55 protein-coding genes, 1 tRNA gene and 2 pseudogenes are annotated in these 52464 nt (G+C 59.4%); 31 read left to right on the plus strand and 27 right to left on the minus strand.

Going from position 1 to position 52464, the window contains the following annotated elements:
• Positions 1-91: 91 nt before the first annotated feature.
• On the plus strand, positions 92-2227 hold the full coding sequence (locus VGO04_RS23060) for a sodium-translocating pyrophosphatase (RefSeq protein WP_327498296.1): 2136 nt from the start codon (positions 92-94) through the stop codon (positions 2225-2227).
• Between the two features lie 70 nt (positions 2228-2297).
• On the opposite strand, the gene VGO04_RS23065 is transcribed toward VGO04_RS23060, so the two are convergent.
• The gene (locus VGO04_RS23065) at positions 2298-2804 is read right to left on the minus strand and encodes an outer membrane protein assembly factor BamE (RefSeq protein WP_327498297.1); all 507 of its coding nucleotides are present in this window, start codon (positions 2802-2804) and stop codon (positions 2298-2300) included.
• Between the two features lie 138 nt (positions 2805-2942).
• Between VGO04_RS23065 and VGO04_RS23070 the strand changes: the two genes are divergently transcribed.
• The 6 genes from VGO04_RS23070 (at position 2943) to VGO04_RS23095 (ending at position 7471) form a co-directional block, all read left to right on the plus strand.
• Complete coding sequence (locus VGO04_RS23070) at positions 2943-3482, plus strand: ubiquinol-cytochrome C chaperone family protein (protein ID WP_327498298.1); 540 nt, start codon at positions 2943-2945, stop codon at positions 3480-3482.
• 95 nt (positions 3483-3577) lie between these two features.
• Positions 3578-4129 (plus strand): DUF177 domain-containing protein, encoded by a 552-nt coding sequence (locus tag VGO04_RS23075; RefSeq protein ID WP_327498299.1) that lies wholly within the window; start codon positions 3578-3580, stop codon positions 4127-4129.
• 200 nt (positions 4130-4329) lie between these two features.
• Positions 4330-5388 carry a phosphate acyltransferase PlsX gene (plsX, locus tag VGO04_RS23080; RefSeq protein WP_327498300.1) on the plus strand — a complete coding sequence of 353 codons (1059 nt, stop codon included), beginning with the start codon at positions 4330-4332 and terminating at the stop codon, positions 5386-5388.
• Positions 5389-5392: 4 nt separating this feature from the next.
• Positions 5393-6364 carry a beta-ketoacyl-ACP synthase III gene (locus tag VGO04_RS23085; protein WP_327498301.1) on the plus strand — a complete coding sequence of 324 codons (972 nt, stop codon included), beginning with the start codon at positions 5393-5395 and terminating at the stop codon, positions 6362-6364.
• Between the two features lie 92 nt (positions 6365-6456).
• Positions 6457-6795 (plus strand): integration host factor subunit alpha, encoded by a 339-nt coding sequence (locus VGO04_RS23090; protein WP_034803721.1) that lies wholly within the window; start codon positions 6457-6459, stop codon positions 6793-6795.
• A gap of 139 nt (positions 6796-6934) precedes the next feature.
• Positions 6935-7471, plus strand: a complete 537-nt coding sequence (locus VGO04_RS23095) for a MerR family transcriptional regulator (protein WP_060580887.1) — start codon at positions 6935-6937, stop codon at positions 7469-7471.
• 243 nt (positions 7472-7714) lie between these two features.
• Here the strand turns inward: VGO04_RS23095 and VGO04_RS23100 are convergent, their stop codons facing one another.
• The 6 genes and pseudogenes from VGO04_RS23100 to VGO04_RS23125 all read right to left on the minus strand — a co-directional run bounded on the left by VGO04_RS23100 (position 7715) and on the right by VGO04_RS23125 (position 10706).
• A complete protein-coding gene (locus VGO04_RS23100; protein ID WP_327498302.1) occupies positions 7715-7879 on the minus strand; it encodes a hypothetical protein in 165 nt (54 codons plus the stop codon).
• A gap of 365 nt (positions 7880-8244) precedes the next feature.
• Entirely contained in the window at positions 8245-9387 is a 1143-nt protein-coding gene (locus VGO04_RS23105) for a site-specific integrase (RefSeq protein WP_327498303.1), read from the minus strand.
• A gap of 17 nt (positions 9388-9404) precedes the next feature.
• Positions 9405-9566 (minus strand): annotated as a pseudogene (locus VGO04_RS23110) (helix-turn-helix domain-containing protein); the annotation flags it as partial.
• Between the two features lie 167 nt (positions 9567-9733).
• Complete coding sequence (locus tag VGO04_RS23115) at positions 9734-10282, minus strand: hypothetical protein (protein ID WP_327498304.1); 549 nt, start codon at positions 10280-10282, stop codon at positions 9734-9736.
• A gap of 3 nt (positions 10283-10285) precedes the next feature.
• Positions 10286-10474, minus strand: a complete 189-nt coding sequence (locus VGO04_RS23120; RefSeq protein WP_327498305.1) for a hypothetical protein — start codon at positions 10472-10474, stop codon at positions 10286-10288.
• A 1-nt stretch (position 10475) separates the two neighbouring features.
• The gene (locus VGO04_RS23125; RefSeq protein WP_327498306.1) at positions 10476-10706 is read right to left on the minus strand and encodes a hypothetical protein; all 231 of its coding nucleotides are present in this window, start codon (positions 10704-10706) and stop codon (positions 10476-10478) included.
• Between the two features lie 229 nt (positions 10707-10935).
• Here VGO04_RS23125 and VGO04_RS23130 point away from each other — a divergent pair, with 229 nt between their 5' ends.
• A complete protein-coding gene (locus VGO04_RS23130; RefSeq protein ID WP_327498307.1) occupies positions 10936-11553 on the plus strand; it encodes a type VI secretion system-associated protein TagO in 618 nt (205 codons plus the stop codon).
• A gap of 7 nt (positions 11554-11560) precedes the next feature.
• Here the strand turns inward: VGO04_RS23130 and VGO04_RS23135 are convergent, their stop codons facing one another.
• Positions 11561-12193: a LexA family transcriptional regulator gene (locus VGO04_RS23135; RefSeq protein ID WP_327498308.1), complete on the minus strand. Its 633-nt coding sequence runs from the start codon at positions 12191-12193 to the stop codon at positions 11561-11563.
• A 134-nt stretch (positions 12194-12327) separates the two neighbouring features.
• Between VGO04_RS23135 and VGO04_RS23140 the strand changes: the two genes are divergently transcribed.
• From VGO04_RS23140 to VGO04_RS23155, 4 genes are all read left to right on the plus strand, one after another.
• Positions 12328-12543, plus strand: coding sequence for a hypothetical protein (locus VGO04_RS23140; RefSeq protein WP_327498309.1), 216 nt, complete (start codon positions 12328-12330; stop codon positions 12541-12543).
• Positions 12544-12662: 119 nt separating this feature from the next.
• Entirely contained in the window at positions 12663-13139 is a 477-nt protein-coding gene (locus VGO04_RS23145; RefSeq protein WP_327498310.1) for a phage regulatory CII family protein, read from the plus strand.
• Complete coding sequence (locus VGO04_RS23150; protein WP_327498311.1) at positions 13136-13414, plus strand: hypothetical protein; 279 nt, start codon at positions 13136-13138, stop codon at positions 13412-13414. Before VGO04_RS23145 ends, VGO04_RS23150 begins: the two co-directional genes overlap by 4 nt.
• Positions 13411-13584, plus strand: coding sequence for a hypothetical protein (locus VGO04_RS23155; protein ID WP_327498312.1), 174 nt, complete (start codon positions 13411-13413; stop codon positions 13582-13584). Before VGO04_RS23150 ends, VGO04_RS23155 begins: the two co-directional genes overlap by 4 nt.
• 32 nt (positions 13585-13616) lie before the next feature.
• On the opposite strand, the gene VGO04_RS23160 is transcribed toward VGO04_RS23155, so the two are convergent.
• On the minus strand, positions 13617-14897 hold the full coding sequence (locus VGO04_RS23160; RefSeq protein ID WP_327498313.1) for a DUF6161 domain-containing protein: 1281 nt from the start codon (positions 14895-14897) through the stop codon (positions 13617-13619).
• 118 nt (positions 14898-15015) lie between these two features.
• On the opposite strand from VGO04_RS23160, the gene VGO04_RS23165 reads away from it, so the two are divergent.
• From VGO04_RS23165 to VGO04_RS23180, 4 genes are read left to right on the plus strand one after another with little or no spacing between them, the layout of a single operon-like run.
• Entirely contained in the window at positions 15016-15384 is a 369-nt protein-coding gene (locus VGO04_RS23165; RefSeq protein WP_327498314.1) for a hypothetical protein, read from the plus strand.
• A gap of 13 nt (positions 15385-15397) precedes the next feature.
• A complete protein-coding gene (locus VGO04_RS23170) occupies positions 15398-15871 on the plus strand; it encodes a hypothetical protein (protein ID WP_327498315.1) in 474 nt (157 codons plus the stop codon).
• Positions 15868-15996: a hypothetical protein gene (locus tag VGO04_RS23175; protein WP_327498316.1), complete on the plus strand. Its 129-nt coding sequence runs from the start codon at positions 15868-15870 to the stop codon at positions 15994-15996. Before VGO04_RS23170 ends, VGO04_RS23175 begins: the two co-directional genes overlap by 4 nt.
• Positions 15996-16346, plus strand: a complete 351-nt coding sequence (locus VGO04_RS23180; protein ID WP_327498317.1) for a hypothetical protein — start codon at positions 15996-15998, stop codon at positions 16344-16346. Before VGO04_RS23175 ends, VGO04_RS23180 begins: the two co-directional genes overlap by 1 nt.
• Before the next feature lie 250 nt (positions 16347-16596).
• Here VGO04_RS23180 and VGO04_RS23185 read toward each other — a convergent pair whose 3' ends face one another.
• Positions 16597-17145: a hypothetical protein gene (locus VGO04_RS23185; protein WP_327498318.1), complete on the minus strand. Its 549-nt coding sequence runs from the start codon at positions 17143-17145 to the stop codon at positions 16597-16599.
• Positions 17146-17396: 251 nt separating this feature from the next.
• Here VGO04_RS23185 and VGO04_RS23190 point away from each other — a divergent pair, with 251 nt between their 5' ends.
• From VGO04_RS23190 to VGO04_RS23200, 3 genes are all read left to right on the plus strand, one after another.
• Positions 17397-18626, plus strand: coding sequence for a DUF7146 domain-containing protein (locus tag VGO04_RS23190; RefSeq protein WP_327498319.1), 1230 nt, complete (start codon positions 17397-17399; stop codon positions 18624-18626).
• A 1-nt stretch (position 18627) separates the two neighbouring features.
• Complete coding sequence (locus VGO04_RS23195; protein ID WP_327498320.1) at positions 18628-20445, plus strand: phage/plasmid primase, P4 family; 1818 nt, start codon at positions 18628-18630, stop codon at positions 20443-20445.
• Between the two features lie 277 nt (positions 20446-20722).
• Positions 20723-21517: a hypothetical protein gene (locus tag VGO04_RS23200; protein WP_327498321.1), complete on the plus strand. Its 795-nt coding sequence runs from the start codon at positions 20723-20725 to the stop codon at positions 21515-21517.
• 140 nt (positions 21518-21657) lie between these two features.
• Here the strand turns inward: VGO04_RS23200 and VGO04_RS23205 are convergent, their stop codons facing one another.
• The gene (locus VGO04_RS23205) at positions 21658-22215 is read right to left on the minus strand and encodes a hypothetical protein (protein WP_327498322.1); all 558 of its coding nucleotides are present in this window, start codon (positions 22213-22215) and stop codon (positions 21658-21660) included.
• A gap of 247 nt (positions 22216-22462) precedes the next feature.
• Between VGO04_RS23205 and VGO04_RS23210 the strand changes: the two genes are divergently transcribed.
• The 5 genes and pseudogenes from VGO04_RS23210 (at position 22463) to VGO04_RS23235 (ending at position 26321) form a co-directional block, all read left to right on the plus strand.
• Positions 22463-23083: a hypothetical protein gene (locus VGO04_RS23210; RefSeq protein WP_327498347.1), complete on the plus strand. Its 621-nt coding sequence runs from the start codon at positions 22463-22465 to the stop codon at positions 23081-23083.
• 140 nt (positions 23084-23223) lie between these two features.
• Positions 23224-23878: pseudogene (locus VGO04_RS23215) on the plus strand (hypothetical protein).
• On the plus strand, positions 23875-25926 hold the full coding sequence (locus VGO04_RS23225; protein ID WP_327498325.1) for a phage terminase large subunit family protein: 2052 nt from the start codon (positions 23875-23877) through the stop codon (positions 25924-25926). The pseudogene VGO04_RS23215 and the gene VGO04_RS23225 overlap by 4 nt, the downstream one beginning before the upstream one ends.
• Before the next feature lie 3 nt (positions 25927-25929).
• On the plus strand, positions 25930-26163 hold the full coding sequence (gene gpW, locus VGO04_RS23230) for a gpW family head-tail joining protein (protein ID WP_327498326.1): 234 nt from the start codon (positions 25930-25932) through the stop codon (positions 26161-26163).
• Positions 26160-26321: a hypothetical protein gene (locus tag VGO04_RS23235; protein WP_327498327.1), complete on the plus strand. Its 162-nt coding sequence runs from the start codon at positions 26160-26162 to the stop codon at positions 26319-26321. Before gpW ends, VGO04_RS23235 begins: the two co-directional genes overlap by 4 nt.
• 114 nt (positions 26322-26435) lie before the next feature.
• Here VGO04_RS23235 and VGO04_RS23240 read toward each other — a convergent pair whose 3' ends face one another.
• The 3 genes from VGO04_RS23240 to VGO04_RS23250 form a co-directional block, all read right to left on the minus strand.
• Entirely contained in the window at positions 26436-26876 is a 441-nt protein-coding gene (locus tag VGO04_RS23240; protein WP_327498328.1) for a hypothetical protein, read from the minus strand.
• Entirely contained in the window at positions 26873-29338 is a 2466-nt protein-coding gene (locus VGO04_RS23245) for a hypothetical protein (protein ID WP_327498329.1), read from the minus strand. Before VGO04_RS23245 ends, VGO04_RS23240 begins: the two co-directional genes overlap by 4 nt.
• 653 nt (positions 29339-29991) lie before the next feature.
• Positions 29992-31806, minus strand: a complete 1815-nt coding sequence (locus VGO04_RS23250; RefSeq protein WP_327498330.1) for an AAA family ATPase — start codon at positions 31804-31806, stop codon at positions 29992-29994.
• Between the two features lie 472 nt (positions 31807-32278).
• On the opposite strand from VGO04_RS23250, the gene VGO04_RS23255 reads away from it, so the two are divergent.
• From VGO04_RS23255 to VGO04_RS23270, 4 genes are all read left to right on the plus strand, one after another.
• A complete protein-coding gene (locus VGO04_RS23255; protein ID WP_327498331.1) occupies positions 32279-32602 on the plus strand; it encodes a hypothetical protein in 324 nt (107 codons plus the stop codon).
• Positions 32603-32614: 12 nt separating this feature from the next.
• Entirely contained in the window at positions 32615-35050 is a 2436-nt protein-coding gene (locus VGO04_RS23260) for a hypothetical protein (protein WP_327498332.1), read from the plus strand.
• Positions 35051-35332: 282 nt separating this feature from the next.
• Positions 35333-35409: transfer RNA gene (locus tag VGO04_RS23265), tRNA-Pro, on the plus strand.
• Between the two features lie 313 nt (positions 35410-35722).
• The gene (locus tag VGO04_RS23270; protein WP_327498333.1) at positions 35723-36013 is read left to right on the plus strand and encodes a hypothetical protein; all 291 of its coding nucleotides are present in this window, start codon (positions 35723-35725) and stop codon (positions 36011-36013) included.
• A 277-nt stretch (positions 36014-36290) separates the two neighbouring features.
• On the opposite strand, the gene VGO04_RS23275 is transcribed toward VGO04_RS23270, so the two are convergent.
• Genes VGO04_RS23275 through VGO04_RS23295 form a run of 5 tightly spaced genes read right to left on the minus strand, consistent with a single transcriptional unit; the run spans position 36291 to position 42100 of the window.
• The gene (locus VGO04_RS23275; RefSeq protein WP_327498334.1) at positions 36291-37484 is read right to left on the minus strand and encodes a glycosyltransferase family 4 protein; all 1194 of its coding nucleotides are present in this window, start codon (positions 37482-37484) and stop codon (positions 36291-36293) included.
• A gap of 2 nt (positions 37485-37486) precedes the next feature.
• Positions 37487-38731 (minus strand): O-antigen ligase family protein, encoded by a 1245-nt coding sequence (locus VGO04_RS23280; protein WP_327498335.1) that lies wholly within the window; start codon positions 38729-38731, stop codon positions 37487-37489.
• Positions 38728-40290 (minus strand): undecaprenyl-phosphate glucose phosphotransferase, encoded by a 1563-nt coding sequence (locus tag VGO04_RS23285; protein ID WP_327498336.1) that lies wholly within the window; start codon positions 40288-40290, stop codon positions 38728-38730. The genes VGO04_RS23280 and VGO04_RS23285 overlap by 4 nt, the downstream gene beginning before the upstream one ends.
• Before the next feature lie 59 nt (positions 40291-40349).
• Positions 40350-41519 (minus strand): glycosyltransferase family 4 protein, encoded by a 1170-nt coding sequence (locus VGO04_RS23290; RefSeq protein ID WP_327498337.1) that lies wholly within the window; start codon positions 41517-41519, stop codon positions 40350-40352.
• Positions 41520-41524: 5 nt separating this feature from the next.
• Positions 41525-42100 carry a polysaccharide biosynthesis/export family protein gene (locus VGO04_RS23295; protein WP_327498338.1) on the minus strand — a complete coding sequence of 192 codons (576 nt, stop codon included), beginning with the start codon at positions 42098-42100 and terminating at the stop codon, positions 41525-41527.
• A gap of 204 nt (positions 42101-42304) precedes the next feature.
• On the opposite strand from VGO04_RS23295, the gene VGO04_RS23300 reads away from it, so the two are divergent.
• Entirely contained in the window at positions 42305-44494 is a 2190-nt protein-coding gene (locus VGO04_RS23300; protein WP_327498339.1) for an exopolysaccharide transport family protein, read from the plus strand.
• 64 nt (positions 44495-44558) lie between these two features.
• Here VGO04_RS23300 and VGO04_RS23305 read toward each other — a convergent pair whose 3' ends face one another.
• From VGO04_RS23305 to VGO04_RS23315, 3 genes are all read right to left on the minus strand, one after another.
• Positions 44559-45800: a GNAT family N-acetyltransferase gene (locus tag VGO04_RS23305; RefSeq protein WP_414650589.1), complete on the minus strand. Its 1242-nt coding sequence runs from the start codon at positions 45798-45800 to the stop codon at positions 44559-44561.
• A 151-nt stretch (positions 45801-45951) separates the two neighbouring features.
• Entirely contained in the window at positions 45952-46692 is a 741-nt protein-coding gene (locus tag VGO04_RS23310) for a metallophosphoesterase family protein (protein ID WP_327498340.1), read from the minus strand.
• 31 nt (positions 46693-46723) lie between these two features.
• Positions 46724-46936, minus strand: a complete 213-nt coding sequence (locus VGO04_RS23315) for a DUF2842 domain-containing protein (protein ID WP_057252395.1) — start codon at positions 46934-46936, stop codon at positions 46724-46726.
• 172 nt (positions 46937-47108) lie between these two features.
• Here VGO04_RS23315 and VGO04_RS23320 point away from each other — a divergent pair, with 172 nt between their 5' ends.
• Entirely contained in the window at positions 47109-48212 is a 1104-nt protein-coding gene (locus VGO04_RS23320; protein WP_327498341.1) for a COX15/CtaA family protein, read from the plus strand.
• 78 nt (positions 48213-48290) lie between these two features.
• On the opposite strand, the gene argC is transcribed toward VGO04_RS23320, so the two are convergent.
• The 3 genes from argC to VGO04_RS23335 all read right to left on the minus strand — a co-directional run bounded on the left by argC (position 48291) and on the right by VGO04_RS23335 (position 51314).
• Positions 48291-49223, minus strand: coding sequence for an N-acetyl-gamma-glutamyl-phosphate reductase (gene argC / locus VGO04_RS23325; RefSeq protein ID WP_327498342.1), 933 nt, complete (start codon positions 49221-49223; stop codon positions 48291-48293).
• A gap of 210 nt (positions 49224-49433) precedes the next feature.
• The gene (gene speB, locus VGO04_RS23330) at positions 49434-50396 is read right to left on the minus strand and encodes an agmatinase (protein WP_327498343.1); all 963 of its coding nucleotides are present in this window, start codon (positions 50394-50396) and stop codon (positions 49434-49436) included.
• Between the two features lie 126 nt (positions 50397-50522).
• Positions 50523-51314 (minus strand): phenylalanine 4-monooxygenase, encoded by a 792-nt coding sequence (locus VGO04_RS23335; RefSeq protein ID WP_327498344.1) that lies wholly within the window; start codon positions 51312-51314, stop codon positions 50523-50525.
• Positions 51315-51428: 114 nt separating this feature from the next.
• On the opposite strand from VGO04_RS23335, the gene VGO04_RS23340 reads away from it, so the two are divergent.
• Positions 51429-51902 (plus strand): Lrp/AsnC family transcriptional regulator, encoded by a 474-nt coding sequence (locus VGO04_RS23340; protein WP_327498345.1) that lies wholly within the window; start codon positions 51429-51431, stop codon positions 51900-51902.
• A 34-nt stretch (positions 51903-51936) separates the two neighbouring features.
• On the opposite strand, the gene VGO04_RS23345 is transcribed toward VGO04_RS23340, so the two are convergent.
• On the minus strand, positions 51937-52275 hold the full coding sequence (locus tag VGO04_RS23345; protein ID WP_327498346.1) for an antibiotic biosynthesis monooxygenase: 339 nt from the start codon (positions 52273-52275) through the stop codon (positions 51937-51939).
• Between the two features lie 104 nt (positions 52276-52379).
• Positions 52380-52464 (minus strand): 30S ribosomal protein S9 (gene rpsI, locus VGO04_RS23350; protein ID WP_327498349.1); only part of this gene is annotated, 85 nt, incomplete at its 5' end.

Raw genomic sequence — 52464 nt, forward strand, 5'->3', positions numbered from 1 at the left:
GTGCTGCTTGAGGAGGTGGTGCGTGATTCGCGGTTTTGAGGGGCCTGCGGCCGGGAGTGAGTCCGCGGGTTGTAACGGAGGGTAATGCGAAATGACCATTTTGTTGGGCGTTATCGCATGCGGGTTGCTCGCGGTGGCTTACGCCATCTGGGCAACACAGTCGGTGATGGCCGCCGACCAGGGGAACGCCCGCATGCAAGAAATCGCAGGCTACATTCGTGAAGGGGCTCAGGCCTATCTCACGCGTCAATACAAGACCATTGCCATTGTCGGCGTCGTCGTATTCATCGCCGCTTGGGTTCTTCTTTCTCCCGCCGCCGCTTTCGGTTTCCTGATTGGTGCAATCCTTTCAGGGGCTGCGGGCTTCATCGGCATGCATGTTTCGGTTCGGGCGAACGTCCGCACTGCCCAGGCGGCTTCCGTCAGCCTCGCCTCCGGCCTCGACATCGCTTTCAAATCCGGCGCAATCACCGGCCTTCTCGTGGCAGGCCTGGCCCTTCTCGGGGTCTCGGTCTACTACGTCGTCCTCACGGCCGGCATGGGGCACGAGCCTGCCTCGCGCGAGGTGATCGACGCGCTGGTTTCGCTCGGTTTCGGCGCATCACTGATCTCGATCTTCGCCCGTCTCGGCGGCGGCATCTTTACCAAGGGCGCTGACGTCGGTGGTGACCTCGTCGGCAAGGTCGAAGCCGGTATTCCGGAAGACGATCCGCGCAACCCGGCGACCATTGCCGACAATGTCGGCGACAACGTCGGCGACTGCGCCGGCATGGCCGCCGACCTCTTCGAGACCTATGCCGTCTCCATCGTCGCAACCATGGTGTTGGCGGCCATCTTCTTTGCCGGGACGCCGTTGCTCGCAACCGTCATGGTCTATCCGCTGGCAATCTGCGCTGCCTGCATCATTACCTCGATCGTCGGCACGTTCTTCGTCAAGCTTGGGTCCAACAACTCGATCATGGGCGCGCTCTACAAGGGCCTGATCGTGACCGGCGTGCTGTCGATCCTCGGTCTTGGCGCCGCCACGTCCTTCACCATCGGATGGGGCTCGATCGGTACCGTCGCCGGCAAGGACATCACCGGCTGGAACCTCTTCATCTGCGGTATTCTCGGCCTGGTGGTCACGGCGCTGATCGTGGTGATCACCGAATACTATACCGGAACCAACAAGCGGCCGGTGAATTCGATCGCCCAGGCCTCGGTCACCGGTCACGGCACCAACGTCATTCAGGGGCTTGCCGTCTCGCTGGAATCGACGGCGCTGCCGGCAATCGTCATCGTTGGCGGCATTATCGCGACCTACCAGCTCGCCGGCCTCTTCGGCACCGGCATCGCCGTTACCGCCATGCTCGGCCTTGCCGGCATGATCGTGGCGCTCGATGCCTTCGGTCCAGTGACCGATAATGCCGGCGGCATCGCGGAAATGTCGCATCTGCCGCCGGAAGTGCGTAAATCCACCGACGCGCTTGACGCGGTCGGCAACACCACCAAGGCCGTGACCAAAGGTTACGCGATCGGTTCGGCCGGTCTCGGCGCCCTGGTGCTCTTTGCGGCCTATTCGAACGATCTGAGCTATTTTGCCGCCAACGGGGACAAGTACCCGTACTTCGCCGACGTCGGTCAGATCTCGTTCGATCTCTCCAACCCCTACGTGGTCGCCGGACTGATCTTCGGCGGTCTCATCCCCTACCTCTTCGGTGGCATCGCGATGACCGCCGTCGGCCGTGCGGCCGGCTCGATCGTCGAGGAAGTGCGCCGGCAGTTCCGTGAAAAGCCGGGTATCATGGCCGGTACGGAGCGACCGGACTACGGCCGCGCCGTCGACCTTCTGACGAAGGCGGCGATCCGCGAGATGGTCGTGCCCTCGTTGCTGCCGGTGCTTGCGCCGCTCATCGTCTACTTCGGCGTGCTGCTTCTGTCGGGCTCGAAGGCTTCGGCATTCGCGGCACTGGGCGCATCGCTTCTCGGCGTCATCGTCAACGGCCTCTTCGTGGCGATTTCCATGACTTCGGGCGGCGGCGCCTGGGACAATGCCAAGAAGAGCTTCGAGGACGGCTTCGTCGACAAGAACGGCCATCGTCATCTCAAGGGCTCTGATGCGCACAAGGCATCGGTCACCGGCGATACGGTCGGCGACCCCTACAAGGACACCGCCGGGCCGGCGGTGAACCCCGCGATCAAGATCACCAACATCGTGGCGCTCCTGCTTCTGGCAGTCCTCGCCTGATCGGACCCTGAGACGCAAAAAGGCCCGCGGAACATCGTTTCGCGGGCCTTTTAGTATTGAGTGTTTGCGACTAGTTGCCGAAGTCCTTGAACAGGCTCCGGGCTGCAGCCTGACCGGCACCGGGGCCCGTCAACAGCTGGCCGAGGAAGCTCGTTTCCTTGCCGCCGGTCGGCGTCGTGCGGGTCAGCATGTCGAAGACCTTGCCGTCCTTCAGCGTATAGTGCGCGAGCTGGCTGACGGTGCCTTCCTTGTCGAAATAGACGGCGAGAATCGACTGATCGATCAGCTTCGGCTTCATGAAGGCGACGGGGCGCTTGCGCGTCTGCGAGATGTAGTAGAACACTTCGTTGTCGAAGGTCGCCGTCGTCGAGGGCGTGCCAAGCGACAGGAGAACCTGTTCGCGGCTGGAGCCGACCGGAACGAGATTTAGCGTTTCCTGATCAACCACATAGCCCTGATGGAGAACTTCACCGACATTGGCGGACTGGCAGGCGGAAAGGGTAAAGCCGGCAATGGTAGCAACGACCGCCACGCGGCCAAGCGCCTTAAAATTTCTTCTCAAATACCGCTTCGTCAACGACAGCTCCCCTTGGAGTAACGATGGCAGATCCGCCATTGCAATTCGTGCCTGCTTCGGTAAACCAGCTTCGGCTGTCATGCAACAACGGGATGGGCGCTTGCGCGCATTTCGAGAAAGCCAAGCCCGAGCTTTGTGATGATTTTTGGACTGTTCAAAAGAAAAAGCGGCAACACCGCGATTGTCGAGCGGCAATATGCATTGCTGACGTCGGCTGCGCGCCAGCCTTACCTCTATACCGACCTCGATGTGCCGGACACGGTCATGGGGCGTTTCGAGATGCTGTCGGCAACGTTGATCCTCTATTTCCGCCGCACGCGCGCCTCCGCAAGGCCCGGTCAGGAAATTGCCCAGGAAATCATCGACGCCTTCTTTGAGGATGTCGACCATTCGATTCGCGAGCTCGGCGTCGGTGACGCCGGGGTGCCGAAGAAGATGAAGAAACTCGCCGCCATGTTCTACGGGCGCCTTGAGTCCTATGCGGCGGCACTCGAGGCAAAGGACACGGCGACCCTTGCTGCGGCGTTGAAGCGTAACTTCCATCCGGAGGGCAGCGACGAAGCACCTTCGATGGCAGCGCTTGCAGACTATCTGTTGGCGGCCGAGGCGCAGCTCACGGCAGTCGCGGAAGAGGCCGTCGAGACCGGCCAGTTGCACATTCCGCCCGCCGGAGCGTAATAGGAAGATCATTACGCCGTGACCGGGAAACCCCGGGCGGCGGCTGCATTCGCGCTTGGGAGCCGTTCGAGCCAGCGCGAGGAAGGACTGAAATCATGAAAGACGACAGCCAACCGGCATTTTCCTATCCGGTGCGGGTAGGCCATATCTCGGCCAACGCGGTCAGCGTGCATCTATCCGCCAATGAGCGGGAGAGAAAGGCCCTTGCCGAGCTTTGGAACATCAAGGAGGTCCTGTCGCTCGATGCCGACCTGCAGATCGCGCGCTGGAAGAAGGATGGCGTGAAGATCAAGGGAGACGTCAAGGCGCGCATCGTGCAAAGCTGCGTCGTGACGCTGGAGCCGGTTGAAGCCGAGATCGACGAACCGGTCGAAGCGATCTTCGTGCCCGAGGGATCGCGGCTTGCCCGCCAGGCGAGCAACGACGGCGGCGAGATGATTCTCGATCCTGATGGACCCGACATTCCCGACACATTTGTCGGCGACACGATCGACGCCGGCGTCGTCGTCAGTGAACAGGTGGCGCTCGCCATCGACCCCTATCCGCGCAAACCGGGTGTGGTTTTCGGCGATCGCATCGAAAGCACATCTGCGGATGACAAGAAGCCGAACCCGTTTGCGGTCCTGAAGGACTGGAAAAAGGACTGAGGCCGCCAAAGCTTCGCCTACAATTCGGTTGTCACGCAATGGAAAAGCAGTATTTTGGCCCCAAACCGGCCGAAAGAGCCGCCAAAGCGATCTGCCGCGTGCTTGGCTCAAGCGTCAGAGCAATATGTTTCGTCAGTGCGTTCCCTTGAGTGCGCGTCGGCGGCACGTGTTGTGTGGCAGAAATAAAGGATAAGACACGCGTGGTCAGAATTTCACTTGACGTTATGGGTGGCGACTATGGTCCCGAAGTCGTCATCCCAGGCGCCGCAAGGGCGCTCGAACGTCATCCGGACATCAAGTTCGTCCTGTTCGGCATCGAGGCGCAGTGCGCGGACCTCCTGAACAAATATCCGAAGCTCAAGGCCAACAGCACCTTCTACGATTGCGAGATCGCAGTCGCCATGGACGAAAAGCCGAGCCAGGCGTTGCGCCGCGGCCGCGGCAAGTCGAGCATGTGGAAGGCGATCGATGCGATCAATGCCGGTGAGGCCGATGTGGTCGTTTCCGCCGGCAATACCGGCGCGCTGATGGCCATGTCCGTGTTCTGCCTGCGCACCATGCAGGGAATTCAACGACCGGCGATCGCCGCGATCTGGCCGACGCTGAAAGGCGAGAGCATCGTGCTCGATGTCGGCGCGACGATCGGCGCTGACGCGCAGCAGCTCATGGATTTCGCGTTGATGGGCGGCGCCATGGCGCGCGCGCTGTTCGAAATCGAGCGGCCGACCGTTGGCCTCCTGAATGTCGGCGTCGAGGAAATCAAGGGACAGGAAGAGGTCAAGGAGGCCGGCCGCCTGATCCGTGAGGCCAACATCGACGGCTTTGAATATTACGGCTTCGTCGAGGGCGATGATATCGGTCGAGGAACGGTCGATGTGGTCGTTACCGAAGGTTTCTCCGGCAACATCGCGCTGAAGGCCGCCGAAGGCACTGCGCGTCAGATTGCCGAATATCTGCGCGCGGCGATGTCGCGCACGCTTCTCGCCAAGATCGGCTATATCCTGGCGAAAGGTGCGTTCGACCGCCTGCGCGAGAAAATGGATCCCCGCAAGGTCAATGGCGGCGTTTTCCTCGGCCTCAATGGCGTCGTGATCAAGAGCCATGGTGGTGCGGACGCCGAGGGTTTCGCGGCCGCAATCGATGTCGGCTACGACATGGTGAAGAATGGCCTGAAGTCGAAGATCGAACTCGATCTGGCGAAGTACCATGGCGCCGACGCGCCGCAGGCCCTTTCCGCCGGCATGAATGATGAGGTTTGAATATATGATCCGTTCCGTCGTTCGCGGCTTCGGTGCAGCATTGCCGAAACGCGTGGTCACCAATCAGGAGCTGGAATCCAAGGTCGACACGTCCGATGAGTGGATCGTGCAGCGCACTGGTATCCGGCAGCGCTATATCGCCGGCGAGGGCGAGACGACCGCATCGCTTGGCGAAGGCGCTGCACGGGCAGCACTTGCCAATGCCGGGCTCACACCTGACGATATCGACCTGATCATCCTGGCGACCTCGACACCGGACAACACGTTTCCGGCAACGGCCGTCAACATTCAAGACCGGCTCGGCATGCGCCACGGTGCGGCCTTCGACATGCAGGCCGTCTGTTCCGGCTTCGTCTATGCGGTAACCACCGCCGATGCCTATATCCGCGGCGGACTTGCCAAACGGGTGCTGGTGATCGGCGCGGAGACCTTTTCGCGCATCCTCGACTGGAATGACCGGACGACCTGCGTGCTCTTCGGCGACGGCGCAGGAGCGCTTGTCCTGGAGGCACAGGAGGGTGAGGGGACAAATGCCGATCGCGGCGTCCTGACGGCAAAGCTGCGCTCCGACGGTGCCCATCGCGACAAGCTCTATGTCGATGGCGGCCCGTCGACCACGGGCACGGTCGGCCATCTGAAGATGGAAGGGCGTGAAGTCTTCAAACACGCCGTCGGCATGATCACCGATGTGATCGAGGCTGCTTTCGACGCGACCGGAACCACCGCCGACGATCTGGATTGGCTGGTTCCACACCAGGCCAACCGCCGCATCATCGACGGCTCGGCCAAAAAACTTGGAATCCCTCTCGACAAGGTTGTGGTGACGGTAGATCTTCATGGCAACACGTCGGCGGCATCCATTCCGCTGGCGCTGAGCGTGGCTGCGGGTGACGGACGCATCAAGAAGGGCGATCTTGTTCTGCTCGAGGCCATGGGCGGCGGCTTCACCTGGGGCTCGGTGCTCATCCGCTGGTAAAGAAATTGCTTAAGCAACAGACGCTTGACCGCAAAAGGCAAGGGCAATAGTCTTCGGTCGCTGATCGGCGTGCCAGACATTGGTGGGGGAAGATGAGCGGAAAAACAGTAACGCGGGCGGACTTGGCTGAATCGGTTTTTCGCAAGGTAGGTCTGTCACGGACAGAGTCTGCCGAACTGGTGGAAACCGTCATTGACGAAATATGCAACGCAATCGTGCGTGGCGAGAGCGTGAAGCTGTCTTCGTTCGCGACCTTCCAGGTTCGCGACAAGAACGAACGCATCGGGCGAAACCCGAAGACCGGCGAGGAAGTGCCGATCTCACCACGGCGCGTCATGACCTTCAAGGCGTCGAACGTGCTGAAGCAGCGTGTCCTGAAGGCGCATCTGGGCCGCAGGGCCAAGCAGAAACCGGTATCTCCCGTATCGTAAAGGCGGGCTGCCAACCACAAATGTGGTTGAAAACCCATCCATAAGCCGTTGAAATCGACCCGATTCGTGCCATCATCGGCACGATATCGGTTCATTGCGGCTACCGACGACTGAGTCGCGTGACATGGAATGGGATGCTATGGAAAAGAGCCCGGACGCTTTTCGCACCATCAGCGAGGTCGCTGACGACCTCGATCTGCCGCAGCATGTTCTGCGTTTTTGGGAAACCCGGTTCCAGCAGATCAAGCCGATGAAGCGCGGCGGTGGCCGGCGCTATTACCGGCCCGAGGATGTCGATCTTCTCAAGGGCATCCGGCACCTGCTCTACGATCACGGCTATACGATCAAAGGCGTGCAGAAACTTCTAAAGACCAATGGCAACAAGTTCGTCGCGGCGATTGCCAGCGGGGATCTCGCAACCGTCGAGGCGCTTGCGGCCTCAAGCAACGAGGAGCCGGCGCCGCCGAAAGCCGGCCTTTCCGAGGAAGATCAGATCGTCGGCCGCGCCAAGGCGCCGGCAAGCCGTCGCTTCTTCTCCTTTGGCGGCAACAGCGATGACGTTCCGGAAATCTCGCTCGGCAAGTCCTCGTCGGTGGGCAAGGAGGATCGTGCTCTGCTGCAGGAGGCACTCTATGATCTCCTGGAATGCAAGCGACTGCTCGATCAGGTTCGCTGACCGCACGCTTCAGCCCGCGCCTGCGCAGCCCACCGGCCGTCTTTGGCAAAGCGTCGTGACGCCAGATCCTTTCAACGGGCGATAACGTGCGCAGCGTTGGCCAAGGTTGGAGATAAGCGGAGTGGCAGCCGCTATCGTGCTGCCGTCATGTGTGGCCGGACGCTCCTGTTCGTGCGTCGGCGGGTCGCTCGCAAGGGACTGCAGCGAACCGGGCTACGGCCGGTTCGCCAGAGATCATAAGCGCTAGTAGGAAAGCCGGAAGCCACCAGGGCTTGAAGCGCTGACATCGGGCTCCGGGTAGGGGCCGGTCCACTGCGCATAGGTGGTGTTGGTCGACCCTGATGTCGCGCACCCGGACAAGGTAAGAAGTGCGATCGCTGTCAGTGCCATAAGAGACTTAAGAGGCATGGTTTTCTCCTAAAAGGGGAGACACTCCAGGCCTCAAGGGCCAGTAACAAACTGTCCCTCAAATCATCTTTGATAGCAAGCTCACGTTGCGTTAGGCAGCATGTTTCGAGCGGCGCGTTTCAGACTTGGTGAAAGTTCCATTGCCGCGGATGCAGGTTCAGCAAACCCGCACCAGAAATCATCTGTGGCAGAGCAGCGGGTGGCCAGCCTATTCGCTCCGACCGTCACTTATCCACCAGGGACATTTCTTTTTCATGCCGACTTCGATTTTCCCGCTTGCGCTCTAAGCGTTGGTTATATAGGGATTTCCTCGGTTCGGAGCGTAGCGCAGCCCGGTAGCGCACTTGACTGGGGGAAATAGCCCCTCAGCCCGAATTCTTCCCCAAATTCAAATCGTTACCGTCTTCGGCAGCATTGCTCGTGGGACTTTTCGTGGGACGTCCTGACGCTGCGTTAAGTGCGTTCCTCACGTCGTCGTCGACCGCGTGCGCATACTTCGTCGTCGTCTTAATGTCGCGGTGCCCGAGCAGGATCTGGGCAACCCTGAGGTTTGACTTGCGCAGCACGCGAGTGGCGGCCGTGTGCCTCGTGTCATGGAAACGGAAGTTTTTTACGTTGGCGTTCGGGACGGCGCGTCGCATTGCCGACTTAAGACCCGAATCGGTGGGGGGATAGCGCTGGCCTTTGACGAGGTTCTGCTTTTTCAGGGTTCGCTTGGCCGCATAGGTGAACACCTTCGTCGGATGATGGTCTTTCTGTTTCCAAAGGAGTTCGAAGATGTCGTCCGACATTGGGATGGTGCGGATCTTGCCGCCTTTGCCGGTGACGGTGAAGCGCTTCGAGAAGAAATCGACATGCGGCCAGTCCAGGCCGAGGATCTCCATGCGCCGGCAGCCGCTAAGGAATGCAAACTCCACAGCGTCATCGTAGCCGCGCTCGAGTTGCTGCATGATCGCGTCTTCTTCCTCGATCGAGGCTTCGCGGACCCGCTCTTGGGGCTCCTCGAGCATATGCTGTCCGAAGTCAAACTCGGCGACGGCGACTTTCCAGACGTTCTTCGCACGCAGGCGGATTTCACGGAGCGGCTGGGTGCAGGTACGGTTTACCGTTGCTGGGCTGACGAACGGTGACTTTGGGTTTCCCTTAATGCGTTCGCCTCGGCGCCGAGCGACGAGGCTGGCGATCACGCTATCGGTAATAGCGGTTAGGTTCGTCTTCGCGCCGATGTGTTGCTTCAGCCATTCGAGATTCTTAAGGGTGGTTTCGGGCGCGGCATTGTGCTGGCCGATCTCCATCCACCAGCGGGACGTTGCTAGATCAAGGGTAAATTCCTTGCCGAAGAAGGCTGCTTGCTCGGCTAGTTCCGCATTGGCCTGCTCTTTCCGGGCTTCTTCGAGGCGGACTGCTTCTCGCTTCTTCGTTGCACCAATATCGCCTGAAAATCGACGACCCCGTAAGACGAAGTCATAGGAATAGGTGTTCTGACCCTTTCTTTTGTAGACCGACATTTGGCAGAGCGCTCCTCGATGAATGCGGACAGATCGGCTTCTGTGTAGCGGCGTGTCGGTCTTTTCTTGCCGAGACCGGTGTTAATCCACCTCAGGAGACCTTCGTCCGTCAAGTCGCGGAGCTGGCGGGTCGAAATGCCGAGGCGCCCGGCCGCTTGCTCGGGGGTGAGCAATTCCATTTTCACAGCGCCTCCGTTGAGATAGCCAGACACATGTCACCTCAGGGCTCGGTTGGCGGCGACGATCGAGGCACGTTCGAGCACCAGGTCCTCGCCGATCAGGCGGTCGGCCAGTTTTCGGAATTCCTCTTCAGCCTTGCCAGCCGGAAGGGGCCTGATGGCACCGGTCAACTTCGGAGCGGTGGAGAGCGCATTTCGCGGCCGGCACGGGGTCCGAAGAGCGCGATCGCTTCGGTGCGGCACATGCGATTGTCCATGTCCTTGACGAGCTTCGCCTGCTTTCGCGTCCAGGCCTCGGGACCTGGCAGGCCGGCGGCGAAATAGATCACCTCATCCCAAGCGGCCTTGCAGGTGGCAACGGCGTCGCGCATGCGGGCTTCGCCGTAGAGATCGATGGCGACTGAGGAATAGAGATCCTGCGATGGTTTCGACTGGTCACCGACGATGTACTCGTGACCGTCGTGCAACAGGAACAGGGCGGCTTCCCATCGGCTACCGCCCTCGTTCAGGATCGCCTGCGCGCCCATCGTCGAATGCTGCGCGACGGAGAATGCAACGCCAGGATTGCGGCCGTCGAAGCGTGCGATCTTCGAGAGCGAATTGCCCATTTCGAGGAAGCATACTTCGGCGGGATCCGGCGAGGCGATATCGATGACCGATCCATCGGGAACGAAGGACCACACAGGTTGGGGAGCGAGGCGCGTGTTGACTGCCATTGGTCACCTCCACAGCGAGGCGACGACACGTACCACAACGTCGACCGCATCGTTGAGCATCCAGCCTCCGGCCACGCAGCACAGCGCGAACAGGGTCGCGACAATGCGGCGTGTCCGGAGGGGCGGTTCGCGAAGGGTGATCTGCTTGGGAGGATCAACGCGACCGCCGAAAGGGGTGAAGTAATTGTCCATGTCAGGCGACCTGGCGGACGGACTGACGGCGCGCGATCTTCGCGGCTTCGGGCAGGAGGCGCTTCAGCGTCGGCTCGGACCAGAACGTCAGCGTCTCGATGCTGACGTTCTGGTCCGCGAACGCGAGTTCGCGCATGTCGCCCGCCAATCGCTCTTCAAGCGTGCGGATGCAGCTAGGCGCCGCAGCGATCTTCGCTGCGGCGGTTTCGGAATGGCGTTGAATTCGGATCATTTGCGGCTCCTTGCAGTAGGTCGCCACAAATATAGCGATAAGCGCTAAATCATTGTCAAGTTCAAATGTAGCGATAATCGCTAAAGTTCAATCCCAGCGAAATGACGTTGAACGGAAAACGCTATGTCCGATCTGCATGCGAAGAGAAAGGCCGGGGCTCCCGGCCTTCTTGACAGGGGAAGGGGGGCTGCGAATGTGATTTCTCGGTTAACGTGCGGAGAAATAGGAAATGCGAGCGGCAGCTTTGTTGGTTTCGGCGATATTGCTTTCAGCCGGTTCTGCGATGGCTCGGGATCCTCAGGAGTGCGCTCGCCTTGAGGACTCTCTTCAGCGGCTGACATGCTTCGACAAAATGTTTCCGAAGGCCGGGGCAGGTGAACCCGCCAATGCAACCGCGCCGGCTTCTTTGTCTTCGGCCGCTTCGTTGTGGGAAGTTCAGGAAGAAGTCTCGCCAGTCGATGATAGCAAGGTTGTAACGGCCGCATTGATGCCGGCCAAATCCACGAGCACCGGGTTTGACAACGCATCAGCCTATCTATTGATGTCGTGCCGTGAGCAAACGACAAGCTTTATCATTTCGACAGAAATGTTCATGTCTGGAGAAGAGCCCACAGTCACAACGCGGATTGGAGGCGCGCCAGCAGTTACTGGGAAATGGTCTCGGTCTACCAACTACAAGGCGGTCGGCCTTTGGAGCGGCAAGGAGGCTATCCCCTTCATAAAGTCGCTGAAGGACAACGAGAGATTGTTTATCCGTCTGCAAGACAAAGATCGCGTTGACGCAGAGTTCGATCTCGCCAACGTCTCGGAAGTTGTTGAAAAGATTAAGGCTGCTTGCAAATGGTGAAGGCGTCTTAATCGACTTCGCGCTGGACCGAGTAAATCACGCGACCGACAATTCGGACGATCTCACCATCGCCGCCCGACAAATCGATTGGTTGTTGATGAAGCGGGTCATTAGACTCGGGTAGCAGCCAGTGCTTACCATTTTCATCCTGCCAAAGCTTCTTGACTGTCGCTTCGCGAAGCCCGTCCGAGCGCTCTGTTTCAATGATGTAACGACGGCCGGGCTTAGGCGATTCTCCGGTTTCCATCATGCTCGTGTAGATCAGCGCTGATCCCTCGGGATAGCGCCGGTTCATTGACGGTCCCTTGCTCTCCGCGCCGTACAGCGTGAAGTGACGAAATTCCGGCTCGTCAGGGACGGCGACGTCGTACCAATCGTCTTCATCCCACAGCGATGATTCCTGCCAAATGCCTGCGGCGACGTATTGGCGTATGGGGACCACACGGACATCGCTCCGCCTGGAGATGAAGTCTGACGGCGAGCAGTGCAAGATCTTCGCGAGCTGCTCCATTTGCTGGGCGCTCAGCTTCGTTTTGCCGTTTTCGAGTTTGTTGTAGTTGGTCAAATGCAAACCCAACGCGTCCGCAACCTGTTGCTGCGTCATGTTCTGTGATTTGCGAATTTCTTTTAATCTCATCATGTTACCATTTTAGCGAAATTCGCTATAGTACGATATCGCGCTTATCGCTAAACGTCACTTGACAACGATGTAGCGATTTACGCTATATATCCGTCATGGACTTGAGAACCTGGCGCACGAAATCAGAACTAACGATGGCAGAAGCAGCGTTGCTGCTCTCAATCGATAGCGCGCGTACTTATCAACGTTACGAGACCGGGGAGAACCGACCGGATGCTCCGATCATGGAGCGTATCCGTGTAGCCACATCTGGCGAGGTAACGCTCGATGCGATGCACAGCCTTCGATTGGACTGGCTGAAGCTGAACAAGTGCGACGCTGTTGGCGAACTCATCGAGGCAGCGGAATGATGGTGCCTTGGTTTGCATGTGGTCCCCCTTGATCTGATGGGCAGACCTTACGGGCGCGGCGAGCGCCTTTCACGGAAAGACTTCTGGAAACGATTTCCTTGATTTTCAGGGAGGATGGCTTGCGCACTATTTCTGACAAACAGGGCCTGACGCTAAAGGCGGCGACCCGTCGATCAGTCGACATGGCTGGGGGCGGCGATGCCTTGCAGCACGTTACGCGCGTTCGTTCGTCGTATCTCTCCAAATGCGGCTCTGCCGGCGAGGACAACGCCGACAAATACCTGCCGATCGATGTTGCCACCGAGGCTGACATGGAGGCGGGCTCGCCGATCATCCTGACGGCCATGGCTGACATTCTCGGCTATCGAGTGATCCCGGTCGTCGAGGGTACTGACCTGCCGATCGCGGTCGCCCAGCCGACACACAAGGACCTCACGCACCTCAACCGGGAACTGATGGATGTGGTCCGCACCTTCAGCGACGCACTCGACGACGATCATGTCGACGGCCGCGAGAAGAAGGAAATCACACGCGAGATCGATGAGGCGATCAAGGCGCTCCACGCGCTGCAGCAGCGCATCGGCGGTGCTGCATGAGCAAGGCGCGCATCATCAAGATCGTCTGCCTCGGCTGCAGGGGCTCCGGAAAACTCGGCTGGATCGCTGGTCATTGCCCGCGCTGTGAGGGGCAGGGCAGGGTACCCGTCGCCAAGGCACTCGCCATGGCCGACGAACGCCATGCGCTGGCTGGCGCTGGTCTCGTTTCCGGCGACTACGGTCTGTCGACCGCAAAGCGCCTGCGCAGCGAGGCCGCGGCCATCTATGCAATCGCCGGTATCAGACCCCCTTGGCAGCTGGAGGTATCGCGATGACCGAACCTCGTCCCCAGAGCCGCCGCGAACGCCTTCGCTCTGAAAAGGGCTTGCAGCGGAAGGAACTGCTGCGCGCAATCCGCAAAACCTTGAAGGCCTGGCGCGATGGCGCTGAGGTCGAAGCCAGCATGGAGCGCATTGCTGACCTCATGGACGGGAGGGTGAAGTGACCCATCGGTCGCCTTCAGCCCAGTCAGAAACGTCATTTCGCAGAAGGCAGCGTTTGCCTCAAACCTGCATTGATAGCCTCTGTGAAGTCGGGAGGTTCAATACCATCTGGGCCGTGGCCTGGCACCTGTCTGAATATTGCCCAAAGCATCATCGGCAGTGCTCGCTCGTCAGAGCTGTCCTGCGTTGTGATACGAAAGTAGGCCTGCATGATGGTGTGCCTTTGCCGGGCGTCATCCATGAGCAGCAGCGATCGGATGATGAACCGGACTACAATTTTCAGAAGCCAGAAGTACACGGCAACTGGGACGGAGACCACCAAGATGCGTCCGAGTTGCTGTGCAATCACGCCACCGGCGCTTGCGTTCAGGACCAAAGTCTTGAAATTCAATGGACTAACAAAATCAATGATGGCGCGCCCACCAAAAACTGCCGTCAAGAGCCCCGCAAGCGCGAGACCAATGAGACAACCGATACTGTATTGCAATGCCTTTTCGGCTTGTCGGGCTCGATCATCCCAAAGACTTGTTACACCTCTAAGCTTCAATCGCTCGTTGATTGCAGTTTCCGATGCAACAATACGCGCCTCCGCAGAGTGTGTGAGTTCTTCCAGCCGTTTCTCCAGCGCCGAGGCCTTTTCTTCAGTTTGCGTCATGGCGTCATTAACGCTCTCGATCGCAATATCCTGGGTGGAGATTTGGCTTCGTTGGACCTCTCGCAGGTGCTCAATTGCACTAGATGCAACCTGGAGTTCATCCTTGAGCTTAGACATTCCAAAGGAAAGGTGATCTCCGTCGCTTTGAAGGCGAAGGTAAATCGCTCTCAAGGCCCCGTAGCGGATCATCCCCACCCTTGTTTGCTCCCGTACCGTGTTCGAAATCTTGTTAGGGTCAAGTTTCCGAGGGTCTTGAAGCAGTTCGAAGACGATTGCGCCTGCCAAAAAATCGACGAACGTATGAATTTGCTCTGGGGTTTTGAATGGCGGCGGATTCGTCTTCGTGAGAGCCTTTCTAAATTGCTCCACCCCAAAATCGTCGAGAACGGGCATTGGGGACCTAACCATCTCGTCTTTGACAGTCACTGGAAACTGGCTAAAGCGCGGCAGAAGCAGTTCCCGAAGGGCAACCCAGCTGGTGTCCATATTCCCACTAACACCGGTTTCACCGAAAGGAATGCTCAGCGTTTCGAAAAGCCTCTCGTAGAGCCGTGGCTGCATTTCTGCAGCGTTGCGCGCCTCAACTGGGCCTCGTTCCCCACCGTATCGTTTGGGTTGGTTTGTCAGGAGCTTAATCAACTCCAATTCGATCTCGTGCATCGAAACTCTCCCTCAGCGTGCGTCAGTTATTCACGGTTTCGATGGGTTTGCCATTCCCCTGGATTCGGCTTGCACAGGATATTTGCTCTCGGCTGGAGGGCCTCTGGTGGGAGGGGAAATGTCTAGGGTCCGCCTCTTCATCGTCACCAACGATCCGGGGCGTGCCCTCGGCGAGGCGCTCGGCTGCGCCACGATCAACGCGCCCGACTGGTGCCCGGTGGTCAGCGATGCGGTTGAGATCCTCCGCCTTCCTGACGGCGCGAAATGCATCGGCGCGTGGTTTGGCCCTCGGGCATCCGCACAGGAATCGGCCTGGCGTGAGCGCCGAATGTTCGGCGGCATCGTCTTCCTCACTGACGAGGATTGGCAGCGCCTTTCCGCATGGATCGCCAAGCGCAAGGGCGGCGCGGTCACCGCACCCGAACCGCCGGCGATACCGCCGCGGGCTGTGGCCTCCCGCCCGAACCTCATCCAGCAATTTACCTGAAAGGAGCTGAACCATGGGAAAGCAAGTCGCCAAGATCGGGTTCTTCGAGCCGTACCAGCGCACCGAGTTCTGCCTGCTGGCTGCTGAAGCAGGCATCGCCGTGCCCGACGTCGCAGAGATGATGCGCGTGCCGGCCGCTGCTGTGCGCAACGCCATCGTTCTGTCCTTCAATCACAATCCATTTCGTGGCGGTGCACAGGCAGAGGATGAGGCGTCAGTCGAGAACCGCAGCACGCTGGCACGCAAGCACCGTGTCGCGCTGCTCGGCCATATCGAGGCCGGCGACGAAAAGACCATCACCGTGACCTATGCCAACCTTTCGCGCGCCATCGGCATGCGCCAGAAGGCCATGTTGTCGATCCTGCAGAAGATGCGCGATGGCGGCTATGTCGACCAGTTGCGTGAGGGCCGCATGAGCGTTCCGGCTGTGCTGCGCCTAACGCTCAAGGGTGAAGCAGCGCTCATCCGCTGGCGCGAGGCTGCATGATGTTGGAGCTGTTCAACGCAATCTTCTATTCGTTCTGGACCTTCATCGACTCCCTCATGCTGCTTGCCATCGCGACGCAGGGAGTTGTTGCCTTGGCGGCGATCCTGTTCGGCAGGAGGTCATGATGGAGCGACCGCGCATCCTCCTTGTTGTCGCGCCGTCGCGCCCGGAATGCCTCCGCACGGCACAAGCCTTCGGGATCGATGTCGAAGCGAACCTCAATCGCATCCGCTTGATCAGCACTTTGCTGGGGCTGCTCGGCTGGCATGAGGGCACTGCCTTTATCAGCCTCGGCCGGATGTTCTGGCCGATACCCGGTCGGCATCCGCTTTATCTAGCGCTGACGTCTCTTGAACGCTGCGGACATTTCCGGGCCGCCGAGGACCGCGATCTTGCGCCGCTGCGTGCACCGCACCCGACACTTGCAGTCTTTGAGATGACGACGCTTGCCGAGGGCGCAAGGAGGATGATGTGATCCTGGCGTGTCACGACTGCTCTCGCCAACTTTGTTTTTCGGGCCGGGACCGGCGCGGTGTAGCGGCGTCGTACGGTTGGTCCGAGAACCGCAACAAGTTCTATTGTGCCGGCTGCGCTCACCAGCTCGACAACCACGAGAGCGCAGCAGTGTCCATTGAGCACTACGGTCATTTCCGGGCTGCAGGGGAAAGCGAACTGGCGCCGCTGCATGCTGGGCAGTCTAGGGGGGTGGGCAGCACCGCTGAGACTTACAGAGGCCAGTTTTCAAGAATGGTGGCGCGAGGATGGAACCCGTGAACTCCAGCGATGCGATCCGTATCGCTGATGTAGGACTTGGCCGCGTGGATGCAATCGGCCACATATCTCTCAATAACATCGTACATCTCGCGAACGGAACGGTCGATAGCGCGGGCCTCATCACCATTGAGCGGCGAAGGCGCCCGGCGAATGGTGGCCTCTGCCATGTCCAAGATACTACCGACATCGACAAAGTTGAGGTCCTTTGGGTAGCCGATCGCGTCCTCAAACTGCAAAAAACTCTTGATCGCCAACGATTCCCTCAACTGGCTCACGGTATCGATCGCGGTTTCGATGGATCGAGGCTGCTCGGAGGGGGCCGGCCCCCAAACGAGGCGTTGAATAATCACCTCTTCCTGCAACATCCTACTGTCCCTCAACAGCTTGTGACAGAGAACAACATTCCCGTAGTTCTGAAGAGCGAAGGCGCTCTGCGCCGCTTCTTTGGCGTCGTGAATTTGCCTCTTCAGGTAAATCAGCGTTGGAACGGCGACCAGCACTGCAGCCCATCCACTTGCTGCAGCGAACCACTCGCGAACACAGTTCTCTCCCGGATCAGAGGCGCAAAGGGCAGTCCTCAAGCCAGCCGGAAACAAGGAGTTCCAGTAGAGAGCGCAAACGACCACGGTGCTCAGCACGAGCAGACTAAACAGCCACCCACTCCGATCCCACATATCACGCATGATCAGCGCGCCTCCATTAAGCGATCAATTGTAAAGCAATGTCTAACTCAATCAAGGCTAGCGTCTCGATGAGTGCCTCGCTGGAACTCTACGTTGAAGAGGCGCGCGGGATCAGCGTTGTCGATGCAGCAACGGCTCTTGGTCTCGTCGGTCCGAGCTTTAAGGGGAATCACGCGGGACCGTGCCCTGTTTGTCAGGGCAAGGATCGGTTCGCGATCAGCAGTCTCAAGGGCGCGTGGAACTGCCGCAATTGCGGCATCGGCGGCAAGGACGGAATAAGCCTCGTTGCCCATGCCGGGCATATCGACCTGCGCTCGCGTGCCGGTTTCTTGACAGCCTGCGCAGAGGCTCTCGGCAAGCCCCTGCCGCATGAAGCCGAGCGCGAGACCGAGTATCAGATTGACGAGCGTCGCCAGCGGATCGCGGCGCAGAAGGCGAAGAACAAGGCCGCGGCTGCCGAACGCGAAAAGCAGGACAACGATTACCGTGACCGCGAGGTCAAGCAGTCACGCGGCATCTTCTTCAATGCCTCGGCCGAGCCGCATGCCGATGTTGCCGCCTATCTGAAGGCGCGCACCGGCTACGATATGCCGGCCGAGGTGTTCGCTTATCTCCGCAGCAATGCGCGTTGCACCTATTGGCACGGCCGCGACGATCGCGGCCATGAAATTGCGCGTCATGTCGGTGTCGCGATGATCGCGCCCTTCGTCGACCTGGCTGGGCACGTGACCGGTTGCCACCAGACATGGATCGACCTGAACTGCGAGCCGAAGTTCCGGCCGGATCTCGGTCGAGATGACAAGGGCGAACCTCTGCCGACGAAAAAGATGCGCGGCACGAAGCGCGGCTCGATGATCCCGCTTTTCGGCCTGATTTCGTCGACACGATGGGTTGGAGGCGAAGGCATAGAGAACGGCCTCGCTATCGGCGGCGCCGAGCGGTTTCGGCAGGACACCTTCTACTTCGCGGCTGGTGATCTCGGAAACTTGACCGGCCCGGCTGATCCGGAATCGCGCTTTGCGCATCCGACCCTGACGAAGGCCGATAAGAACGGCAAGCCAAGGCGCGTGATGGTGGCTGGGCCGGTCCCGAAGGCCGACCAGGCGCCAGACGAAGCGATGCAGGTGGCGGATCACGTCGCCGAGCTCGTGTTGCTCGCCGACGGCGACAGCGAAGCGGTTTTCACCGCGGCCGCGATGGTGCGCGCCGAAAAGCGTTTGGCCCGAGACGGCCGGACGATCGAGACCTGGTGCCCGCCGGTCGGAATGGATTTCTCAGCATTGATGACGAGGTATTGACGTGGCGGAACGCAAGAAGCGACCGAACCTCCCCGAGGATGTCGCGCAGAAAATGGAAGAGTTCGCCGCGCAGCGAAAGTCCGAAAACCCCGAAACCCCTCTTGGTCCTTCGGACGAGCCGCCGGCTCACCTCTCGGCCGATCTTGAGCCCGACACTGGTGCCGTCGAGTATTGCGCCGAGTTCGATCACTCCGACACCGACAATGGCAAGCGGCTGATCACGCATTTCGGCACGGACTTCATCGTGCTGGCGCAGGAGAAGGCGAAACAGCCGGCATTCGCCGTCTGGACCGGTTCGCATTGGGATGTTTCCAACGGCGGGCCGAAGGCGACAGCGATCGCGCAGCGGCTCGGTGACCGGATCGCGCGAGAGATCGAGTTCATCAAGCCTTCCGCCTTTGAACAGATGTTCATCGACAAGGCGATCGAGGCGAGGAAGAAGCCGGAGGAGGATCGCAACCCGACGGAGAAGCGGCTCGCAATCGCGGCGGACAAGGCCGAGGAGGCGCATGGCAAACGCGTCAAGCGCCGGCTCGACCACGCTGTGACATCGAAGAACGTTGCGAAGATGCAGGCGGCGCTCGCCTGTGCCGCGCCGCATATCATGCGCTCGCCGAACGACTTCAACGCGAACCGGATGATGGTGGCGATGCAGAATGCGACGCTGGTCTTTCATCGAAAAACCGAGCGGCGGAAGAACCCGCGCCATAAGAGCGTGAGGGAGACGCCGGACGCCCCGGAATACATCGATGCCTGCGTAGATTCATCGCTCGAGGTGATACCGGGCCACCGTCGACGGGACATGATCACCCATATCGTGCCAGTGCGCTACCGGCCCGAAGCGAAGTGCCCGAAGTGGATGGCCTTCATCGAAAGCAAGCTGCCTGACAAGGATGTGCGCCGCCTGGTGCAGGTCAGCTCCGGCCTCGGTCTTCTGGGCATCACGGTACAATACCTGTTCTTCCACTATGGAGACGGTGCCAACGGCAAATCCGTCTATATGGAAACGCTCTGCCGGCTGCTCGGCGACGTCGCGGTGACACTGCCCGCGACGAGCTTGATCGGCGAAGGTGGATCTTCTGGCAGCGCCAGCCCTGACCTTGCCCGGTTGCACGGCCGGAGGCTGCTGCGCGTCAAGGAGTTGCCAGAGGGCGAGGATCTTCGCGAAAACCTCGTGAAGGAGCTGACGGGCGGCGAGACGATCACCGCGCGCGACCTCTTCTCCGGTTACACCGACTTCCTGCCGATCTTCATCGCCATCATGAGCGGCAACGGCTATCCCCGCATCACGGGCACCGATGATGGTATCTGGCGACGCATGGCCGTTATCCATTGGCCGAACAAGATCGCCAAAGAGGACCGGCGCGAGTTCGAGGAGATCGTGTCATCCTTCGAGCCCGAACATCCGGGCATCCTCAACTGGCTAATCGAGGGCGTGCGCATCTTCTTGCGCGAGGGCCTTGTGATCCCGGATGCGGTCGAGAAGGCGACGCAGGAGTATCGTGACGACATGGACCGCACAGCGGGCTTTGTTGGCCGATGTATCGAGCGGGACGCCAATGCCGACCAGCTACAAGGCAAGGACCTCTATCAGGCCTATTGCGATGACACGGTCGACCACGGCGGTAAGCCGATGAATGTCGCCGCGTTCGGCCGCGTCATGTCCAAGAAATTTCGCAAGGAACGAACCGCGACCGGCGTCGTCTACTTCGGCATCCGGCTCAAGAACGTGCCGAGTGGCAGCAGCGGCGGCATGCGCGAGCCTCCTCCTGCCGGGCGCGTCGATCCGCGCGAACCGTGGCCCAACGACCTGCCGTAGCCTCCCCGTAACCCCTCCTTTCAGGGTCAGTTCTGACCAGTTCGTGACGAGTTGATGATGAGTTCTCAAAGGCGGAAAGTGTAATGAAAACAATGATTATGATGAGTTGTGACGGGTTTGCGCACGTTCAAATAAATGGCGTTGGGGAGGTTCGGAGGGAAAAGCATGGTGATGCGAAGTAAACTCGTCAGACTGATCTAACTAACTGATTTCAATATCTAAAAATCTACATTCAACTAGTCATAAACTGGTCAGAACTGGTCAGAAGGAATTGAGGATGAAGAAAACGACCATCGAAGCTCTCCTGACTTGGGCTCTTACGAAGGAACTCTGCAAGGTCGGTGCTGGTGGTACCTACGCTGGGCCGGGATACGGTGTCGCCTGGAGTGGCATGCTGGAGATGGCAGCGCTAGGCACGATGGTGGACCGCAGCCCGAATGTGTACGGCGCCATCCCGAGCTTCGTTTACGAGGGTGAGCCCGCTGCCGACGCGGTGGTGGTAGGTGATGCCGTGCGTGCTCTTGCTCATGAAGGTTTCGAGATCGCGGATGGATGGAACCCGGTTCCTGATTGGATTGATGAGCTGGGGCTGATCGCTGAGGTCGTCGAGAAGCTTGCAGCCGAGCACCGTAAGCGCGCCGATCGTCTGAGTGGGCGCCAAATCCTGTCGCTGGTCATAACTTCAGCCGTGTTGGGTCGTGGCCCATTCTGGCAGGCCAACGGGCCGAAGGTCGTCATGGTCGAGCATCGGGGCAAGCCGGCTTGGTTCGTCATGCGCAAGGCGAAGGATCGCACCGGCAAGATCTACGAGTATGAGGACAACGGCTTCGATCAGCGTCGCCCGCGGCCATTGAAGGGCGCCTATCGCAAGTGGTGCCTTGATCGGTCCATCCGTGGCGACGTCCTATCCCGACTTGATTGGCGGCTTTGGCAGTCGGCCCTGGAGCTGCTGCACCTCCGCCTTTCGGCTCCGAAGTGCCTCGTTTCTCATGAACTGCTGCCGTTTCGACCGATCCGTGCACCATGGAAATCGGCTGTCGGAATTGCACAAGCTACTGACAATGTTGGATAAATAGAAATTTCTGCACGTCGTTGCGCGCGGCAGAAAGTTGACATAGCTTGGCCACACTAAAAAAGATCAGGTTCGACCCGCTGGACGAAAGCCCGGCGGGTTTTACTTTTGATGGCCCGGCAGATAGCAGCCTACTTCGGTCACGCGGAGGCTCGTGGCGTAGCCTCCTCTCTTATCGTAATTCCAGGACTAGAGTTTTGTCCTCCGACCGCATCGGCTCGTCTCTCCACCTGCCGTTGGACAAAGGACCCGATGAACGCGCCCAAGGTCAGCTTTGTCAGATCGACAAAATTTGCACTGTCGTACAGCGTGAGTGCCGAAAACAGTAGCGTGAGAAAAATAGTGGCGAGGGGCAAGCCAGTAAGGCCCAACTGCGTGAAACTGCCTGTAAATTTTCTAAGGCTGCTGAGCTTTATGTATTCGTTGATTGCATCTGTCTTTCCGTCGGCGATCAAGGGGGCTAATAGTTCATAATCCGCTGGAGGTATAATCGGGACATGAGTGGCACCCGCCGCCACGATAAGCCTGTAGCCAATGTATGCGCTCAAGATCGCGACTATAAACAGCATGATTTCAAGGATATTCGGGACGATGGTCCTGATGAGCACATGATCTTTCTCATCAATAAACACCAGTCCAGGTGGGCCGAAAAAGGCCTTGGCGGTGAAAACAGCCAACAAAGCCAGCACGGCAGTCAATGATATCTGGAACGGTCGCTTTGCCGAATACAGCAGGTTCTTATCAACGGAATCTCTGGGCTCCATTTTGTCTCTCCACAAATGGCAATTTCTGAAACAGACCGAGAGCGAAGATAGAAATACACGTTCTATTAGAGATATCAAAAATACGCTCGAAACTTTCCTCCATCAAGGTTTCGCAACGCGTCCAACCCTTGGGTACACAAGGCGCGTCAGGTCGCTTTGCATACTTGAAGGTTCGCGGACGATGATAGACGCCCACATAAAATTCGATCTGACGGGCTACGAACGTTCACTGCGCGATATCGAGCGCAAGCAGTTGCCCTATGCGATCATGCTGACGCTGAACGTGACGGCAAAGGGCGGGCGGATCGAGGTGCAGCGCGAGATGGATCGCGTTTTTGATCGGCCGACGCCCTATGCCAAGCGTGGCGTGGTGTATGACAGGGCGACCAGGCAGAACCTACAGGCGGCTGTCGTAGCAACGGGCGATCGAACCAAGGGCGGATTGCCAGCCACCGCGTTCCTTGGACCACAGATCGAAGGCGGGATGCGCACGCATAAGGCGTTCGAACGACAGCTGATCGATCGAGGCGTGATGAAGCGCAACGAGGTCGCGGTCCCTGCAAAGCGTGCGCCGCTCGATCGGTATGGCAACATGACGCAAGGTTTTCTCAACCGGGTCATGGCCGACTTGCAGATCAATTATCGAGGGGCCGGCGCTACGCGCGTTCGTTCCGACACGTCAGTCAAGCGGAACAAGAACTATAAGAACGCGCGTTTCTTCGCGGCCGAGCGCTATGTGACCGCGAACATTCACGACCACTTCGCCGCCGCCTTCGAATGGGCGGTTCGGACGGCTCGGTGACCGGTCGATCGGGTTCGCGGGTCCTTCCTGGCGAAGTCCGGCCTACGGGTATTTGGCACCGCGGTGGTTGTTCAGTCTGAGCGATTTTTTGAAGCCTAAAGTCGGAGCCTAAAGAGGCCCGCTAAAGTCGAGCCCTAAAGATGAGCCTTGCTGCTGAAGTCATGACGAAGAGCGCGTTTGCCGCTCATGTCGGCGTCAGCGCCGGGCGCATCTCGCAGTACATCGCCGAGCGGAAAATCCACGGAGAGGCACTCGAAGGCGAGGGCCGGAACGCGAAGATCCGCACGTCGGTTGCCATGGAGCAACTGCAGCGGACGCTCGACCCGAACCAGCGCTTCGGCGCGAACGGGGCCGCGACGCGTTCGGTACCGGCACCAGCCGCTGTCGATCGAGCAGCTGCCGTCGATCGAGCTGATGTCGTCGCCAGACCGCCGGCGCGGGAAAAGCCGCCGGTCGTCCTCGATCCCTTCATCGACGAGGTCGCGGCCGAAAAGCTGAAGCAGCAGAAGATCACGACCGCGCGCATGGAGCGCGAGGAAGCGCTCGAGCTCGGTCGGCACATGCTGACGGACGATGCCCGCCGCGAGATGGTCAAGGGGGTGGCCGAGGCCTTAAAGGTTGGAGCAGGGCATCCCGGAAATGGCGAAGGCGCTCGCGGCGCAGTTCGCGGTCTCGACCCATGACGCAATGCACGTGATGCTGAAGGCGTTCCGGGAGCACCGGGCGAACAAGGCAAAGACGTTCGCAGCCGCAGCGGCCGAGATGGACGAGCACGTCGAGGACGATCAGCCGTGACGGTGGTTTTCAATCCGGAGAAGCTCGCGCTCAGCGTGCTCGCCGAGATCTGTGAGCCGCCCGCTGCCGTCGACTATCTCGCCTGGGCAAAGGAGAACATCGAGTTCTCGGAGCGCATCACGGACCATCCGGGCAAGTACAACGAGGACCTGGTCCCGTTCTTCTCGGAGATCCTGCGGGCACTGTCGCCCGAGGATCCATGCAACATCGTGAGCCTTGCAAAGTCGGCGCAGATCGGTGGCACCATCTGCGCCAACATCTTCACGCTCGGCTCGATCGACATGGCGCCCGGCGATTTCCTCTACGTCCACCCGACCGAGGAGAACGCGTCGCGCTGGTCGAAGACGAAGCTGATGCCGCTGGTGCGAGAGATGCCCGCCGTCGCCAAGCTGTTCTCGCAGAACGGCCGCGATGCCAGCAATTCGGTGCTCTACAAGGAGCGCGTCGACGGTCGTGGCTCCATTCAGGCCGCCGGCGCAAACTCGTCGGCGGGTCTGTCGATGATCTCGCCGCGAAAGCAGGTTCAGGATGACCTTGCCAAGTGGCAGATGAACGATGCCGGTGACCCGGAAGTCCAGGCGGACAGCCGTAGCAAGGCCTTCTTCAACGCCAAGGTCTTCAAGATCTCGACGCCGATGGTCGAGCCTGGATGCAAGATCACGGCGAACTATCGCGAGGGGACGCAGGAGAGCTACCACGTTCCTTGCCCGCACAAGGAGTGCGGCGGGCTGCAGGAGCTGCGCTGGGAAAACATGCGGGATCATCTCGATCCGGAACATCCCGAGAAAGCGCACTTTGTCTGCATCCATTGCGGTGGCGAGATCCATGAGCATCACCGGGAATGGATGGCGCTGCCGAGGAACGGCGCCAAGTGGGTTGCGAAGTACCCCGAGCGGGCGCGTCGCCATCGGTCGTTCCGGATCTGGATGGCCTATTCGCCATTCGAGCGATGGGAGAACCTGGCGCGTGAATGGCTCTCGGTGCAGGCTGGTGGCCCGGAGAAACGCGAGAACGGATCGGGCGCAGAGCAGACGTTTTTCAACGACTGGCTTGGTCTCGCCTACGAGGCGGACAACAAGGCTGTCGACTGGGAAATCCTGCGCGACCGCGCGGCCGTTGCCGAGAACACCTATCGCGGGATCGTCCCCGCCGGCGTTCTGTCGCTGGTCTGGGGCATCGACGTGCAGGGTGATCGCGTCGAATGTCTGCTGGTCGGGTACGGCAGGAACTGCCTTCGCGCAGTCGTCGACCGAGTCGTGATCGACAATAGAGCAGGCAGCCATCTGCCAGGCTATCGCGTCCATTCCGGTCACATCTCGGAACCGGAAGTTCGAGCCGCGCTCGACGCCTTGATCGTGCGGGAGTGGACCGATGAAGCCGGACGAAAACGCGCGGTCGACATGACGGCGATCGACGGCAACGCCTACACCGACGATGTCTGGAGCTGGGTGCGCAAACATCCGCGCTCCAAGGTCATCATGGTGCGCGGCGGCAACAACGAAAACGCGCCGCCGATCGCGCAGGCGCGGGAGTGCGACAACAAGGGCCGGCCGAAGAAGCAGAAGTGGTCGTCGCGGTTTTACACCTTCGCGGCTTCGTCGTTCAAACTGCGGCTCTACCGTGACTTCAAGAAGGACGATCCGCAGCGGGCCGGGTTCATCCGGTTCGCCCGAGGCTTCGAGGATGACCTGTTTCAGCAGGCGACATCCGAGAGCCGCGTCGCCGAGAAGACCCGCAGCGGCCACACCCGCTACGTCTGGACCCTGCCCAAGGGCCAGCGCAACGAGGTGCTCGACATGCTCAACCAGAGCCTTGCCGGAGCCTATCGCCTCGGCATCCCGTACTGGACCGAGGAACAGTGGGACGCGATCGAGGATCGTCTCGGCAAGCTTGAGCCACCGCGTCAGGGAGACCTCGAGGATCACATCAACCAGGTGCCGCCGCAGTTGCCGGTGGCATCGGAACCGACCCCGGAAGCACGTCCGGCTCGCCAGGTGAAGAAAACCCTCACGGCCGCCGAGGCCATGCGCCAACTCAACAACAGGTGACCGATGTTCACGACGCTTACGCCCGAACAGGAGGCGCTCTATCGCGGCCAGTTGGCCGAGGCCGAGGCCGCCCTGCACAAGCTGCTGCTCGGCAAGAGCGCGGTGACGATGAACTATAATGGCGAGAGCGTGACCTACAAGCCCGCCGACGAGGCGCGCCTGCGCAATTACGTCCGCGAGCTGCAGGCCAAACTCGGCCTGATCCGTTCAGCCCGCCGCCCGGGAGTGCGGGTATGAACAAGGGCGTCATCCTCGACCACAACGGCCGACCGATGCAGCGCGCGTCCGTTCGCCAGCGTGGCCTTCCGGTCAGCGACGGGGTGCCGCGCTCGGTTTCCGGTCAGTCGGCATTGGAAATCCCGCTAACGTTTGGAAAGCGCCGGAAATGCTGGTAATTGCGGTAAACTCGCGGCGCACGAAATCCAGCGCCATCGGCAACTTAGGTTATTGAAAAAATGGTGATCCCGGCGCGATTCGAACGCGCGACCCCCAGATTAGGACTTTGAAGGTCAAACTTGCTTCGCACGCGATTGAGAGCCCCCCGTAGTAATTCCTGCGCCGGAGCCAACAAGCGCCGTTTCCCAAAAAAAGCCATTCTGGAATGCCGCCAGATAATGGAGCCATCCTAGCTCGCCATTTCCAAGGCCAGCCAGAATCGAGTAAAACACGACTGGGCTCACCAAGAGCGCGATGAAGGTGTTGGGACGGCCTAGATAATTCCCCAAGGCACGGATGCTGACAATCTTGTCAGATGGAAGCGATCGGAGGGCGACCACGAGCGAACTGACGACGATCCCTGCGCACATTGCTATGCAGAGTGCTATCAGGCTCGCCGTTTGACCGCCGACGTCGCCAAATCCCAGCCCTAGCGCCGATGAATAAACGCCCACTCCGAGGTAGTTAAGCGCAACGAAAGCAAGACAAGCAGCGACAATTCCCACTGTTTTCATTGCTGTTTCCCCCTCTCATCTTCGTACGCTCTCAGCACGTCGGCTCGCTTATCCCATTCAGGCCGATGCGGCATGAATTGAACGAGATTGATGGTCTTCCCATCGATTATGATATCAAACATGGCCCGGCTCGGTATTTGCGGCCAAAGGCGACGCACCAGCATCGAATCTAAGGCCGCGAGAATTTGTCGCCCCTTCGCAGCGGCCTCTTTATCGTCCATTTGTAGCAAGCTGGCAGCAAGGATTCTGTAATGAGATGCAATGACCGCCAGTGGAACCTCGTCGTTTCCCTTGCCGGTTTCCTTGGCCAGCTTGTTTCTTTGAATATTTGCCCTCGCTGCGGCAGTAACGGCCCATTTCGTTTTTCCTGAGGCTAAATACCCTTCTGCAAGATTGTCACGCACGCTCACCAGAAGTGGGTGAGATTCATCTACGCAGTGTTCACCGTACTTCAGCCAAAAGCAATTCTGCATGAGGGTGATCAATTCTGCCTTCGAAAGAGCGTCAAGTGCTTCGGAGTAGCGGCCCTTGCGCAGCAACGTCCATCCTAAAATGTTTAGAAACCGACCTTGGAATTCATCGCTCCATTTGGAACTAAGAGCGGGCAAACCGTCGGGGTTGTCCTCTATTTCCTTATTGAGATACTTAATAATCTTGATGACCAACTCCTCGAGAGAAGGTGTGTCGTAATCGCGTTCAGCGGCTAACGCTATTGCTTCATAGTAAAGAGCCCACACATGATTAGCCTCAATTGTGTGGTCCCTCGCAGCGTATTGCGCTTGGCGAAGCCGTGAACTGGCAACCAATGATCGATAGTTTCCTGCTGACGCCAGGACATAGGACGTATCGAGGACATTCCAATAGAGTTCGTCGAAGTCGCGCGATGACACTTTTCTGTTTTTGTCGAGGCTGAACGATAGATCCATTAAGTAACCATTCAGATCATCTATCTCTGAATCGGACCGCGCGTTAGCTAGATCGAGAATGATGCTTCGCCACTCTTGACTGCCGACGGCGCCCCCTAACATCATGAAGACAACCGAGTTCCCTAGAGCCAAATTGGATATTTCGGATCTATGCTTCACGCGTTGTAAGTTTGCTCTGGCTGCATCGAAGCGGAGAAAAAGTTCCGCTGATTTCGGAGTATCCCACTTTCCGCCTTGCCCTAGAGATACTAGTGATGCTGTGGCGAGTATTTGCGCAAACTCTGAAACCCCGTCGTCTCGATCTTGCACCAATCCTTTAGATGAAATCGCCTCTAGCCTTTCAACCGTCTGCCTAGCTAGCGGAGGGCGAAGCGCCCCGCTAATCAACTCGAACGTTTGCTCGAGGTCGCGACTGATAGCGGGTTTCACGGTTTGCTTGAGTTGACGCAGCAATTCGACTGCACGATGGGAATCCCGCATCGTCCACGCCGAAATTATGGCCCCCATGATTTCGGCCCCCTCGCTATCTTCACCAGGCAAGATGGGGTATTTGAAGAGCGCTTCAGGCGTCTTCTCTTCGCAGAAGGGATTCAACCCCCGTGCTGCAGTTTTCCATTCAATGTTCTTAAACGTTGTGATAATTGATCTGTCATCGGAGTCTAGTTCGGGCGAGAGCGAGTAGTCTCTTTTGTAGACGGCCCAGGCATTAAACAGTCGAGCAGCAAACGGGGGGTGGCCTTGCTGATTGTATTCTATGTATTTCCCCAAAGAATATCCTACATGGTACGTTAACAGGCCAATTGTTTGCATGAAGAACGGGAAAGCGGTTTCGTTTTGGCGCCTTCCTACCGGGCTAAACATGCTGCGCAGGGCGTACTCGTCTGCTTCTATCTCCGCGTGCGAGCCAAGGGCGAGCGGAGTTGACTTCACCGAGGTGAAAGAACTCATGGATTCTAGAGTCCATTGATCACTACGGGGATCTTCCGTATGTCCCAAGACGACATGGCCGATCTCGTGCGCAATAAGCCAACTCAACAGCGCCATTGCTTTAATCTGCATTAGCGAGATTTCGACTTGTGCAATATCGTCCTTTGGATCGCTGGGGACCTTGACATCAGGGTCCTGAAGGTAGCGACCCACCCTCCGAATGAAGTCTTCATCGCAGACGATGGCCCGGGAGTAACTTAGAGCGGTGCAGTTGCAACGCAGCCCGGATGGAATGTTCTTTGCTTTCGCGTTAAGCAAATAAAGGTATATCCCGCGTGGACCGTACGGCACATTGACTTTGAGTGGGTCGTTCCACGGGTCGTACTTAATGGCGGCCCTAGCAGTGACTTTTACGAGCGAGGCGTATTTCCAAGATAGATTTTCAGGTTTGGATATAGTAGTCAAAAGCCTGTCGGTCTGAAAACGACGATAGACCTCCGTCAGCTGACTTCGATACGTCAAAACTGAAGTTGTCGCGCCGACAACTAGTAGAACGAGGGCTATCACAGCGATCGTTCGACCTACGCCTTGGAAGCGCCGAGACACCATGTTGGCCTCACAAAACTGATTGACCCTTCATTGACCCGAAGTCAGTGGAGCCCATTTGACGTTGTCACCCATGGACGCCAAAACCGCCGTCTTTCCTCAAGTTTGCACACTTCATCTCGCTGAGGAGTTTAGGCCTCGCCTACGAAGCACGATACGCCACGAGTTGAGCGCGTACGAGTGAGTTTTGCGAACTATCCGTCGATGGGACCCTGGTCTTGTCCAATACAACACAAGAGGATTTGGACCTCTCGAACTTTAAGATCTGGAAGTGCCCCGGCCCGATATTCTCTGTGCGCACGATAATTTCGGTGCAGACCGATCGTACCGTCCGTCGGTGGAGGTACGCCGTGCAAACAGGGTAATTAAGCGCCTACCGGTTAGATGTCCGCAAATCCTCGCGCCTACCTCCATCGACGCCCTGAGTTTCGCTGCGTCGATATCTAGATGCAAGGCGGCGCCTATCAACGAGTTTTGTCTAAGTGGAGCCACCTTACGCAGAAATTCCATGCGTCCCCCTACGCGGTTCTGCGGTAGAAATTCGCCACGACGAGTTCTTTGCTCGCTCGGAGATTCCAATTTGCGACATGCTAATATAGGGATTTTTAAGATGGGAGGGCTGGGGGGAGATGTATGAACTGCAGCAGCAACGCGCTCTAGCTGCTCGTTGGTTCGGCAGAATCGAGAAAATCGAAAACATGCTCAAAGTTGGCAAATTCGGCAGGTGTGCCGTTTTCGATAATCCAGTTCGCCAAATTACGCTTTTCATCGGCGTTCACCTGCCATGTCTCGGGCTCTGTAGTTTTGACACCACGGACAGTTCTTTCGAAAGCGGGAGTAACGTCGATGAACGCTGAATTGTAGTTCTTTGCGCGTACCATAAGTTCGTCAGGAAATAGGTTTTCGATTCCTTTCGAAATGCGATTGCCCTGAAGAGGAGCGACAATTCTTCTGACCCCTGGCTTTGCCTGATTAGATTTTTGAACGTCGCAATCGTAGAGTAGGGTCACTCTCCTGTTAGTTAGCTGAGCTATGTTCGTGTCAAAGTGCTTCCAAATTTTGTCGAGGCCTCCATAGCCATTTGCATCAAGTAATTTCAGACCCTGTAGGCTCGCCTGCCTTCCCAAGAGCTCTGCGGCCTTATTGAGATAGTCGACATCGATCGATCCCTCGGCAAACAGAATTGGGCTTTGGCTCTCCCCAACCGCAGTCCGGATGTCGTCCTCGTACCGCGCGCTATCTCTAATGTGTCGATATGCGGCATCGAACTCGGAAAAGCGCTCGGCCCCAATTGCTTGCCCAGATGGTAAGTCAATGAGGCTGAAGCCTTCCGCACCTAGCCGCTTCTGCAGGCCAAGAACAAACAGTGGCGAGTGACTGGTCAACACAAACTGAACTTTCGGAAATAGAGAGATTAACTCAGGCAAGATCGAATGTTGAAGCTCAGCGTGGAGATGCAAATCAATCTCGTCTATGACGACAAGTCCGGATACCTCCTCAAGCGAAGAGAATACTGCTTCTGATGTATCGAAGTCCCTGATCAAAGTGAGAAAGATGTTTAGAAGTGCGGTCTGACCCGTTGAAAGGCCGAACAAATTGCCAACCACAATATTAGAATTTGCGCCGATCGAAATCTGGCGAGCTCCTCGAGAGCCAACGTTCCAGATTATCGGATCTTCGATGCGGAGGAGTGTCTGGACAAAGCGCTCAATTGCGGTTCTAAGTTTCGTTGCTGGACCGTTCGTTTGTTGCAGAATTGGAAATGTAACGGTTCCGGACGGGCCGTTGCCCACCGGCACCAACGTCATTTGGCGTTCTATAGCAAAACTATCGTAAATCACGTCGAGCAGCCAACTCTGATTTAGTCGAAGCGGCGCGTAATTGATCACCTGGCGATTGGAAACGTTTTGGGTACGGCTCGGATTTGAGTAGGTCGCGACGTTCCGCAGATTCTCAATATTAAGCCATGCCGGCTCTTCAAATCTGTTCGCCGGAAAATAGAGTAACGAAGATTTCGATATGGAGTTTCGTAGCTCCGCCGCCCTTTCCAAGGTGTCCCCGAAAATCGTCGAACGCTCTGTGGGAGGGATCCTATTCCAATTGCTGTCTATCGGAGTGTACCCAAACTCGCTCTCGAAATCTAAGCGGGCCCGCGATGCCTGAATCTCAGCTTGGAAAATGCCAGTCTCAAAATGGACATACGATCTGTAGAATTGGCTGCCTTTCTTAATGTATTCAGGGCTTCTAAACTTGTAGACCTTCCCTTGTTCAACTTCGTTGTCGCCTGCGTAGGCGTGAGATTTAGCGGACAACATTGCGTTGACTATGTGGGACAGCACCACGCTTTTCCCAGCGCCATTTTGCCCAACGAATACAACGGGTTTGGGGTTACCTGACGCGTGGAATGGAAATGCCAGATCGAGACTCGTTAAAGGTCCGTAGTTTTCTAGCTCTACCCGTGTCAGATACATCCCAGCCACCACTCCAATGAACGCCCGATGGCGTATGCGTCGTCAGAGGCCTATCAGAGCTTGCTGCGTCGGCCTAGTGGGTCGGGCTAGTTGCGAGAAGGGAATTTCGCAGTGCTGATTTCTGGTAGTTACTTCTCTCGCTTGGGCACCATGTTTGGGCCAGCTGCCAAGCCTTAATTGGCCCGGCAGTTTCAAAGTGGTTCGCCAGAAATCGAGAACGTTCATTGAACTGCGTTGGCTAACCGATCCGTTAACCAATTGATTTCGTATAATCGTCGCAGACCCTCCGGTACTGCAAATCAGCGTTATCAGAGTTGGTGTCCGGAGGGTTCTCACACGTGACATTGAGCTTAGTTCGCGGACCTACGCCAAGGGAGGGGATGTTGAGCCCAGACGTGTGCGACACGTCGGCCATGAGCAGTAGTTGTGCTTTGTGTAATTTAGTATCACATTACAAGAGGGGCGAACGGCCATGGCGGATGTTGAGACGCTAAAGATTGTTGGGGAGGTCGCTGGAATTGGTGGCTTGGCGCTCGGTGTTTTCTTGCTGTTATTTCGAGAAATCATCCGGAAGAAGATTTTTCCACGGTTGCCAGCCGATGAAGCCTACAAACTTTTGCTCCTCATAACCATTGCGGTGTGGTCGACTGCGATCGTCGGCGTTGGAGCTTGGGTCTATACAACAACAATTCAGACTGCACTTGCGACCGACATCGAGGCAGAATGCGCCGTAGTAGTGGGCGGCAATGTCAGTTCCTCGACGATAAGTAATTCAAGTAATTGTCCAACAAAATAATGGTGCAGCCAGATGAGCAGGTTGCTTTGGACGTATCTCAGTGCTGGGGTGTGTTCGCTTTTGCTCTCGTTTATCCCCGCAGGAGCTGCCGTCCTCAGCACCAATATCGATGCAAAAAACTGTGCCGTAGCTATTGGTGGGGACTCAACATCAACTACTATTACTAGTATATGTGGGATTTCTCAAGAAATATTGAATGCTATTGTTCAGGAATTCAAAAAAAGCCGGGCGGATCTCCAGAACTTGGCCGACGAGCGCAAGGAAAGGGTGAACGAACTCAAGAAAATACTTTCCCTGAACGACGCTCAAATGCGCTCGGCCTTAGAAATATTGGGTGAAAAGAGTGTTCCTGAGGACCAGCTTGCTGCGCGTTTTGTGGAGATTGCAAGTCGATACAATGTGCAGCTTAAAGCAGTTGCGTCCCCTCAGTTCGGCGACAACCCCAAGATCAGAGCCCTGAAGGAAGAAATTCAACATGCTATCGACCAAGGTGACTTGGCAAAGGCCGACTCTCTGCTCGCGCGTGTGCAAGATGAACAGTTACGCGCTCTTAGTGATGCGGCTGTCAGCGCTGCTGCTACCCTCTCGACAAGGGGGGATATTGCGCTCGCCGGACTGAACTACGACGATGCGGCCGACTTCTTTGCGAAGGCGGCTCAGTTGCTATCAGCCAACAACAAACAAGAAGTCACGCGGATTGCATACCTTTGGAACGAAGTGGCAGCTTTGAATTCACAGGGCCAAGATTTTGGTGACAACGCCGCACTTCGAACGGCCATCGAGCGGATACTGACGCTCCGAGCGCTAACCCCCCGCGAACAAACGCCGATCAAATGGGCGCGTGCACAATATATCCTCGGGATAACGCTCTTTAGACTTGGAGAGCGTGAGAGCGACACCAAACGGCTGGAAGACGCAGTTGTGGCCTTCCGCGCGGCGCTGGAGGAGATGACTCGCGAACGGGCGCCGCTTGACTGGGCAAACATACAGGGTTCTTTGGCCGAAACGTTGGTGGCGATCGGACAACGCGAGAGCAGTACCGCACGGCTGGAAGAGGCCGAGGCGGCGAGCCGTGCGGCGCTAGAAGTGCAAACTCGCGCACTAGTTCCGCTTCAATGGGCGTGGGCGCAAACGATTCTCGGCGGCGCGCTTTATGAACGCGGAGGACGCGAGAGTAGTCCCAAGCGGCTGGAAGAAGCGATAGCGGCTTATCGAGCAGCGTTAGAAGTGCAAACGCGCGAGCGCGCTCCGCTCAACTGGGCAAATACACAGAGTTTCCTTGCCGCCGCGCTATACGTCCTCGGTGCACGCGAAAGGGACCCCAAGCGATTGGAAGAAGCCGTGGAGGGCTTCCGAAAGGCGCTGGAAGAAAGCACTCGCGAACGGGCGCCGATCCAGTGGGCGTGGTCGCAGGCTGGTCTCGGCAATGCGCTCTTTGTGCTAGGAAGGCGGGAAACGGACATTAGGCGGCTGGAAGAAGCGGTGGCTTCGTTCCGGGCGGCACTGGAGGAAATTACCCGCGAGAAGGTGCCGTTGATTTGGGCGAACACACAGGGTTCTCTGGGTCTTGCCCTAATGACGCTCGGAAATCGCGAAAGACGCACTGATCGGCTGGAAGAATCAGTGGCGGCTTACCGCGCGGCTCTAAAGGAGCGAACTCGCGAGCGGGGGCCACTTCAGTGGGCATGGACACAGGCTGCCCTCGGCGAGGCGCTCTCAATGCTCGGAAAGCGCGAAAGCGGCACGGAACGGCTGGATGAAGCGGTGGTGGCCTACCAAGCAGCCCTGGAAGAGCAAACTCGCGAGCGAACGCCAATTGAGTGGGCGTGGACGCAATATGGCCTCGGCAAAGCGCTCTCTATGCTCGGAGACCGCGAACGCGGCACTGAGCGACTGAAACAAGCGGTATCAGCTTACCGTGTGGCGCTGGAAGAAGCAACTCGCGAGAATGCACCGTTGGAATGGGCCGCGATACAGAGTTCTCTGGCGTTTACGCTGTTGACTCTCGGAGAGCGTGAAAGCAGCCCTAAGCGGTTGGAAGAAGCCGTGGAGGCCTATCGTGCGGCGCTGGACGAAACAGCTCGCGAACGCGTACCGCTCGAATGGGCGGAGACACAGAGCATGCTAGCTTTAGCGCTACTGAAGCTCGGGGAGCGGCAAATTGGCACCGAGCGGCTGATACAAGCTGTATCGGCCTACCGTGCGGCGCTGGCGGAACAAACTCGCGAGAGAGCGCCGTTGGCTTGGGCGGCCACACAGAAATCTCTCGGCGATGCGCTCGCAGCCCTCGGGCAGCGTGAACGCGGTACCGAGCGGCTGCAAGAAGCTGTGGCGGCCTACAGACAGGCGTTGCGGGAGCAAACAGCCAATCGGGAGCCACTCTTATGGGCTGAGACTCGTCGGCGTCTAGGTGCCGCGCTCATTGCTTTAGAAAATCGAAGACGATGACCATCATACCGAGCTATTAGGTGGCTTGTTTTGACGCGCTTCAGCGCGCATTTGAAAGGTGCCGTCGAGGTCGTCCTGCGCTTACTCGCGCGTGATGATTATTGCCCTCGGTAGATCCGCAATCGCTTAACCTGGCAGAACGTGAAGAGAACGTCTCGTGGGACTCTTGTGGGACTTTGTTTTCCCGCGCCTGCTTTTCCACGCCGTTTGTTCCTTTTTCACGCCGACTTCGATTTTCCCGCTTGCGCTCTAAGCGCTGGTTATATAGGGGTTTCCTCGGTTCGGAGCGTAGCGCAGCCCGGTAGCGCACTTGACTGGGGGTCAAGGGGTCGTGGGTTCGAATCCCGCCGCTCCGACCATTTTCTCTTTCCTTGCAAAGAGTTGGTGGCTGCCATTGTTCCGTTGCCCCCGATGAGGCGGAACAGACGACGCTCAATACGAGCGTCTCATCGCGGATTGTGCCGAAACCTATCTGGATTTTCCTCCTGTGAGGCGCGGCCACGCGCATCTTCCGCGCGACTGGAATCGCGTGGTTTCGATCATCAAAACTGCAGTATCGCTAAAATGCCAAGTTCCCGTGGAATCCTCACCACGGGCTCGGGCCGATGCCGTCTGTCGCGAGAGTGACGGTCGGTCTGTGGCGGGCGTCAGCCTGCCGAAGGAGGAGACGCAATGAAGACGATTTCGAAGTTTGCTGTCGCATCGCTGCTCGCGGTCACGGTTGCAGCACCGGCATTCCTAGCCTCCGGAAATGCCCATGCCGACGACAGCGCTGTTGTTCTGATACCCGGCCAACCTACGGGTTCCAGCGGCGGCGATACTGGCGCGCCAAGCTCTAACCCCGACACTGGAGCGCGGAGCTCCAACCCGGATACGGGCGCAGCAAACGCCAACGGCGATACCGGCGCGCCGAGTTCTAATCCCGATACAGGCTCAGGCGGTGCCGAAGGATCGACGCCGTAACGAGCCCATAAGCTGAAGCAAAACGAGGTCCTCGAACGCAGGGCCTCTTTTCTTGTCCTGCTCGTCCTCGGCTTTTCCTGCCGCTGTCCACTTGCCAACGCCGGTTCCGACAGGTGCTTGCGGGTTGGCTCGAGGAGAGGGGCTGGCTGACCGCAGCGCCGCGCTTCTCAGCGGCTCAATCCCGTCCCCTTGTGATCAAAAGACATACTGCGGGCGTTCCGGCGATCGCGCCCTCACGTGGCGCCCTTGAGGATTTTGCGACACGATTCGAGCGGCACTACCCGGCTGGCTGGAAGGCGATTTCTGCCTGCTTCTTCGCCGAGACCCTTCGGTAGAGCGCCTCGGTCTGGTCGAGCATGACGGGGAGGGTGAAGCGCGCCTTGAGAGTTTCGGCAGCGGCCGACAGCGCATCGAACGTTTTCGCCTCGGCAGCCCTGACCATTGTCCTGGCAAGCAAGGACGTATCGTCGCTGTTGGGCAGTATGAAGCCGTTGTGTCCATCCTCGATGATGGTGCGGGCGCCGCCGATGTCGGTGGCGATGATAGGCTTTCCTGCGGCCGCTCCCTCCAGCATGACATAGGACATGGCCTCGTAGCGGCTCGGCATCAACAGAAGGTCGAAGGCGGGAACGGCTTGCGGCCCGGTAAAGGCGGAGGTCAGGTGCATGCGGTTCTGCAGCCCGCTTTCGGCAATGGCCGTGCGCAGGCTCGCTTCGAGTTCGCCGCTGCCAACCATCACCAGGTGGCTGTTCTTGACGGACGCGGCGACACTTTTGAAGGCGGCAATCAGTCGTTCCGGGGCCTTCTGTCGAGAAAGCCGGCCGATGAAGCCGAAGACGAAGGCATCCGGCGCGATTCCGAAGCTGGCGCGGATCGTTTGCGCCATGTCCGGCGAGGGCGGGGCGACGCCGTTGACGATCACCGACATGCGCTTCTCGGGCATGTGCAGCGACAGGGCGTGGCTGTACTCGTCCTCGGAAACACAAATCAGGTGGTCGGTGAAGAAGCGGGCGAGCGCCCACTCGATCGTGCCATAGATCAGCCGGCCGCCGCGACCGAGCGTCGGATCGAGCGTGCGAAACGCATGCGGTGTGTAGAGACGTGGGACGTCTCTGCCAGGAAGCCTCAACCGCGTCAGGGCTCCGGCCTTTGAGCTGTGGCCATGAATGATGTCGAAGCGGTTGCTGCGCATGATACGGCGCAGTTCGAGAAAGCAGCCGATATCCGACGGCCCGGGTGCGCGTTTCATGTCGACCGCATGGACGGCCGGCAGGCCGATTGCCTTCAACTCGCGAACGAAGCCATCCTCGGCGCGCACAGGCGAGTAAACGGCCTCGACATGGTGCCCGCGGGCGTGCAGGCCGCGACAAAGGTCGAGGAAATGCCGGCCCGAGCCGCCGCCGCTCGGCTCCAGCACCTGCAGGAGCCGCAAGGAGAGGGCCGATGGCCGGCCGGGAACGACATGTTCCATGATCAGAAGCTCCGTCCGGTGCGCGCTTGCCGGCGATGGCGATATTCGAGGGCGGCGCATCCCCAGACGATGCCGATGAGCAGATAGAAATGGCGCCAGTGATCGGTGTCGATGACATTGCCCACCCCGACATGGCCGAGGACGGCGACCCAGGCGATCATCAGGTAGGTTTGCCAGGGGCGATTGAGCAACAGAAAGCGAAAGCCGAGCGAAAGCGTCCAGACGATAAGCGTCACATAGCTGACAAAGCCGAGCCAGCCGTAGGATGTCAGCGACTTCAGCCAGACATTGTGCTCGTCCTCCGGAAAGATGGTGCTGAACACCATCGGCCCGATGCCGAGCGGCTTTTCCATGGACATCAGGAAGCCCAGCCTGTGGCGGTCGAAACGGCCGAGGTGACCGCCGTCATAGTCCTGCACCAGCTGCGAGCGGCTTGAGAAAAGCGTTGCCACCTGTTCGGACTGAAGTGCCACGAGAAGGGCGCTGACGATCATCAGTCCGCCGACCAGCGCCAGAACGAGAATTCTCAGCCGAAAGAGGCCGTTTCGCTCCTTGAGCAGCATGACCAAAACGAAGGCGACCACGCAGAAGAGATTGAGCGCCCAGGCTGCGCGGGAAAAGGACAGGAAGACGCCGAGCGCCAGCACCACCAATGCTGCGATTTTCAGCGGCGCCTTCTGGATCGACTGCGTCAGGATCCCGTGGATCAGATACATGGCCGGGACCGAAAGAAACGGCCCGAACACGTTGGGATCCTGGAAGGCGCCCTTGGCGCGACCGTAGAGCGTGAAGCTTTCAGCACCCGGTATGGCGCCGAAATAGCCGAGGATGCCGAGCGACGCGGTGATGACGGCCGCTGTCGTCCAGGCATTGAAGATCAGCCGCAGCCGCTCGTGGCGATCCTCGATGATGGCCGCAAAGAACACCGAGGACAGCGCAAGGAAGCCGGAGACCGCCATGTACATCGGTCCCTTGGTCAGGTCGTCCATGACCGTCAGGGACAGAATGCCGCCGATCATGAACAGCGTCAGCAAAGTGAGGAGCGGGGCGATGCTCCTCGATATCTTGAGGCCGAACAAGGCCCATAGACCGATGAGCCCGACCAGGAACAGTTCGTAAGGGGCGGGCTCGAAGATGACGAAGCCGGAAAGAAATACGGCAAATGCCACGAGCCCCGAGGCGAACAGCGAGAGCGCCGCAAGCTGGGGACGAGCGATCGGGAACCGGCCTGTGTCGACGGTGCTCAATAGGCGTTCTCGGTGTTGAGAAGCCGGAACGGCGTCAGGAACAGGATCTTCAGGTCGAAGAGCAACGACCAGTTCTCGATGTAGTGGAGGTCGAAGGCCGTGCGCAGGCGGATCTTGTCGTCATTGTCGATCTCACCGCGCCAGCCATTGATCTGCGCCCAGCCGGTGACGCCGGGCTTGACGCGGTGGCGGGCAAAATAGCCCTCCACGACGTCCGAATAGGTGCGGTTCTGGGTTTGCGCCAGAACGGCGTGTGGACGCGGGCCCACAAGCGAGAGCTCGCCTTTCAAGACGTTGAAGATCTGTGGCAGTTCGTCGATCGACGATTTGCGGATAAAGCGCCCGACCGGCGTGACGCGCGGATCGCCCTTTGTCACGGCGTTGCGCGCTGTCGGGTCGCTCATATGCGTGTACATCGAACGGAACTTGTAGACTTCGATCGTCTCGTTGTTGAAGCCGTGGCGCTTCTGCTTAAAGATGATCGGACCCGGCGACGTGATTTTGACCGCGATTGCCGCGCCGAGCATGATCGGCCACAGGAGCGCCAGGGCGACGACGCTGAAAAAGATGTCGAAGCCGCGCTTGGCAACGGAGTCCCAATCCGCGATCGGCTTGTCGAAGATATCGAGCATGGGGACATCGCCGACATGGGAGTAGCTGCGTGGGCGGAACCGCAGGTTGTTGGCATGGGCCGCCAGCCGGATATCCACCGGCAGGATCCAGAGCTTCTTGAGCAGCTGGAGAATGCGCTTCTCGGCCGTCAACGGCAACGAGATGATCAGCATGTCGATGCGCGCCAGGCGCGCGAACTCCACGAGTTCGCTGACCGTCCCGAGCTTGGGGTAGCCGGCGATGACATTGGGCGAACGGCGCTCGTCGCGATCATCAAAGATGCCGCAAATGCGGATATCGTTGTCCGGCTGATCCTCGAGCGTGCGAATCAGGTCCTTGGCCGGTTGGCCACCGCCCACGACAACTGCGCGCCGCTCCATCGTGCCGTTGCGTGCCCAGTGGCGGATGGAATAGGCGATGAAGGCGCGCTCGGAAAGAAGGAACAGGGCGCCGCCGATGAACCAGCCGCCGAACCAGACACGGGAATATTGGTGACCGGATTTCAGGAAGAACAGCGCGATTGCGATGCCGCCGAAAGCAACTGCCCAGGAGGCGAGGATGCGTGGCATGACGCGCAGCCAGGCGCGCAGCGCCGGGATCTGGTAGGTATCCGCGATCTGCATCGCGGCGACCGCGAGCGCCGAGCCGCCGAACAGGATCGCCAAGTAAAGCGGCAGTTGATCGAGACCCGGTTGAACGTAGAGCGCGTTGATCGCGTAGCCGATCGCAAACAGCGCGCTGAATTCGAAGAGGCGCATCAGCCCCATGATCATCGCTGGCGAATAGGTGTCGGCGCGGAACTGCTCGGCGATCTGCCGTGCCAGCGGATTGAGTTCCGTAGCGGGCTCATCGCTCGGCGTTTCGCCAGGCGAGCGGGCGCGGATTTCCGAAATCTTCTTGCGAAGCGCTTCGGGGTCGAATGAACCCGGGCGGTCAAACTTGTTCATGGCTGTCTTCCGGCGCTGAAGTCCCTCAGTCCGGATAGCAGAAAGCCACTAAGAAACGCTTACGTTGTGGGCAACACGCTATCCGCGGACGGCTGGTAACGGCACAATTCACGATAGAGCTTTAACATATCGGCCGACATTACCGAAGCTGCAAATTGCGACTTGAACGTGTTTGGCTCGGGCATGACACGGGCCGCCCAGTCCTTTTCAGTGATCGCACGCGCCATGATGGCCGCAAGCGCCTGGGCACTGGCCGGTTCGGCGAGGGCAGAACTGTCGCGTCCGAGGATTTCCGGGATGCCGCCAACGCGACTTGCAATGACGGGCTTTCGCGCCGCAAGCGCCTCAAGCACGATGTAGGGCATGGATTCGGCGCGCGACGGAACGACGATGTTGCGTGTCAGCGCGAAGGCCTCGCGGGTCTTCATCGCCGGTTGCATGGTGATGCGGCGGCTGAGACCCTGCTGAAGCATCTGATCGTAGTATTCCTGCTGCTGCGGACCGTCACCGATCATCAGCGCCGACAGCGGACGACCGACGAGCCTTTCGGTCTGTGCGAAGGCCTCCACGAACAGATCGGGCCCCTTCAGGTCCCGCATCATGCCGATGTAAAGAAAATCGACCGCATCCGGCCGCGGTGATACGACTTCGAATTCCCGGTCGTCTATTCCGTTGTAGATCAGCTCGTGTCGTTCGCGCGGTTTGCCAACCTTGGAGAAATAGGTTTGCCGTTCGAAGTCGCAGACAAAAACGAGTGCGTCCGTCAGGCGTCCCTGGAACCGCTCCAACGGAAAGATGAGCCGTCCCGTGAATGAGCCGGGACGGTAGTGCAAACTGCCGCCATGCGGCGAATAGAGGCGGGCTACGCGATACTTGTTGACCCGCAGGGCTGAACCGATGAGCCGGGCAATGGCGCCACCCTTGGCGCCGTGCCCATGCAACACATCCGGTCGCAAACTTCTGATTTCCTTGTAACCGCGCCACAAGGACGCAAGATCGGACGGTCCTACCGACCGATGGATCGGCATTCGAACGAGACCGAGCGCCAGGTAGGGCCGAATTTCGTCGAACAGTCGATCTTCATGACTGCCTCCGGTTGTGCTGTCGCAGAGGATGCCGACCTCGTGACCGGCATTGGCGTGTGCCTCGGCAAGATCGCGCACGTGGCGGAAAATCCCGCCGACAGGCGACCTGAAGCAGTGAATGATGCGCAAGGGACGCTGCTGCATCGAGGTCAGAACAGGCGTTCACGGACATAGATCGTATCGCCGGCCAGAACCGCGTCCGTGATCGGCACTCGGCCGGTGATGATGCGCCCGTTGATCTTTCGGGTGATGTCTGCATTTGCCTGGTTGGCGCGCGGCGAGTAGCCGCCGGCGACCGCGATGGCGTTCTGGACGGTCATGCCGGGCACATAGGCGTATTGGCCTGCCTGGCCGACTTCGCCCATGATGAAAACGGAACGATAGCGGTCGACCTCGATTGTGACGTCGGGATCGCGCAGATAGCCTTGCTTCAGCTTGGCGGCGATCATGCCTTCGAGTTCGGGCAGGGTCTTGCCGCGGGAGGCGACCGTGCCGATGAGCGGGAAGGCGACATACCCGGCCTGGTCGACGGTGTAGGTGCCGGTGAGGCCGGCCTGTTCGAAGACGTTGATGCGCAAGCGGTCACCGCTATCGAGGCGATAGGGCTGGATCGTGGCTTCGCTGAAGGCCTTGGGCGCTGGCTGATAGCTCGTGCAACCAGCAAGCAACATCGACAGCGCTGCCGCCGTGATAGCGAGACCCGTCTTGATAGCTGCGGTTGACATGCTGTTCATCGGCTCCGGAAACGACCACCTTTTCCGACGTTATCGATCCGTTAGGGTTAATAGCCGGTAAACTGCCGGTAGAAATTTTACAGGGAACGGATGCAATAGGGCCCGTCTGCAGCACCCGGAAGTTGCTTGCATTAACCCTTGCGTTACCATGTTCCTTTACTCTCCGGCGAGATTTTGAAGGTTCGGAGCCAAAGCATGTCGGGAAGCGGCAGCGCACAGCAGGATGTGGATATCGACCTCGGCGGCCTTTTTCGGGCCGTCTGGGATCGGCGTGTCAAGGTATTGCTCGCTACCGCCTGCGTTGCTGCGCTCGCCTTTGGCGCAGCGAAGATGATTTCGCCTGACTATGAGAGCGAAACTCGCGTGCTCATCGAATCGCGTGAGCCGGAGTTCAGCGGTCCCAACCAGGCTTCGCAGGCCGGGGCCGATCGCGTCTTCGATGAATCGGGCATTCTCAGCCAGGTGCAGGTGCTCAAGTCGGCCGACCTGATCAAGCAGGTCGCCCGCAACATGAAGCTGCACGAGGTCAAGGAGTTCGATCCGTCGGCTGCGCCGTCGGCGCTCTCGGACCTCCTGGTCATGCTCGGCCTCAAGAAGAACCCGTTGGAGCTGCCTCCCGAGGAGAGGGTGCTCAAGGAGTTCAACTCCAAGCTCCAGGTCTATCAGGTGGAGAAATCGCGGGTGATCGCGATCGGCTTCACCTCGAAGGATCGCCAGCTCGCCGCCGCCGTCCCGAACGAAATGGCCAAGGTTTTCCTGACGCTGCAAAGCGGGGCGAAACTCGACACGAATTCCGAAGCGACCCGTTGGCTCGAGCCGGAGATTGCCAATCTGCGCGAGAAGGTGCGAGACGCGGAGGCAAAGGTTGCTGCTTACCGTGCCTCGTCGGACCTGTTGCCGACCGGCGAGACGACGAATTTTGCGACGCGGCAGCTGACGGACATCTCGACCGAACTGACGCGCGTCCGTGGCGAGCGCGCCAATGCTGAGGCGCGTGCTGCCGGCGTGCGCTCGGCCCTTGCAAGCGGCCGCGCGCCAGACACCATTACCGACGTCGTTGGTTCTCAGATGATCCAGCGGTTGAAGGAGACGGAAGCAAACCTTCAGGCCCAGGTTGCCGACCTCTCGACGACACTGCTGGACGGTCACCCGCGCTTGAAGGCGCTGAAGTCGCAGCTCGAAGGTATCCGCGGCCAGATTCGCGTGGAGACCCGCAAGATCCTGACGAGCCTGGAGAACGAGGCGCAGGTCGCCGACCTGCGTGAACAGCAGCTGGTGCAGCAGTTAAATGCGCTGAAGGCCCAGTCGGCCCAGGCCGGCGAGGAAGAGGTGGGACTGCGCGCGCTCGAGCGCGAAGCGACCGCCCAGCGGCAATTGCTCGAAACCTATCTCGCACGCTACCGCGAAGCGACGTCACGCACGGTCGAGAATGCAACGCCGGCAGATGCGCGCGTGATTTCAAGCGCGGTGGTTCCAACCAGCGCGAGCTTCCCCAAGGTGTTGCCGATTACGATCGTCGCAGCGCTTGCGACGTTCCTGCTCAGCTGCGTGGTGATCATGCTTGGTGAGCTGTTCAGCGGGCGGGCTTTGCGGCCGGTGTCCTCGGCCGGCGAACCGCTCCCGGTTCGCACGCGCCCGGCGATCGCGGCAAGCGCGCCGGACGTCGGCATTGCTGCAGCGAATGCAGCCCCCGATCCCGTGCCTCTCGACAGCGACGCAGTGGATCTGCTGTCGCCGGTCGATGTCTCGAAAGCCGACGAAGACGTCGATACGTCGGCGGTGGCGAACGAGCCGGACTTTTCAATCGAGGCCGTGGCCGAACACCTGCGCACCACCAACGTCAGCATCGCGATTTCGGTATCGCCGGGCGGCGACGAGGGGTCCACCGCGACGGTGATGCTGGCGCGCCTGCTTGCCGAAGCGGAGCTGAAGGTGGTGCTGATCGATCTGACCGGCTCTGCCTGCCCGACGCGCCTGATGGCGCGCTCGTCGCAGCTGCCCGGCATCACCAATCTCCTGGCAGGGGAAGTTCCCTTCACCGAGACGATCCATGCGGATCGCTTCTCCGACGCGCACATCATTCCTCAGGGCGATGCGGATCCGAGACAGGCGATGCGGGGCATCGAGCGGCTGAAGATGATCATTGGTGCGCTGACCAACGCCTATGACCTGGTCCTCATCGAATGTGGCCCAGCCGATGAAATGGCCGTCGAAAAGATCGTCGGCCGCGACGGTGCAGAAATCATTCTCTCGGCGCCCTCGGTCAGCGACGAGCGCATCGTCGAAGTGCTGACGGGATTCGGCGCCGCAGGCTACCGCGACATCGTTCTGATGACCGGGCAAGTGCAATCGGACCCGGACTATCCCGACCGGGACGCGGCCTAACGCGCGTCTCAGCCTTCGAGGTTCGCTTGTTCGCGCGGCCTGCTCTTGCGAGCCGTCGCTCGGCTCATGCGGCGTTTTTGCCGGAGATTGCACTTTGCCGGAGTCGTCTGGTGCGCTGGATGCGGGCGTAAACGGACTTGTTCGCCTTCACCATCCGCTTTGCCCATACGACGAGACGATGGCGCAGGCTGGCGAGATGGCCCGCAAGCGTGACCGGCAACAGGATATCGCGCAATGGTGTTTCGATCGTGCACCACGAGCGCTTGTAGGGTTGATCGCCGACGCCGAAGTCAAACAGGCGGACGCCCTCGGCTGCAAGACGGTCGATCATCTTGTAGAACAACAATTCACCCGGACTGGCGTCGCCCGCCAGGACATCATCGATGGAGCCAAACTGGCAGATGACATGGTCTGCCTTGCGTGAGAGCCCGGCGACGGCGATGATTCGCCCATCGTGCTCGCCTTTGAGGCGGATGGCATTCAGCTCCATGAGCTTGACGTCGCCGCTGCGGCGAGCGGCAAGCGTGTGGAAAAACGCTTGTGTCTCGGTTTCCTGGAACACGTCGGGAAGGCCGAGCGTTGCAAAACGCGCCGCCTTCTGCCGGAAGAAGGTATCAAGCAAGACGCTTGCCTCTTCAGCGGTGTTGGCGACCACATACTCGTAGCCGCCCATCTCGGCCAGTCGACGCTCGGAGATCCGCATCTTCTTGCGACGGCGTTTCGCGTTGATCTGCGCAAGAGTGCGCTCGATGCTACCGAGAAGGGGGAGCTGGTACGACGGGTTGGGATTGGTGGCGCCGGGAAGGGAGGCAAACGGGCTTACGCCACCGCGCCAGGTACTCGGCACCTTGTCGAGCGCGACGACGTCGGCAAGTCCGCGCAGTGCCAGCCGGATTTCGCGATCAAGCATGGCGGCGAGATCAGGCGTCGTGACGGCTGAAGCGTCGCTGGCAAAAAGGCCGGTATTGAGGTTGCTGTGTTCCGTTCCGATCAGACGCGCCGTACGAAACAGGCGCCCATGGTTGAGTTCCAGCGGCAGAATGAGGAAGAGTTCACCGTCGAGCGTGACGCGCAGAAGCACGAGGTCGCTGCCGTGCGTCTCTGCCCATGAGCGGCAGAGGTCGTAGGCATGATGCAGCGAGTTCACGGCAAGGCCATCGAGCAAACGCCATTCGGCCTCGAGCGGCTCCATACTGCGGTGGACCGAGACTTTGAAGCGGCCGACGGCATTGGCGGGACCTGCACGCATGGGGGCGTGCGCACGGCGGTCGGCTGGGCCCTCCATGGTAAGATCCGAGTTCGTCATCGATTGTGCCATCCGGTCGCTGTTGCGGAGCTATTGAACCGCAAGGGCGCTACCATCCGTTTAATTCGAGAGTGCTTATCAATGCGATCGGGAACAACCGATAATCGCGGTTAGCAAAGCATGAAGTGACGCGCGCGAGATGGTGCAGCCGTCAGTCGATAAAGCCGGTCGCGAGTGCCTTTGCCCATTCCAGGCGGTTGCGGCTTTCAGCGAGCCTGGACATCGCCATCCAGTCGTAGGGAACACTGCGAAAGGTGACGTTCCATCCTGCAGCCGTCTGCTCGACGATGGCATAGCGTGCATCCGGCGAGCCCGCCTCGACCTTGTGCGGCACGGGCTGGTCGTCGTCATATCCGGGGCAGCCGACGCTGCCGGGATTGACGACAAGGCGGCCGTCGGCAAGGCGGACGGCGCGCGGGATGTGCGTATGCCCGCACAGGATTACCGGATAGTCGATGCCAGTGGCTTGGGCCTCGATCGCCGGGCGCGAGGACATATGCACGGTTCCGTCCGCGGTCAGGGCCTCCAGCCAGTAGGTCTCGTCATCGGTCGGCGTCGCATGGCAGAGGAAGAACGTGTCCTTGTAGACGTGTGCTACGGGCAGGGTGGTCAGCCATTCGCGGTGCGCCGGCTGCAATTGCTCGTACGCCGCTCGATCGGATTGCCCCATTTCGTGCGGATCGACCGTCAGGAGATAGCGATCGTGATTGCCTCTGATCGAGAGGATCTGCCGTTCGATCAGGATGTCAGCGGTCCTGCTTGCGTTGAGCGGGCCGCTCAAGTGATCACCGAGGTTGACAATGTCGACGATACCGAGCGCGTCGATGTCGGCGAGCACGGCTTCGAGCGCGAGATCGTTGCCATGGATATCAGCAATGACCGCAAGTCTCATGAGCTTCTCCTCGAATGGCCGCAGCCTTGGATCAGCGATCGCGCGCCGGCTTTTCCATCCATTTGATAATCAGCATCGCCGGCAATATCCAGAGCAGGCCGGTGAAGAAGAAATAGGCGAGATGCACCCACCACGGAGCTGCGCCAAGCAGCAGCGAGGCGAAGGTGACGGCCGCCAGCGCATAGACGACGACGAGGATGATGATCAGGATCGTGCCGATCAGCTTTCTGAGGCGTACGGGCATTTCGCTTCTTTCAGATGGCTTGCATGGGCGCGGACGGCCGCGACCGCATGCCGCAAAGGTTTCGGCCTTGTTTTGCATGCCGCTCTGGTGCAAATCAACGGCTTTCCGAAGGTGCGACCGTTGATCCGTCCGGTCGCTCCGCCGACAACCCTGCGATATCAGAGGGAACATGATGGCCGGCGTCGAAATGGCGACAGAACAGATGCTTCGAAACGAGATCGGCAAGACCGACCGCAACCGGCGGCAGATCCGCGGCTGGCTCGCCGTCGTGCTCTTTACGCTCTTTGCATTGGTGCTCGTGGGCGGTGCCACGCGCCTGACCGAATCGGGCCTGTCGATCACGGAGTGGAAGCCCATCCACGGCGTGATCCCGCCGCTGACAGCCGCTGAATGGGAAGAGGAATTCCAGCTCTATCAGCGGATTCCGCAATACCAGCAGATGAACAGCGACATGACGGTCGAGCAATTCAAGACCATCTTCTGGTGGGAATGGGCGCACCGGCTGCTGGCGCGCACGATCGGCCTGATCTTCGCGCTGCCGCTCGCCTTCTTCTGGTTCACCGGCAAGGTCGAGCGCCGGCTGCGGCTGCCGCTCCTCGGCATCCTCGCGCTTGGTGGCTTTCAGGGCTTCATCGGCTGGTGGATGGTGTCCTCCGGCCTCGTCGAGCGCACGGAAGTCAGCCAGTACCGGCTGGCGACGCATCTCGTCATCGCCTGTCTGATTTTTGCTTCCTGTATGTGGATCTTCCGTGGGCTCAGCCCGCATACGAACGAAGCGGCACCCACGGACCGGTCGCGCAAGATGGCGATGATCATCGCTATCTTCAGCCTGTTCCAGATCTATCTCGGCGCGCTGGTCGCAGGTCTCGACGCCGGCTTCAGCTACAACACGTGGCCGCTGATGGACGGGGCGATCATCCCGCAGGATCTTTTCCTGCAGCAGCCCTGGTGGATCAACCTGTTCGAAAACCCGAAAACGGTGCAGTTCGTTCACCGGATCGGCGCCTATGTGCTGTTTGCCTTCGCGCTGATGCACATGATCGCCTCCTTGCGGGCGGCGCCTGAAACCACCCACGCACGCCGCTCGGTCCTCCTGTTCCTGCTCGTCTGTGTCCAGGCGGTCATCGGCATCACCACGCTTGTTTTGCAGGTGCCGATCGGCTGGGGCGTGGCACACCAGGGTGGGGCGCTGGTCGTGCTCGGGTTCGCGATTGCCCATTGGCGCGGCTTCTATGGTGAATACCCGCGGCCGACGGCGATCGAATTGCGCGACTGACACCGACCAAGATGCCAAAACAAAAAGACCCCGGCGAGCGGCTCGCCGGGGTCTTTTTGTTTTAGAGATCGTCGCCGATCAGGCCGACAGCATCAGGTCCATGTTCTGGACGGCGGCGCCCGAGGCGCCCTTGCCGAGATTGTCGAGCAGGGCGACGAGGTTGACGTGATTGCCGCCGCTGGTGCCGAAGACGAAGAGCTTCATCGTGTCCTTGCCGGCAAGCTCGGTGGCATCGATGCGGGCAGCCTTCTCGCTCTGTGCAAGCGGTACGACTTCGACGATCGACTGGCCGGCATAGTGCGCGATGAGCGCCGCATGGATCGTCTCAAGCGTGGCGCCTGGGGCGAGGTCTTCGAGGTAGAGCGGAACCTGGACGATCATGCCTTGCGCAAACTTGCCGACCGAAGGAGCAAAGACCGGGGCGCGATCGAGCAGGCCGTGCATCTTCATTTCGGGCACATGCTTATGCTTGAGCGTCAGGCCGTAGAGGAAGTGAGGCGCGCTGATGTGCTCCGGATTGGTTTCGTCTTCCATCTGCGCGATCATCTGCTTGCCGCCGCCGGTGTAACCCGACACCGCATTGACCGTCACCGGGTAACCGTCCGGCAGGATGCCGGCCTGGCGCAGCGGCCGGATCACGCCGATAGCACCCGTCGGATAGCAGCCAGGATTGGCGACGTGACGTGCGTCACGGATCTTTGCGGGCTGGGCATTGTCCATTTCGGCAAAGCCGTAGGCCCAGTCCGGCGCGATGCGGTGCGCGGTCGAGGTATCGATGATGCGCACCTTGTTGTTGCCCGAGACCATGGAAACCGCTTCGCGCGACGCATCATCCGGCAGGCAGAGGATGGCGATGTCGGCCTCGTTCAGGAGATCTTCGCGCATGGCGGCGTTGCGTCGTTCCGCTTCCGGGATGGAAAGCAGTTCGAGATCGCTACGGCCAGCCATGCGGGTGCGGATCTGCAGGCCCGTGGTACCGTGTTCGCCATCGATGAAGATCTTCGGTTTCATGATTTTCCCGTTCTGTTAGGTCGCAGGTGCGGCAGGATGCGGATGGAAAACCGCGGACACTTTTCCTCATCCCGCCAGTGCCTTACCGATCGTTTCGGAATCAGTCTGGCACAGAATTGAATCAGTTTCTCAACAGGCAGGCGGACCGCCGCCAAGCCCGAGAATTCCTATACAAGCACCAGCCCTTGCCCGCAACGGCAACGCTTGCCGTCAGCGCAGCGGTGCGCGTTCGGCAAGTTTCTCGGCGTGCAGCCCCAGCATGTACATCGCAACCGTCGCGCCGGCGATCGCGGTGATATCGGCATGGTCGTAGGCGGGTGCCACTTCGACGACATCGCTACCGACGACCGTGAGCGCTCCGAGCTTGCGCAGCACCGAGAGGATCTTGGCGCTCGATGGGCCGCCTGCGACAGGCGTGCCGGTGCCGGGCGCGTAGGCGGGATCGAGGCAGTCGATGTCAAAGGTGACATAGGCCTTGCGCTCGCCCACCTGCTGGATGATCGTCTCGGCGATCTCGGCCGCGCTCATCTCCTCGACGTCGTAGCCGTAGAGGATGCGAATGCCGCAATCCTCCGGCGCATGGGTGCGGATGCCGATCTGGATCGATGCGTCCGTGTCGATCAGGCCCTCGCGGGCAGCGCGGCCGACGAAGGAGCCATGATCGATCCTGCCGCGCTCGTCCGACCAGGTGTCCTGATGCGCGTCGAATTGCACGAGGGCGAGGGGCCCATGGATCGCCGCATGCGCCTTCAGGATCGGGTAGGTGACGAAGTGGTCGCCGCCGAGCGTCTGCAGATAGGCGCCGCTCTTGATGATCTTTGCCGCCTCGCGCTCGATCGTTGCAGGCGTTCTTGCATGATTGCCATAGTCGAGCAGACAGTCGCCGTAGTCGATGGTCGCCATGTCGGCAAAGAGGTCGCGCTCGAAAGGATATTGTGGATCATTGTCGAAGATTGCCGAGGCACGGCGGATCGCCTGCGGTCCGAAGCGGGCGCCGGGCCGGTTCGAGGTGGCGGCGTCGAAGGGGATGCCCCAGACGACCGCATCGACGCCCTTCAGTTGCTTTGAGTACTTGCGTCGCATGAAGGAGAGGATGCCGGCATGCGTCGGATCGGATGCCGCCGAAGTCAGTGAGCGCGCCGTCAGCGCATGATCGATTGTCCTGTTGGCCATGTCCCGCCTCTGTTCCGGGGCGGGGCAGGCGCACCCTCTGCGCGCATCCCGCTCTAACCTGTGGTGGCGGAACGTTGGACAATCGCGGCCGGCAAGGCAAGGCCCCACCGGCCGAATAGGCGGCGATTAGGAGGCCTTCGCCTCATAGGTTGGCGCGAAGTCGCCGAGCGCCTTGGCTTCGGTGATACGCGCGCCAATGTCCTCGTCGATGATCGCTTCGAGCTGGGCAAAGCTTTCGATGACGTAATAGATCGGCTGGACGATATCGATGCGATAGGGCGTGCGCAGAACGGTCATTAGGTCGAACGGCCGGAATTCGACGCCCGGCGTCTCCATGGCGTTGCGCGTCTCGTTCGGCGAGGAAACGATGCCGGCACCGAAGCAACGCCGGCCCTTCGCCGTGTTGATCAGGCCGAACTCGACGGTGAACCAGAAAATCCGGAACAGGTGCCAGGAATAGCCCTTGCCGAGCGAGACGGCTTTCTCGCCAAAGCGGCGCACGAAATTGGCATAGCTCTGATTGGTCAAGAGCGGGCAGTGGCCGAAGACTTCGTGGAAGATGTCGGGCTCTTCGATGTAGTCGATGTGCTCGCGCCGGCGGATGAAGGTCGCCAGCGGAAATTTGCCCTGCGACAGAAGTTCATAGAAGCGCGACGGTGGAATGAGCGCGGGAACGCCCTCGACGCCAAAGCCTGTTGTTTCCGCCAGGCGTCGGTTCACGTCCTTCAACTGCGGTACGTGATAGGGTCCGAGGTCGAGCTTTCGTGCGCCTTCCAGATACTCGTCGCAGGCCTTGTCGGCCAAAAGCTTCATTTGCCGCTGATAGAGCTCGCCCCAGATCGCATCCTCTTCCGGGGTATAGAGATAGGTGCCGTCCGGCTCCGGCAGTCTGGCGGTGTAGGTGCTTTCCTTGGTCATGACGTCTCCTCGTTCGTCAGAACAATTTCTCCTGTTGCAATTGTATCGCTGATGGCGCGAGTATTTGTTCCACAGTTGCCAGGTGGAGGCCTGCTGGCGGGAGGAAATTTCAGGATGCCGTCTGACGTGAAAGAAAATTTTCAGCCTGTTCGGAGGCTGCTACGGCTGATTCAGGCCGATACTGGTCAGTCGCTGTCCGATCTCGCCGAGAAAGCCGGCATGTCGCAAAGCTCGGCCTGGCGGCGGCTGCAGGAACTGGAGGCGGACGGCGTCATCCGCAAGCGGGTGGCGTTGCTCGATCCTGCCAAGCTCGATCTGAAACTCTGCATCATCGCACACGTGACGCTTGAGGATCACCACGACGAGGCGATTGCCGCGTTTTCGGCGGTGGTGCGCGACCGGCCGGAAATCATGGAGTGTTACGCGCTTTCGGGCACATTCGATTACATGCTGAAGATCCGCGCCAACGACGTCGAAAGCTACGACGCCTTCATGACGCGGTATCTGATGCGCAATCCACATGTGCGCACTGTCGTGTCGAGCTTCGTGCTGCGCGAGCTCAAGTCGACGACGGAACTGCCGATCTAGCCCGGTTCCGTGACCGTCAAGTTGAGGCGCAAATCTAGGAACGTTCGAACCCGTATTGCCGTTCGATCTTGCCGACGCGGACCTGATAGTCTTCGTACCAGCGCTCGCGGCCGAGCCGCTGGGCGGTCAGGTGCCGGACGTCGTTCTTCCACGCCGCGATGCTCTCTTCGTCCGCCCAATAGGAATTGGTGATGCCGAAGCCATCGGCGCCGCGGATGCTTTCCAGCCCGAGAAATCCAGGCTGTTGACGGGCCAGCCGTTCCATTTCTTCTCCCATGTTGTCGTAGCCGTGATCGCCTGCCGTTCTGCGCGAGGAGAAGGTCACGATGAAGTAGGGCGGCTCAGGGGTCTGAACGACGGGAGAGTTTGCCATGGGAAGCCTCGAAAGGTCGGCGTTGCGATGTTGTTCGGGCGGGCACAGTAACAAAAAAAGGCGGAGCATAGCCCCGCCTTTCCAAGTGTCGCAGTTGGAAGCGATTAACGCTTCGAGAACTGGAACGAACGACGTGCCTTCGCACGGCCGTACTTCTTACGCTCGACCACGCGGCTGTCGCGGGTGAGG

Origin of the sequence: Ensifer sp. (assembly GCF_035999185.1) — a bacterium.
Taxonomy (GTDB): domain Bacteria; phylum Pseudomonadota; class Alphaproteobacteria; order Rhizobiales; family Rhizobiaceae; genus Ensifer.

Coding starts and splice junctions, on each gene's coding strand:
- VGO04_RS23060 (WP_327498296.1), top strand. CDS start 92: ATGACCATTTTGTTGGGCGTTATCGCATGCGGGTTGCTCGCGGTGGCT.
- VGO04_RS23070 (WP_327498298.1), top strand. CDS start 2,943: ATGATTTTTGGACTGTTCAAAAGAAAAAGCGGCAACACCGCGATTGTC.
- VGO04_RS23075 (WP_327498299.1), top strand. CDS start 3,578: ATGAAAGACGACAGCCAACCGGCATTTTCCTATCCGGTGCGGGTAGGC.
- VGO04_RS23085 (WP_327498301.1), top strand. CDS start 5,393: ATGATCCGTTCCGTCGTTCGCGGCTTCGGTGCAGCATTGCCGAAACGC.
- VGO04_RS23090 (WP_034803721.1), top strand. CDS start 6,457: ATGAGCGGAAAAACAGTAACGCGGGCGGACTTGGCTGAATCGGTTTTT.
- VGO04_RS23095 (WP_060580887.1), top strand. CDS start 6,935: ATGGAAAAGAGCCCGGACGCTTTTCGCACCATCAGCGAGGTCGCTGAC.
- VGO04_RS23100 (WP_327498302.1), bottom strand. CDS start 7,879: ATGCCTCTTAAGTCTCTTATGGCACTGACAGCGATCGCACTTCTTACC.
- VGO04_RS23105 (WP_327498303.1), bottom strand. CDS start 9,387: ATGTCGGTCTACAAAAGAAAGGGTCAGAACACCTATTCCTATGACTTC.
- VGO04_RS23115 (WP_327498304.1), bottom strand. CDS start 10,282: ATGGCAGTCAACACGCGCCTCGCTCCCCAACCTGTGTGGTCCTTCGTT.
- VGO04_RS23120 (WP_327498305.1), bottom strand. CDS start 10,474: ATGGACAATTACTTCACCCCTTTCGGCGGTCGCGTTGATCCTCCCAAG.
- VGO04_RS23125 (WP_327498306.1), bottom strand. CDS start 10,706: ATGATCCGAATTCAACGCCATTCCGAAACCGCCGCAGCGAAGATCGCT.
- VGO04_RS23130 (WP_327498307.1), top strand. CDS start 10,936: ATGCGAGCGGCAGCTTTGTTGGTTTCGGCGATATTGCTTTCAGCCGGT.
- VGO04_RS23135 (WP_327498308.1), bottom strand. CDS start 12,193: ATGATGAGATTAAAAGAAATTCGCAAATCACAGAACATGACGCAGCAA.
- VGO04_RS23140 (WP_327498309.1), top strand. CDS start 12,328: ATGGCAGAAGCAGCGTTGCTGCTCTCAATCGATAGCGCGCGTACTTAT.
- VGO04_RS23150 (WP_327498311.1), top strand. CDS start 13,136: ATGAGCAAGGCGCGCATCATCAAGATCGTCTGCCTCGGCTGCAGGGGC.
- VGO04_RS23155 (WP_327498312.1), top strand. CDS start 13,411: ATGACCGAACCTCGTCCCCAGAGCCGCCGCGAACGCCTTCGCTCTGAA.
- VGO04_RS23160 (WP_327498313.1), bottom strand. CDS start 14,897: ATGCACGAGATCGAATTGGAGTTGATTAAGCTCCTGACAAACCAACCC.
- VGO04_RS23165 (WP_327498314.1), top strand. CDS start 15,016: ATGTCTAGGGTCCGCCTCTTCATCGTCACCAACGATCCGGGGCGTGCC.
- VGO04_RS23170 (WP_327498315.1), top strand. CDS start 15,398: ATGGGAAAGCAAGTCGCCAAGATCGGGTTCTTCGAGCCGTACCAGCGC.
- VGO04_RS23175 (WP_327498316.1), top strand. CDS start 15,868: ATGATGTTGGAGCTGTTCAACGCAATCTTCTATTCGTTCTGGACCTTC.
- VGO04_RS23180 (WP_327498317.1), top strand. CDS start 15,996: ATGGAGCGACCGCGCATCCTCCTTGTTGTCGCGCCGTCGCGCCCGGAA.
- VGO04_RS23190 (WP_327498319.1), top strand. CDS start 17,397: ATGAGTGCCTCGCTGGAACTCTACGTTGAAGAGGCGCGCGGGATCAGC.
- VGO04_RS23200 (WP_327498321.1), top strand. CDS start 20,723: ATGAAGAAAACGACCATCGAAGCTCTCCTGACTTGGGCTCTTACGAAG.
- VGO04_RS23210 (WP_327498347.1), top strand. CDS start 22,463: ATGATAGACGCCCACATAAAATTCGATCTGACGGGCTACGAACGTTCA.
- gpW (WP_327498326.1), top strand. CDS start 25,930: ATGTTCACGACGCTTACGCCCGAACAGGAGGCGCTCTATCGCGGCCAG.
- VGO04_RS23235 (WP_327498327.1), top strand. CDS start 26,160: ATGAACAAGGGCGTCATCCTCGACCACAACGGCCGACCGATGCAGCGC.
- VGO04_RS23240 (WP_327498328.1), bottom strand. CDS start 26,876: ATGAAAACAGTGGGAATTGTCGCTGCTTGTCTTGCTTTCGTTGCGCTT.
- VGO04_RS23245 (WP_327498329.1), bottom strand. CDS start 29,338: ATGGTGTCTCGGCGCTTCCAAGGCGTAGGTCGAACGATCGCTGTGATA.
- VGO04_RS23250 (WP_327498330.1), bottom strand. CDS start 31,806: ATGTATCTGACACGGGTAGAGCTAGAAAACTACGGACCTTTAACGAGT.
- VGO04_RS23255 (WP_327498331.1), top strand. CDS start 32,279: ATGGCGGATGTTGAGACGCTAAAGATTGTTGGGGAGGTCGCTGGAATT.
- VGO04_RS23260 (WP_327498332.1), top strand. CDS start 32,615: ATGAGCAGGTTGCTTTGGACGTATCTCAGTGCTGGGGTGTGTTCGCTT.
- VGO04_RS23270 (WP_327498333.1), top strand. CDS start 35,723: ATGAAGACGATTTCGAAGTTTGCTGTCGCATCGCTGCTCGCGGTCACG.
- VGO04_RS23275 (WP_327498334.1), bottom strand. CDS start 37,484: ATGGAACATGTCGTTCCCGGCCGGCCATCGGCCCTCTCCTTGCGGCTC.
- VGO04_RS23285 (WP_327498336.1), bottom strand. CDS start 40,290: ATGAACAAGTTTGACCGCCCGGGTTCATTCGACCCCGAAGCGCTTCGC.
- VGO04_RS23290 (WP_327498337.1), bottom strand. CDS start 41,519: ATGCAGCAGCGTCCCTTGCGCATCATTCACTGCTTCAGGTCGCCTGTC.
- VGO04_RS23295 (WP_327498338.1), bottom strand. CDS start 42,100: ATGTCAACCGCAGCTATCAAGACGGGTCTCGCTATCACGGCGGCAGCG.
- VGO04_RS23300 (WP_327498339.1), top strand. CDS start 42,305: ATGTCGGGAAGCGGCAGCGCACAGCAGGATGTGGATATCGACCTCGGC.
- VGO04_RS23305 (WP_414650589.1), bottom strand. CDS start 45,800: ATGACGAACTCGGATCTTACCATGGAGGGCCCAGCCGACCGCCGTGCG.
- VGO04_RS23310 (WP_327498340.1), bottom strand. CDS start 46,692: ATGAGACTTGCGGTCATTGCTGATATCCATGGCAACGATCTCGCGCTC.
- VGO04_RS23315 (WP_057252395.1), bottom strand. CDS start 46,936: ATGCCCGTACGCCTCAGAAAGCTGATCGGCACGATCCTGATCATCATC.
- VGO04_RS23320 (WP_327498341.1), top strand. CDS start 47,109: ATGGCCGGCGTCGAAATGGCGACAGAACAGATGCTTCGAAACGAGATC.
- argC (WP_327498342.1), bottom strand. CDS start 49,223: ATGAAACCGAAGATCTTCATCGATGGCGAACACGGTACCACGGGCCTG.
- speB (WP_327498343.1), bottom strand. CDS start 50,396: ATGGCCAACAGGACAATCGATCATGCGCTGACGGCGCGCTCACTGACT.
- VGO04_RS23335 (WP_327498344.1), bottom strand. CDS start 51,314: ATGACCAAGGAAAGCACCTACACCGCCAGACTGCCGGAGCCGGACGGC.
- VGO04_RS23340 (WP_327498345.1), top strand. CDS start 51,429: ATGCCGTCTGACGTGAAAGAAAATTTTCAGCCTGTTCGGAGGCTGCTA.
- VGO04_RS23345 (WP_327498346.1), bottom strand. CDS start 52,275: ATGGCAAACTCTCCCGTCGTTCAGACCCCTGAGCCGCCCTACTTCATC.